52 protein-coding genes (2 of these 52 running past the window's edge) are annotated in these 56898 nt (G+C 65.6%); 14 read left to right on the top strand and 38 right to left on the bottom strand.

All coding sequences use genetic code 11. The features are described from left to right. Positions 1–519 carry the 3' portion of an A/G-specific adenine glycosylase gene (locus ACF07D_RS13565; RefSeq protein ID WP_255809027.1) on the top strand. Its footprint begins 363 nt before the window's first position, so the window shows 519 of its 882 coding nt (coding positions 364–882); its start codon lies beyond the left edge, outside the window; it ends in the stop codon at positions 517–519. Positions 520–836: 317 nt separating this feature from the next. Beyond that, complete coding sequence (locus ACF07D_RS13560) at positions 837–3215, top strand: chitobiase/beta-hexosaminidase C-terminal domain-containing protein (RefSeq protein WP_391505258.1); 2379 nt, start codon at positions 837–839, stop codon at positions 3213–3215. A gap of 66 nt (positions 3216–3281) precedes the next feature. Here the strand turns inward: ACF07D_RS13560 and ACF07D_RS13555 are convergent, their stop codons facing one another. The 6 genes from ACF07D_RS13555 to ACF07D_RS13530 are packed head-to-tail and all read right to left on the bottom strand — an operon-like array spanning position 3282 to position 10424. Beyond that, on the bottom strand, positions 3282–3569 hold the full coding sequence (locus ACF07D_RS13555) for a putative quinol monooxygenase (protein WP_391505257.1): 288 nt from the start codon (positions 3567–3569) through the stop codon (positions 3282–3284). A gap of 54 nt (positions 3570–3623) precedes the next feature. Continuing rightward, entirely contained in the window at positions 3624–4247 is a 624-nt protein-coding gene (locus tag ACF07D_RS13550; RefSeq protein ID WP_255809022.1) for a glycerol-3-phosphate responsive antiterminator, read from the bottom strand. A gap of 5 nt (positions 4248–4252) precedes the next feature. Beyond that, entirely contained in the window at positions 4253–5785 is a 1533-nt protein-coding gene (locus ACF07D_RS13545; RefSeq protein WP_391505256.1) for an FAD-binding oxidoreductase, read from the bottom strand. After that, positions 5782–7455, bottom strand: a complete 1674-nt coding sequence (locus ACF07D_RS13540) for an FAD-dependent oxidoreductase (protein ID WP_391505255.1) — start codon at positions 7453–7455, stop codon at positions 5782–5784. The genes ACF07D_RS13545 and ACF07D_RS13540 overlap by 4 nt, the downstream gene beginning before the upstream one ends. Next, positions 7452–8978: an FGGY family carbohydrate kinase gene (locus ACF07D_RS13535; RefSeq protein ID WP_391505254.1), complete on the bottom strand. Its 1527-nt coding sequence runs from the start codon at positions 8976–8978 to the stop codon at positions 7452–7454. The genes ACF07D_RS13540 and ACF07D_RS13535 overlap by 4 nt, the downstream gene beginning before the upstream one ends. Positions 8979–9002: 24 nt before the next feature. Then, positions 9003–10424 carry an MFS transporter gene (locus tag ACF07D_RS13530; RefSeq protein WP_391505253.1) on the bottom strand — a complete coding sequence of 474 codons (1422 nt, stop codon included), beginning with the start codon at positions 10422–10424 and terminating at the stop codon, positions 9003–9005. A gap of 311 nt (positions 10425–10735) precedes the next feature. Between ACF07D_RS13530 and ACF07D_RS13525 the strand changes: the two genes are divergently transcribed. Together ACF07D_RS13525 and ACF07D_RS13520 are read left to right on the top strand one after the other, a co-directional pair. Beyond that, positions 10736–11863, top strand: a complete 1128-nt coding sequence (locus tag ACF07D_RS13525) for an alcohol dehydrogenase catalytic domain-containing protein (RefSeq protein WP_391505252.1) — start codon at positions 10736–10738, stop codon at positions 11861–11863. 137 nt (positions 11864–12000) lie between these two features. Next, positions 12001–12663, top strand: coding sequence for a DUF805 domain-containing protein (locus tag ACF07D_RS13520; RefSeq protein ID WP_391505251.1), 663 nt, complete (start codon positions 12001–12003; stop codon positions 12661–12663). Between the two features lie 132 nt (positions 12664–12795). Here ACF07D_RS13520 and ACF07D_RS13515 read toward each other — a convergent pair whose 3' ends face one another. The 5 genes from ACF07D_RS13515 to ACF07D_RS13495 form a co-directional block, all read right to left on the bottom strand. Continuing rightward, a complete protein-coding gene (locus ACF07D_RS13515; RefSeq protein ID WP_255809012.1) occupies positions 12796–13617 on the bottom strand; it encodes an ABC transporter ATP-binding protein in 822 nt (273 codons plus the stop codon). Further along, complete coding sequence (locus tag ACF07D_RS13510; protein ID WP_391505250.1) at positions 13610–14494, bottom strand: ABC transporter ATP-binding protein; 885 nt, start codon at positions 14492–14494, stop codon at positions 13610–13612. Before ACF07D_RS13510 ends, ACF07D_RS13515 begins: the two co-directional genes overlap by 8 nt. Then, positions 14491–15375: an ABC transporter permease gene (locus ACF07D_RS13505; protein WP_255809009.1), complete on the bottom strand. Its 885-nt coding sequence runs from the start codon at positions 15373–15375 to the stop codon at positions 14491–14493. The genes ACF07D_RS13510 and ACF07D_RS13505 overlap by 4 nt, the downstream gene beginning before the upstream one ends. After that, entirely contained in the window at positions 15372–16373 is a 1002-nt protein-coding gene (locus ACF07D_RS13500; RefSeq protein ID WP_255809720.1) for an ABC transporter permease, read from the bottom strand. Before ACF07D_RS13500 ends, ACF07D_RS13505 begins: the two co-directional genes overlap by 4 nt. Positions 16374–16443: 70 nt before the next feature. Further along, positions 16444–18012 (bottom strand): ABC transporter substrate-binding protein, encoded by a 1569-nt coding sequence (locus ACF07D_RS13495; protein WP_391505249.1) that lies wholly within the window; start codon positions 18010–18012, stop codon positions 16444–16446. A 184-nt stretch (positions 18013–18196) separates the two neighbouring features. Here ACF07D_RS13495 and ACF07D_RS13490 point away from each other — a divergent pair, with 184 nt between their 5' ends. Continuing rightward, positions 18197–18760: an Lrp/AsnC family transcriptional regulator gene (locus ACF07D_RS13490; RefSeq protein ID WP_119281311.1), complete on the top strand. Its 564-nt coding sequence runs from the start codon at positions 18197–18199 to the stop codon at positions 18758–18760. Positions 18761–18832: 72 nt separating this feature from the next. Here ACF07D_RS13490 and rbfA read toward each other — a convergent pair whose 3' ends face one another. From rbfA to nusA, 5 genes are all read right to left on the bottom strand, one after another. Then, positions 18833–19378, bottom strand: coding sequence for a 30S ribosome-binding factor RbfA (gene rbfA / locus ACF07D_RS13485; protein ID WP_119281312.1), 546 nt, complete (start codon positions 19376–19378; stop codon positions 18833–18835). A 50-nt stretch (positions 19379–19428) separates the two neighbouring features. Continuing rightward, positions 19429–19884, bottom strand: a complete 456-nt coding sequence (locus tag ACF07D_RS13480) for a nuclear transport factor 2 family protein (RefSeq protein ID WP_391505248.1) — start codon at positions 19882–19884, stop codon at positions 19429–19431. A gap of 90 nt (positions 19885–19974) precedes the next feature. Next, the gene (gene infB, locus ACF07D_RS13475; protein WP_391505247.1) at positions 19975–22740 is read right to left on the bottom strand and encodes a translation initiation factor IF-2; all 2766 of its coding nucleotides are present in this window, start codon (positions 22738–22740) and stop codon (positions 19975–19977) included. Between the two features lie 74 nt (positions 22741–22814). Further along, positions 22815–23072 carry a YlxR family protein gene (locus ACF07D_RS13470; RefSeq protein ID WP_119281315.1) on the bottom strand — a complete coding sequence of 86 codons (258 nt, stop codon included), beginning with the start codon at positions 23070–23072 and terminating at the stop codon, positions 22815–22817. Positions 23073–23160: 88 nt separating this feature from the next. Then, positions 23161–24156: a transcription termination factor NusA gene (nusA, locus tag ACF07D_RS13465; RefSeq protein ID WP_119281316.1), complete on the bottom strand. Its 996-nt coding sequence runs from the start codon at positions 24154–24156 to the stop codon at positions 23161–23163. 113 nt (positions 24157–24269) lie between these two features. On the opposite strand from nusA, the gene ispD reads away from it, so the two are divergent. Next, complete coding sequence (ispD, locus tag ACF07D_RS13460; protein WP_391505246.1) at positions 24270–25046, top strand: 2-C-methyl-D-erythritol 4-phosphate cytidylyltransferase; 777 nt, start codon at positions 24270–24272, stop codon at positions 25044–25046. Next, positions 25043–25528, top strand: coding sequence for a 2-C-methyl-D-erythritol 2,4-cyclodiphosphate synthase (ispF, locus tag ACF07D_RS13455; protein ID WP_119281318.1), 486 nt, complete (start codon positions 25043–25045; stop codon positions 25526–25528). Before ispD ends, ispF begins: the two co-directional genes overlap by 4 nt. Before the next feature lie 77 nt (positions 25529–25605). Here ispF and purM read toward each other — a convergent pair whose 3' ends face one another. Next, entirely contained in the window at positions 25606–26718 is a 1113-nt protein-coding gene (purM, locus tag ACF07D_RS13450; RefSeq protein ID WP_391505245.1) for a phosphoribosylformylglycinamidine cyclo-ligase, read from the bottom strand. A gap of 150 nt (positions 26719–26868) precedes the next feature. Between purM and purF the strand changes: the two genes are divergently transcribed. Next, positions 26869–28329 carry an amidophosphoribosyltransferase gene (gene purF / locus ACF07D_RS13445; protein ID WP_391505263.1) on the top strand — a complete coding sequence of 487 codons (1461 nt, stop codon included), beginning with the start codon at positions 26869–26871 and terminating at the stop codon, positions 28327–28329. 69 nt (positions 28330–28398) lie between these two features. Here purF and ACF07D_RS13440 read toward each other — a convergent pair whose 3' ends face one another. From ACF07D_RS13440 to ACF07D_RS13425, 4 genes are read right to left on the bottom strand one after another with little or no spacing between them, the layout of a single operon-like run. Continuing rightward, positions 28399–29202, bottom strand: coding sequence for an SDR family NAD(P)-dependent oxidoreductase (locus tag ACF07D_RS13440; RefSeq protein WP_391505244.1), 804 nt, complete (start codon positions 29200–29202; stop codon positions 28399–28401). After that, positions 29189–30817 carry a class I adenylate-forming enzyme family protein gene (locus ACF07D_RS13435; protein ID WP_391505243.1) on the bottom strand — a complete coding sequence of 543 codons (1629 nt, stop codon included), beginning with the start codon at positions 30815–30817 and terminating at the stop codon, positions 29189–29191. The genes ACF07D_RS13440 and ACF07D_RS13435 overlap by 14 nt, the downstream gene beginning before the upstream one ends. A 2-nt stretch (positions 30818–30819) precedes the next feature. Further along, positions 30820–32046: a thiolase family protein gene (locus tag ACF07D_RS13430; RefSeq protein ID WP_391505242.1), complete on the bottom strand. Its 1227-nt coding sequence runs from the start codon at positions 32044–32046 to the stop codon at positions 30820–30822. Next, a complete protein-coding gene (locus tag ACF07D_RS13425) occupies positions 32046–33389 on the bottom strand; it encodes an MFS transporter (protein WP_391505241.1) in 1344 nt (447 codons plus the stop codon). Before ACF07D_RS13425 ends, ACF07D_RS13430 begins: the two co-directional genes overlap by 1 nt. Before the next feature lie 169 nt (positions 33390–33558). Between ACF07D_RS13425 and ACF07D_RS13420 the strand changes: the two genes are divergently transcribed. Further along, a complete protein-coding gene (locus ACF07D_RS13420; protein ID WP_391505240.1) occupies positions 33559–34701 on the top strand; it encodes a helix-turn-helix domain-containing protein in 1143 nt (380 codons plus the stop codon). A 64-nt stretch (positions 34702–34765) separates the two neighbouring features. Here ACF07D_RS13420 and tatA (ACF07D_RS13415) read toward each other — a convergent pair whose 3' ends face one another. From tatA (ACF07D_RS13415) to ACF07D_RS13400, 4 genes are all read right to left on the bottom strand, one after another. Then, positions 34766–34978, bottom strand: coding sequence for a twin-arginine translocase TatA/TatE family subunit (gene tatA, locus ACF07D_RS13415; protein WP_391505239.1), 213 nt, complete (start codon positions 34976–34978; stop codon positions 34766–34768). Between the two features lie 130 nt (positions 34979–35108). Beyond that, positions 35109–35318 (bottom strand): twin-arginine translocase TatA/TatE family subunit, encoded by a 210-nt coding sequence (tatA, locus tag ACF07D_RS13410; protein WP_119281326.1) that lies wholly within the window; start codon positions 35316–35318, stop codon positions 35109–35111. 52 nt (positions 35319–35370) lie between these two features. Further along, positions 35371–35787 carry a hypothetical protein gene (locus ACF07D_RS13405; protein WP_391505238.1) on the bottom strand — a complete coding sequence of 139 codons (417 nt, stop codon included), beginning with the start codon at positions 35785–35787 and terminating at the stop codon, positions 35371–35373. A gap of 78 nt (positions 35788–35865) precedes the next feature. After that, entirely contained in the window at positions 35866–36231 is a 366-nt protein-coding gene (locus tag ACF07D_RS13400; protein WP_391505237.1) for a sterol carrier family protein, read from the bottom strand. Between the two features lie 22 nt (positions 36232–36253). On the opposite strand from ACF07D_RS13400, the gene purD reads away from it, so the two are divergent. Beyond that, complete coding sequence (gene purD / locus ACF07D_RS13395; protein ID WP_391505236.1) at positions 36254–37516, top strand: phosphoribosylamine--glycine ligase; 1263 nt, start codon at positions 36254–36256, stop codon at positions 37514–37516. 347 nt (positions 37517–37863) lie between these two features. Here the strand turns inward: purD and ACF07D_RS13390 are convergent, their stop codons facing one another. Beyond that, positions 37864–38910, bottom strand: coding sequence for an SRPBCC domain-containing protein (locus tag ACF07D_RS13390; RefSeq protein ID WP_391505235.1), 1047 nt, complete (start codon positions 38908–38910; stop codon positions 37864–37866). Positions 38911–39023: 113 nt separating this feature from the next. Between ACF07D_RS13390 and ACF07D_RS13385 the strand changes: the two genes are divergently transcribed. Next, complete coding sequence (locus tag ACF07D_RS13385; protein WP_391505234.1) at positions 39024–39950, top strand: phosphoribosylaminoimidazolesuccinocarboxamide synthase; 927 nt, start codon at positions 39024–39026, stop codon at positions 39948–39950. A gap of 162 nt (positions 39951–40112) precedes the next feature. On the opposite strand, the gene ACF07D_RS13380 is transcribed toward ACF07D_RS13385, so the two are convergent. Continuing rightward, positions 40113–41135 carry a nitronate monooxygenase gene (locus tag ACF07D_RS13380; RefSeq protein WP_391505233.1) on the bottom strand — a complete coding sequence of 341 codons (1023 nt, stop codon included), beginning with the start codon at positions 41133–41135 and terminating at the stop codon, positions 40113–40115. Between the two features lie 116 nt (positions 41136–41251). On the opposite strand from ACF07D_RS13380, the gene purS reads away from it, so the two are divergent. Together purS and purQ are read left to right on the top strand one after the other, a co-directional pair. Continuing rightward, positions 41252–41518: a phosphoribosylformylglycinamidine synthase subunit PurS gene (gene purS, locus ACF07D_RS13375; RefSeq protein WP_391505232.1), complete on the top strand. Its 267-nt coding sequence runs from the start codon at positions 41252–41254 to the stop codon at positions 41516–41518. Continuing rightward, the gene (gene purQ / locus ACF07D_RS13370; protein ID WP_391505231.1) at positions 41518–42222 is read left to right on the top strand and encodes a phosphoribosylformylglycinamidine synthase subunit PurQ; all 705 of its coding nucleotides are present in this window, start codon (positions 41518–41520) and stop codon (positions 42220–42222) included. Before purS ends, purQ begins: the two co-directional genes overlap by 1 nt. Positions 42223–42494: 272 nt before the next feature. Here the strand turns inward: purQ and ACF07D_RS13365 are convergent, their stop codons facing one another. The 6 genes from ACF07D_RS13365 to ACF07D_RS13340 all read right to left on the bottom strand — a co-directional run bounded on the left by ACF07D_RS13365 (position 42495) and on the right by ACF07D_RS13340 (position 48720). Then, positions 42495–43259: an ABC transporter ATP-binding protein gene (locus tag ACF07D_RS13365; protein WP_119281340.1), complete on the bottom strand. Its 765-nt coding sequence runs from the start codon at positions 43257–43259 to the stop codon at positions 42495–42497. Further along, positions 43256–44284: an iron chelate uptake ABC transporter family permease subunit gene (locus ACF07D_RS13360; protein ID WP_119281341.1), complete on the bottom strand. Its 1029-nt coding sequence runs from the start codon at positions 44282–44284 to the stop codon at positions 43256–43258. Before ACF07D_RS13360 ends, ACF07D_RS13365 begins: the two co-directional genes overlap by 4 nt. Continuing rightward, positions 44277–45287 carry an iron chelate uptake ABC transporter family permease subunit gene (locus ACF07D_RS13355; RefSeq protein WP_391505230.1) on the bottom strand — a complete coding sequence of 337 codons (1011 nt, stop codon included), beginning with the start codon at positions 45285–45287 and terminating at the stop codon, positions 44277–44279. Before ACF07D_RS13355 ends, ACF07D_RS13360 begins: the two co-directional genes overlap by 8 nt. 77 nt (positions 45288–45364) lie before the next feature. Next, on the bottom strand, positions 45365–46375 hold the full coding sequence (locus ACF07D_RS13350) for a siderophore ABC transporter substrate-binding protein (RefSeq protein WP_255808985.1): 1011 nt from the start codon (positions 46373–46375) through the stop codon (positions 45365–45367). 224 nt (positions 46376–46599) lie between these two features. After that, positions 46600–47628 (bottom strand): GNAT family N-acetyltransferase, encoded by a 1029-nt coding sequence (locus ACF07D_RS13345; RefSeq protein ID WP_391505229.1) that lies wholly within the window; start codon positions 47626–47628, stop codon positions 46600–46602. Positions 47629–47724: 96 nt separating this feature from the next. Continuing rightward, a complete protein-coding gene (locus ACF07D_RS13340) occupies positions 47725–48720 on the bottom strand; it encodes a hypothetical protein (RefSeq protein WP_391505228.1) in 996 nt (331 codons plus the stop codon). 138 nt (positions 48721–48858) lie between these two features. Between ACF07D_RS13340 and purL the strand changes: the two genes are divergently transcribed. Continuing rightward, a complete protein-coding gene (purL, locus tag ACF07D_RS13335; RefSeq protein ID WP_391505227.1) occupies positions 48859–51186 on the top strand; it encodes a phosphoribosylformylglycinamidine synthase subunit PurL in 2328 nt (775 codons plus the stop codon). A 450-nt stretch (positions 51187–51636) separates the two neighbouring features. Here purL and ACF07D_RS13330 read toward each other — a convergent pair whose 3' ends face one another. The 5 genes in view from ACF07D_RS13330 to ACF07D_RS13310 are tightly spaced (each overlapping or abutting the next) and all read right to left on the bottom strand, a layout consistent with a single transcriptional unit that may run on beyond the window. Next, positions 51637–52956 carry a glutamate-1-semialdehyde 2,1-aminomutase gene (locus ACF07D_RS13330; RefSeq protein WP_391505226.1) on the bottom strand — a complete coding sequence of 440 codons (1320 nt, stop codon included), beginning with the start codon at positions 52954–52956 and terminating at the stop codon, positions 51637–51639. After that, positions 52953–53927: a porphobilinogen synthase gene (hemB, locus tag ACF07D_RS13325; protein ID WP_391505225.1), complete on the bottom strand. Its 975-nt coding sequence runs from the start codon at positions 53925–53927 to the stop codon at positions 52953–52955. The genes ACF07D_RS13330 and hemB overlap by 4 nt, the downstream gene beginning before the upstream one ends. After that, the gene (locus tag ACF07D_RS13320) at positions 53924–54781 is read right to left on the bottom strand and encodes a uroporphyrinogen-III synthase (RefSeq protein ID WP_391505224.1); all 858 of its coding nucleotides are present in this window, start codon (positions 54779–54781) and stop codon (positions 53924–53926) included. Before ACF07D_RS13320 ends, hemB begins: the two co-directional genes overlap by 4 nt. After that, complete coding sequence (hemC, locus tag ACF07D_RS13315; protein WP_391505223.1) at positions 54778–55830, bottom strand: hydroxymethylbilane synthase; 1053 nt, start codon at positions 55828–55830, stop codon at positions 54778–54780. The genes ACF07D_RS13320 and hemC overlap by 4 nt, the downstream gene beginning before the upstream one ends. Next, positions 55827–56898, bottom strand: partial view of a protoporphyrinogen/coproporphyrinogen oxidase gene (locus ACF07D_RS13310; RefSeq protein ID WP_391505222.1) — the 3' portion only. It continues 371 nt past the right edge of the window; the window shows 1072 of its 1443 coding nt (coding positions 372–1443); the start codon falls outside the window, past its right edge — the gene reads right to left on this strand; it ends in the stop codon at positions 55827–55829. The genes hemC and ACF07D_RS13310 overlap by 4 nt, the downstream gene beginning before the upstream one ends.

Here is a 56898-nt window from a genome sequence, read left to right as displayed (position 1 = left end):
GTCTTCGCGTTTGGTGACACGCACCCAGTCGTCGACACCAACACCCGCCGCGTGATCGCGCGCGCCGTGCACGGCAAGGCTGCGGCAGGCATGCCGGCCCCGCGCGACCTCGACGACATGACCGCGTTGCTGCCAGCCGAGCGCGACGCGGCGGCGGTGTTCAACGCTGCAGCAATGGAGCTCGGCGCGACTGTGTGCACGGCCCGGGCGCCGAAGTGCGGCGAATGCCCCATCGCCGAGCTCTGCGAGTGGCGGGGCGCTGGCTACCCAGACAATGCGCCAACAAAGCGACCCAAGCAGGCATCGTTCGAGGGCAGTGACAGACAGGCGCGTGGCAAAATCATGCAGCTTCTCCGCGGCGCGACGGAGGCCGTCGATCCTGCGGCGGCGCTCGCGGCCGCAGCCGAGGGGGGCCGCGTTGGCGAAGCGCGTGACGAGGCCCAGCCACAACGGGCCCTCGACTCACTCATCGCCGATGGGCTCGTCGTCGAGTTCGAGGGCGGGCTCCGCCTCCCTTAGCCGGCCTCCCGGCCTCCCAGCCTCCCTCGCCGGCCTCCCGACCTCCCAGCCTCCTCGCCGGCCTCCCTCGCCGGCCTCCCAGCCTCCCTCGCCGGCCTCCGGCCCCGCTCGGGTTGGCAGTTGTGGTCGCCTGGGCGCCCGCCAAGCGACCACAACTGCCAACTCTCCGGGGGTGGGGGGGATAATCCGAGCGGGGCGGTGAACCACGAGTGAAGCAGAATTCATGGCACCGTCACGCTGCCGTCGAGCTGCGGCCACGCTGTATAGACAACTTGGATACCTGAGCGCCTCACGCGGCGCACGAAAGAGAGGAATCCATGTCAATCGGCAGATTTGCGGGGCTAGCGCTCGCGGGCGTCGCGCTTCTTGGAGCGCAAGCCGCGCTTCCCACTGCGACCGCTGCAGCAGCGGTCACCCAGAGCGAAGTCGCAGCACCCGCGGCGAGCCTCGAGAGCGGCCGCTACGTCGGCCCACAAAGCATTACCTTCACCGCCCAGGCCGGCGCGGAAATCCGTTACACCCTTGACGGCACCCACCCGACCCGAAAGAGCCGGCTGGCTACCGGCCCAATCGCAGTCGAACGCACCTCGAACGTCACCGCGGTCGCGTTCACCGACCGTGCCGAGAGCCTCCCGACCATCCGGGGCATTCTCGTGAAGTCTGCTGAGGAGCCACTCTCGCAGTTCGCCGTTATGAGTGACATCCATCTCTCAACGGGAACCGGTCCGTCGTGGGACAAGTGGACGGGGTACTTCGACACGCTACGGCGCATTATGCCGAGCCCCGACGCGATCATCTCAAACGGTGACCAGATCAACGACAACCACTTCAACACCGCGTCAGACCATCAGTACCCGCGCACCATGCTCGAACAGAACCTCGCGCGCACAGGCATGACTGACACAAAGATCATGATGTCGTTCGGCAACCACGACGACCGTGTCTACCGCATGGCCGAGCAGTACCCTGACGCCTGGTTCCCAGGCGAAACCGGCTACTACGAAGCGGAGATTGGCGGCTTCCCCGCCTTCGTAGTGAACACCGAAGCCTGGAATATCGCACAGGCGAACTGGCTGTACGGCAGGCTCGACGCGCTCTCGAAGGATCCCGCCACTCAGGGCCAGCCGATATTCGTGTTCGGCCATAGGCCGATCCCGGCGACAGTTTGGGACGGCGCGCAGGCATCCAACTCCGGACTGAAGCAGAACCTCAGCGATTTCCCACAGGTCGTCTACTTCTCGGGGCACTCCCACCTGAACATCACCGACGAGCGTTCGATCCACCAAGAGAACTTCACCTCGGTCAACGAGGGGTCGATGTCATACGGGGAAAACGATGGGAAGTTCCAGGCGTTCGGCCCGGGCCTCGCCCGCGACGCGACGATCCCGACTGCCCAGTCAGTCGTCGTCGACGTCTACGCGGACCGCATTGAGATCGACAGGATTAACTACGCGGCCGACCCAGGCCGCACCTACACTGACGAGGGCGTCTGGAGCTTCCAGGAGAAGCCACCCTTCAACTCTTCCGGTTCGCTCGCCGGCCCGACCTGGACAATCGCCCGGGGCGCGACCCCGGCCGAGACTCAGGCGAAATTCACGTACACCAAGGCGAACCGCAACGCGGTCGCGCCGACCTGGGGCGAAGAGCAGCCGACAGTGCGTCAGACCGAGAGTGGGCCTGTGCTGCGGCTCCCCCAGGCCGGCGATGATCAGTTCACCTCTGAGTACACCCTCGTGGTGAAGGACGCTCAGAGTGGCGCGACAACCACGCTTGTGCCTGCGAACGGGAGGATCTACTCCGACTACGTTGTCGCCCCGAAGCCCGCAGTACTCGACATTCCGCTTGCCGTGCGCGCGGGCGACAGGGTGGGCCAGCCGATTGACCGAACGCTCGAGTCTGGCCGCAGCTACGAGGCGACGCTGACGGCGTACGACTCCTACGGAAACGCGAGCGCCCCGCGCAGCTTTGCATTCACCGCCGGCGACATCGACCGCAGCGGGATCGAGCGCGCAACCACCGCGGCGACCGCTGTCGTCGAGAGGGTCGAGCGAGTTCTCGGCGTGCTGTCGCCCGCTGAGCCCGCTGACTTCGACGTCGTCGTAGCAGATGTCTCAGGCGCGAAACTCGCCGCGGCAGAGCTGCGGTCGCGGATCGAAGCCGCGCCGACGACGCAAGATGCGGCGGATGCGGCAGCGTGGGCAATCGCAGACGCGACTCAGGAACTCGCCGCGCACCTCGTGCCCGTTGACCGCGGCGGTCTTGCCGCGGCGATCGCCAAAGCACACGCCGCGATCGACGCTGCTGCGACGACTCAGGCCCGAGTAACCGCCTCGGGCGACGAGACCGAGCTGAAACTCCGCGCCGAACTTGCCGAGGCAGAAGAGATCCAAGGGACGCTGAATGTTCCACAGAGCGCACTCGACGCCGCAACCGACGAGCTCACGGCAGCGCTGACAGCATGGCAAACCTCTACCGACACCGGCACCGGCACGGGCACGGGCACGGACCCTGGGACTACGCCAGGCACCGACAGCCCGGATACACCGGGCACAGGGGCGATCCAGGGGAACACGGCAAACGGCGACCCGCTTGCCGACACGGGATCAGCCGTGCTCGCGGGCGTCGGTGTGCTCGCTGTCGTCGCGCTCGGCGCTGGCGGCGCACTGCTCGCCGCCCGCCGCATGCGCACAAACTAGCTGCGTGCCGGCGTATACCCGGGTGGAGGCCGTGGTCAGGGCCTCACCCGGGTATACGCCTGCGGCCTACTCCGCAGGCGTGAGCGTCACGACCTTGCGCTCAACGAGCAGCGGAATGATCGTGCCGAGCCCAATCTGCGTGAAGTGTTCGGTCTCGCGGTGCGCCGCAAAGTCGGCTGCCGAGGCGTACTCCTCGACAATCACAAACTCTTCGGGGCGCTCGAGATCACGCGTGATCGTGTACGAGATGTTGCCTGGCTCCGTGCGGCTGCCGGCGGCGAGCTGCGGCAGCAGCGCCGCGACCTCGTCTGCGGTCTCGGGTGAGGCGGAGTAGCGGGCGATGACTGTAAACACTGTGGTCTCCTTCGAGTGGGGACGTATTTGGGGACAGATTCAGGGTGTGGGCGGCTAACCCGCGCGCTCGTACTCCCAGAGCTTTGGAGTGCTCGTCGAGACCCCGACGGCCCCGTGTGACAGCGCCGCCTCGACCTCGGTAGGAGATGTCACAAACCCGGAGGCCACGACTGGCCGAATGCGCATGATCTCGTGGCCTGCCACGAACGGAAGCACAGGGGCTGGCATGAGCTGCAACAGGTCAGGCTTCGCCCCGTGCACCGCGGCGACGCCACGCTGAATGTTTGAGCGATCGGTGATGAATAGCTTCTGCACTGTCAGCAGGCCGGCCTCCTGGGCCCGCGGGATCAGCGATCCGCGGGTCGTCAGGAGGCCGTCCGCGCCGAGCCGGGCCAGGTAGTCAACGCCGCCGCGATCCTGCGCGAGACCGACGATCGAGTCGATGTTCACGAACACGACTTTGCGGGGCCGCTCGTGGATTCGCGCGATCGCCGCTTCGAGCTCGATGAGGTCGGTCTGCGCGAGGAAGCAGAATTGCGCCGACGACTCGATGAACGCTTCAAGGTGTGGGCGGTCGAGAACCGACGCAATCACCGGCCGTGTATGCAGGCCAACGAGTTCTTTCAGGCGCGCGCGACGCACCGGATCGATCTGTGCCTCACGCCTTGAAGCGGTCATAGGAGTTAGAGCCCTAGCTTTCCGGGGTTCAGAATGCCCTTGGGGTCAAGCGTAGCCTTGATCGCTCGCAGCACGTCGAGCCCGGCACCGAGCGATTCGGCCATGTAGGGCGCACGCACGAGACCGACGCCGTGGTGGTGGCTGAGCGTCGTCTGGTGGCGCACGATGACCTCGTTTGCCGCGTCCCAGGCCGCGCGGTACCACTCGGCACGGTTCGCGGGGTCTTCGACCTCGCCACGGAACGAGAAGTAGACGCAACCGGCATCCGTATATGCGTGCGATTGGTGCGCCGAGGCACGGAGCGTGCCTGGCAGCGCCTGCACAGCCTCAACGACCTCGTTGTACACGTCAGACAGCGCCGACCATGCGCCGCTCATCTCGAGGGTGTCAGCCACAAAGCCGGCGCTGCGATTGAAGCCCTCGGCGCTCTTGCCCGTGAGGTAGCGCGTCTCGTACCAGCGTTCGAGCAGTGCGTCGCCGTCGAGCTCGACTCCCTCGTACTGGCGGCACACCTCTTCGGAGATCGCGATGACCGCATCGACGATCTTCGGGTCGCCCTCGTCAGCGATGAGGATCACGTTCTGCTCGGGCATGTTGAACTGCAGACCGCTCTCGAGCTCGTCGTACAGGCGTAGCGCCGCGGGGGTGGCCCCGCGCTGCAGGATCTCGCGGCAGACGTCGAGGCCCACCTTGAACGAGGGGAACCCGAACGCGATCGCCTTCGTGTAGTCGGGGAGCCGGTGAAGCTTGAGCTTCACCGAGGTGATCACGCCGAGCGTGCCCTCCGAGCCGACGAACAGCTGCTGCAGGTCGCTGCCAACAGCGGAGCGGCCGGCGGCGCCAACCGTGATGAGCGAGCCGTCTGCGAGCACGACCTCGAGGCCGGCAACCATGTCCTCAATCTTGCCGTAGCGGGTCGAGAGCTGGCCCGCCCCGCGGCAGGCAACCCAGCCGCCGACTGTGCTGATTCCAAAGGAGGAGGGCCAGTGGCCGCTCGTCATGCCGTACTTCTCTTGTACGAGCTCCTCGAACACGTCGCCGAACATACCTGCTTCGACGGTGACGATCTGGCTCTCGGCGTCGAAATCGAGCTCCCGGTTCAGGCGGCAGACGTCGAGCACGATGCCGCCGCGCAGCGGCAGGGCCGCGCCGGTGACGTTCGAGCGGCCAGCCGACACTGTCACGGGGATGCCGTGCTCGTTCGCGAGGCGCATGACCTGCTGAATTTGTTCGACCGAATCAACCTCGACGAATACGCCCTCGATGATCGCTGGCTCCCCGCCCGTCTCTGCGATCATTGTGCGCGCCCACCAGTCGCGGGTGTTCGCGACGATGTCTGCTGCGTCGTTTGTGACAGCTACTGCGATGCCGCGCAGCTGCTCGACAACTGTCTCGGGCACCGCCACGACGTCTGCCTGCAGCGATCCGCTCAGCTGCTCGGTTGTGACAGTTTCAGGGGCCCAGCCGGGAGGGGTGTGTGCCCCGACGACGTAGTTCCTCTTGTTGTATCCGCGGCGAACCGCTTCCCGACTCATCATGACGATGTGCCTCCCATCAGCACTGCTTTTTCTATCTGGATCTGTTCGTTGTAATTCGTGACCTGCGCCGCAATCTCTGAGTCGCTCAGCCCGAGTTCTCGGCCGAGGATCTCGCCGACCCTGCCAGCCGCGACGCCCGAGGCGTCGCGCGCCATGAGGCGCGAGCGAGTGCGGCGGCTGAGCACGTCATCGACTGTGTGCGCCATCTCGTAGCGGGCCGCGAAGATGACCTCTGCTTCGATGTACGGCAGCCCTTCGACGACGGGTGCGGTGAGCGCGGGGTCCGCGGCGATCATCTGCGAGATGAACCTGGACTCGGTGCCGAAGCGTTCGGCGAGGTGAGCCGGCAGCCCACCGGATGCCGTGGCGGCCTGGCCGTCGTAGCCTGCAGCGCCAAGCAAGTACGCCTTTTTCGTGCGGCACTTTGCGCGTTCGCCGAGGACCTTGAGTACCGCGTCGACAGTCTGCTCGGCCATGTGGCGCGAGGTCGTGAGCTTGCCGCCGACGACCGTGACGAGGCCGTCTGAGTCCGTGCGGATCTCGTGGTTGCGCTTCACGTCGAGCGTCTTCCCGCCCGCCGCCGCGACGAGGGGTCGGGTGCCGGCGATCGAGCCGAGCACGTCTTCCGGCTTGATCTCGGTGCGCAGCGCGTGCATGGCGCCGTCGAGCAGGAAGTTCATTTCTTCATGCGTGCAGTGCGCGGCATCGAGGTCGCCCGTGTAGTCCTCGTCGGTCGTGCCGAGCAGCGCAGTATCGCCCCAGCGGGTGATTGTGGCGCGGCGGGTACGGCCCGGGATCGGGATCGTAATCGTGCACGAGTTCTGTATCTTCGACCACGGCACCGACACGTGCACGCCCTTCGCCGGGCGAATGTTTGGCTTGTCGGTTCCGGGCCTCGTGCCGTCCCAGTCGCGCAGCCACGAGCCGACAGCCATGACAACCGAGCGGCCACGAATCTGCACCTCGCCGCCGTCGATCTCAGCGACGACGCCTGAGACCTTGCCGCCGTCGCGCATCACGTCGGTTGCCTTCGCGTAGTTCGCAATCGCGGCGCCGTGAAAGGCCGCGGTGCGTGCGATGTTCAGCGTCAACCGTGCGTCGTCAGCGCGCGAGTCGTAGTACATGAAGCCGCCCTCGAGCTTGTCTGCGACAAACAGGGGGCTCTGCGCGAGCACCTCCTCCTTCGAGAGCTTTTGGTGCAGTACGCCCTCGCGCCACCCGCCCGCAAAGTCGTAGGTCCAGAGCAGCGCTTCGAAGCCCGAGGCGAGCCTGCGGTCGAAGACGCCGTCTTCCGAGAGCACGGGGAACAGGAATGGGAGGCGCTGCACGAGGTGGCCGGCGTTGCGGCGAAGCCGCTGGCGCTCGAGCAACGAGTGGCGCACGAGCGGCAGGTTGCCCTGCTCGATGTAGCGAAGCCCGCCGTGGATCATCTTCGAGGACTTGCTCGATGTACCCGAGGCGAAGTCGTCTTTCTCAATGAGCGCGACGCTCAGCCCACGGAGGGCTGCGTCGAGCGCAGCGTATGCCCCCGTGATGCCGCCGCCAACGATGACGACGTCAAAGGTCTCGTCCTCCATGCGGCGAACTGCGTTCGCTCTGCTGAGCGCGGGAGCCTCCACTGGGGACAGGCTCTGGCGCTCTGTATTTGCGCGTTTTTCAGGAAATCTCATTCCCTAGTCGATTCCTTTCTTGCGTCTGCGAGCTCCATCTCGGTGAGCACGCGTTGCCGCCACAGGGCGACACGTTCCGCGCGCTCATCGGGGCTCATCTGGGGTTCAAACACGTCTGGGGTGCCAAGCAGCTCACGGGTGTCTGCGAGCGAGTTCCACACGCCGAGGCTCACCCCGCCGAGGAATGCCGCGCCGCGCAGCGACGCCTTATCCGTGTCGCGGAACCGGTGGTGCGGCACACCCGTGAGATCGGCCTGCAACTGCACAAGCGGGTCGGAGCTCGAAAGCCCACCGCCGATGTTGACCTTGCCGATCTCGACGCCGGCAACCTCTTTATCGGCATCAATACTCCAGCCGACCGACTGGGCGATGCCCTCAAGCACGGCGAGCGCGACGTCCTCGCGGGTTGTCGACATTGTGAGACCACCAATAAGGGCGCCGACGCCAGCGTTCACGCTCGGCATGCGAACACCCGTGAGCGCCGGCACCGAGTGCACGGACCCCATGCGCCCGTTGGCGGCAAGCTCACTGATGTGTTTGCCCGAGTCGAACAGGCGCAGCTTGTCAACGAGCCAGTCGATGGCGGAGCCTGTCGTCGAGGTAAAAGTCTCGATCGAGTAGCGGGAGATACCGGCTTCGCGCCAGGCAACGAGGCTCAACGCGCCCTGATAGCGACCGTCGTTTTCGGGCAGGTGCGTGCCGAGGTTCAGGTCGACGAACGACCCGGTGCCGTGCACACACATTACGTCGCCCTTGTCGATGACACCGAGCCCAACCATTGCAGCGTGCTGGTCTCCCGCAGCCGCAACGATCGGCAGTTCGACGCCGAGAATCTCGGGGCGGAGCGTTCCGAAATCTGAGACGTCGTCGCGCAGTTCTGGCAGCAGCTCGAGTGGGAAGCCGAGCGCCTCGATGAACTCGGTGTGGTAGCTGTGGTCTGCGAGGCGGTAGGCCCCCGAACTCACCGCGTTCGTTGCCGTGGCGACGAGTTCACGCCTGTTCGACAGCGACCACAGCAGCCAGGTGTCGACGGTGCCGAACGCGAGGGTGCCCCGTGCCTGGCATTCCCGTGCGCGCGTCTGCTGCGGGTCTGCGAGCACCCGTGCTGCCCACAGGTACACGTTGCGCACGCCTGTGGGGCGGCCGATGCTCGGCCACAGCCGAGCGTCCCACTCATCCGAGAGCGCTGCGAGATCCGCCGCGTACTGGGTGTCCTGCCACACCATCGATGGCGCGACGGGCTCACCCGTCGCGGTGTCCCACAGCGTCGCGGTTGCGCGCTGCGTCGCGATGGCGACTGCTGTGACATGCAGCCTGTGCTCCTGCGCCGAAGCGTATGCGGCGCGCAGCGTACGGATCGTTTTCTCGAGGATCTCGCTAGCGCTCTGTGCCACGACCCCGGGGCGTGGGGAACTCACCGACAACCGTTCGTAGGTGAGTCCGCCCACGTCACCGTCGGCGGTCACCCAGGCGGCACGGGTGCCAGTTGTGCCCTCGTCGATTGCGAGTATTGCCTGTTTCACCGCGTACTCCTTTGCGTCGTTGTCTTAGCGAGTGGTGACTGCGTCGCGGAACTGCGGGGCCTCGGGCTCCTCGTCCGGGTTGAAGTCAGCGCGGCTCGGCTCCCACTTGATCACCCAGCAGATAATTGCCGCGACGAACGGCACTGCCGAGAGGATGAGGAACGTCGGGCCGAGCCCGAGATCTTCCTTAAGGATCGGGAACACGACGAGGCCGAGGGCCGCGCCGAGGCTGCCGATCGCGCCGATGAAGCCGTTGGCTGTCGCACGCAGCTCACTGCGGAACGACAGTGTCGAGAGGCTCTTACCGTTCGCGCCGGGCCCGCCCGAGTGGAACAGGATGAACAGCGACGGCACGATGAACGCGAGCCACAGCGGCATCGTGTCGAATGCGAGGCCGAGAATGACGAGCATCACGAACACGAGCGAGAAGCCGATCGCCGAGGCGCGGCGAAGGCCGAGCTTCTTCGCGATGAGCGGCGAGGTGAAGCCGCCGATGATGCCGAACGCGTTGAAGACGAGCGTGCCAACCGTGGCGAGCACGAAGTCGCCCTCGCCAAAGATTGCGATCGAGATGATCGGCAGGTACCAGCCGACGGCGAAGTACTGCAGCGACTGGCCCATCTGCACCGTCGACGCGAGGATCGTGCGCGGCAGGTAGATACCGCGGAAGATGAGCGCGACGTTGCCAATGCCCTTGGTCGCAACGCCCTCCATGGGGATGCGCTCGGCCTCGGGAGCCGCTTCGAACTTTTCGCCGTAGATCTTGGTCATCGATCGCGCGGCCTCATCGAGCCTGCCCTTTCGCGCGTACCAGCTCGGGCTCTCGACGAGCTTCACCGCCTGGGCGATGAAGAGCAGCAGCGCGACGATGCCGGCTGTGCCGACGGCATAGCGCCAAATCGAATCGCCAACATTCATGTTGTGGAAGCCGATCGCGAGGATGAGGTTCGACGATACTGCGGTGTACCAGATGCCCTGCCACGTGTTGATCCGCGCGCGGAACCGAGCTGGGGTGAACTCCGCGAGGAGGGCCATAGCGATCGCGAAGTCGATGCCGTATGCGGCGCCGACAAAGAAACGACCGGCCACGACCAACTCGAAGCTCGGAGCGAAGGCAGCGATGAACGCACCCGCCATTGCGAGTACCTTCGCGACGAGCAACGGGCCGACGCGGCCAAAGCGGTCTGCGAGCCAGCCGCCGATCGGGTTGAACACGAGTGCGACCCAGGACGCCATCGAGGTGAGCAGTGCGATCTGGCCCGCGCTGAGCTCAAGGTCCTTCGTCATGGGGCCGAGGCCCGCAGAGAGCGCCGAGTTCGAGAAAGCGTCAAGGAAGAGCCCGCCGAGGGCGAGCCACCAGATCCAGCCGGCACGGCCGCGAATCTGCGTACGCGAGTCGATGTACGAGACGACATCGCCGATCCCGCGAAGTATCTGTGTTGCCATGAAAATGACCTCTCTGTCATACCTGGCAAGGGGTCACAACAGAAAGAGGGCAAGACAAAGACTCCATACCAGGAATTCTTTGATTCTTGCCCTGTTGCCCTGAAGTTAGCACCGAACGCTCGCCGCCGTCAATTCCGAAAACGATTCCGAGGGCTTTTCTCCGACCCGCAAGTTTCGTACTATGGGTTCAGCGTTCTAGACCTCCAGAATCACGCGTCTCATTCTTTCGTGCGCGAGCACTGTGAGCGGAATCGCTACTATTCGGCTCCCGAGTGTCACGTACGTCTGTCTCCGAACCGAAGGAATTCTCAATGACGAATATTCGTGGCGCAGTCCTCACTTCCTCAGGCAGCCCCAGGCCCTGGGCCACCTCCCGCCCCATCGAGATCCGTGATCTCGAACTGCAGGCGCCAGGCCCTGGCGAACTTCTCGTGCGCATCGAAGCCGCAAGCATCTGCCACTCGGATCTTTCAGTTGTCGACGGCAACAGGCCGCGACCGCTGCCAATGCTGCTCGGGCATGAGGCTGCCGGCCGAGTAGAGGCAGTCGGGTCCGCGGCAGACGACGGCCTCGTGGGGCGCAGGGTCGTGATGACGTTCCTGCCGCGCTGCGGCGGCTGCCGAGCCTGCAAGACCGACGGACTGCTCCCCTGCGAACCCGGCACACTCGCGAACTCCGCGGGCACGCTCATGAACGGCGACGTGCGCCTGTTCGACGGAGGCGCCCCGCTCAACCACCACCTCGGTGTTTCAGGGTTCGCGACGCACGCCGTTGTTGATGCGCGCAGTGTCGTCGCAGTCGATGACGATGTGCCTGCCGATATCGCCGCCCTGCTGGGCTGCGCTGTGCTCACTGGCGGCGGCGCGGTCGTCAACGCTGGCAAGCCCGCTGCGGGCGAGACAGTAGCTGTCGTCGGGCTGGGAGGCGTCGGCATGGCGGCGCTTCTCGTCGCCGTCGCAGAGGGGCACCCCGTCGTCGGCATCGACGCGAACGCGGGCAAGTTTCCCGGCGCAGCCGCAGCCGGCGCTGTCGAGTGCCTCACGCCGCAGGAGGCGCTCGAGCGGGGAATCCGGTTTCAGGTCGTCATCGAGTGCGCGGGTCACCCGCGCGCGTTTGAGTCGGCGTACGAGCTCACAGCCCCGGGTGGGCGCACTGTCACAGTCGGGCTTCCTGCCCCTGATGCGCGAAGCGAGATCTCACCGCTGACGCTCACCGCCGAGGCCCGCACAGTGATTGGCAGCTACCTCGGTTCAGCCGTCCCGAGTCGCGATATCCCCCGCTATGCGCAGCTGTGGCGAGAGGGCAAGCTCGGGCTTGAGGCGCTCATCTCGGCGACAATCGAGCTCGACGACATCAACGAGGCAATGGACGCGCTCGCAGACGGTGAGGCGCTTCGCCAAATCATCCGCTTTCCCGCTGCGGATCCGCTGACAGTCTGAACGCTCGCGGGGTTGGAGGCGTGCTTCGTCGCCGACCCCACGCGGCGTCACGCAGCCCCTCACGCCGAGCTGTTGGCTGCGCCCGCATGATGAGTACCCCGTAGCATCTAGGGAGACACTCCGAAGAGAGGCTTCAGATGGCAGAGACACCGGGCACACCAGAACATCACGGGTTCGAGGTGGGGCCCACTCGCCCGCGCTATGCGCCGCCGGTGCAGCCGGTGCAGCCGGTGCAGCCGCACGAGCAGCCGACGCAGCGCTTCAGCTACGCGCCACCGCAGGCGCCACCCTACGCCCCACCGCCCGCGTTGCCGCCAGGGTTCGCGATCCCGGGCCCCGGGGAGCCCTTTGACGGCGCCGCTTCGCCCGACGATCTGGCGCGCCCGCTGTACGGCGCGAGCTTCGCGCAGGCAATCGTTCGCTTTTTCAAGAACTACGCGTCGTTCTCGGGACGAGCGTCACGCAGCGAGTACTGGTGGGTGATGCTCGCATGCTTCGGACTGTGGTTCGTCGCGGGCATTCTCACAAACATTATCGAAACCGCTTCATACGCCATATCGGGAGCCTCGTACCAGGCTGCAGCCGTCGTGAACGGAATGCTCGGGCTTGTGCTTGCCGTTGCGGGGCTCGGCCTCATTGTGCCGACGCTTGCGGTGACCTGGCGGCGGTTGCACGACGCAAACCTTCCAGGCCCCCTGTTCTTCGTGATATTGGTTCCGGGATTCGGGTGGATCGCCCACATTGTGCTGCTGGCGCTGCCGCCGAGAGTCGAGGGCAGGCGCTTCTACCGCGCTTTCTAGCGCGCTTTCTAGCGCGCGGCGGTTTCAACGACACTGCAGGCTTCCTGCCCGGGGTGTCCCCCAGGGCAGGAAGCCTGCAGTGTCTTGGCTGTAGGGCTACCGGCGGCGCAGTGGCGCCCGGGCCCCGTTTCCCTACGCGGCGTCGGGCAGGCCCGGCAGTGTGCCAAGGCCGTCGACTGCCGGGATCGCCGCGAGTAGGCGCTGCGTATACGGGTCCCGCGGCGAACGCCACACCTGTTCCACAGGTCCGTGCTCGACAATCTCGCCCTTGTTCATGACCGCAACTTCATCTGCGATTGTGCGCACAACAGCGAGGTCGTGGCTGATGAACAGCATCGACGCTCCCGACTCGAGAGCGAGTCGCCGCATGAGGCTCGCAACCTTCGCCTGGAGGCTCGCGTCAAGCGATGCGATGGGCTCGTCGCCGATGAGCAGCTGCGGCCCCGACGCGATTGCGCGAGCGATAGCGATGCGCTGCCGCTGCCCGCCAGAGAACTGGTGCGGGAACCGACTCTGCACATCGCTCGGCAGCTCAACCTCTTCGAGGAGACCAGCGACAGACCAGGAGTCCTTCTGCGGGTTGATACGCAGCCCATCGGCGATCTGCGCGCCAACCGTGCGCCGCGGATTCAGCGAAGCGTACGGGTTCTGGAACACCATCTGAATGCGCAGCAGATCCTTCGGGCGCGTGCGCATCCCGAGCGTGCGAATGGGCTCACCGTTGAAGCGAATGCTGCCCGAGTGAATCGGCTCGAGGCCGCACACCGCGCGGGCAAGCGTCGACTTGCCGCAGCCAGATTCCCCGACGAGGCCAAGCACGCGCTTGGAGGGCAGCTCGAAGCTCACGTCGTTCACCGCGGTCAGTACGCCCCTGCCGGGGAGCTTGTACTGCACCGAAAGCGAGTCGATCCTGAGCAGGGCCGGGTTCGTTGACTGTGAGTTCTGCTCAGGCATGATCCGCCTCCTGTTCGTTGCCCGCCGCATCGACAGCGGCGACGGGGCCGGCTCCCGCTCCCTCGTGGCTTGGGAGCGCCTCGATGAGCGCACGGGTGTACTCGTGCTGCGGGTTTCGCAGCACGTCGTACCGCGTCCCCTCCTCCACAATCTCCCCCTGCCGCAGCACCGAGATGCGGTCGGCGAGGCTCGACATGACGCCGAGATCGTGTGTGATGAGCATCACAGCGAGTCCCATCTCGTCGCAGAGCTGGCGAAGCAGTCGCAAGACGCCCGCCTGCACGGTGACGTCAAGCGCCGTCGTCGGTTCGTCTGCAATGAGGATGCTCGGCTCGCAAATAATCGCGACAGCGATCGCAATGCGCTGCAACTGCCCGCCAGAGAACTGGTGCGGGTACTTTTTCAGCGCCGTCTCGGGCATCGGCACCTTCACCTTGCCGAGCGCCTCGAGCGCACGCTCGCGAGCTTCGGCCTTCGACACCCCGGTGTGGGCCCGGAGGTGATCGGTCAACTGCCGCTCAATGGTGAGCATCGGGTGCAGACTCGCTGTCGGATCCTGGAACACCATTCCGATACCCTGGCCGCGGATCTTGCCGAGTTCGCGCTCGGGAAGGGTGAGCACGTTGCGCCCACCGAACCGGATCTCGCCGCCCGTTCGCGCATTCGCGGGAAGCAGGCCGAGCATTGCAAGCCCGGTGAGAGACTTGCCCGATCCTGATTCGCCGGCGAGGCCGGTGATCTGGCCCGGGATGAGGTCGATGCTGATGCCGTGCAGGATCTCGCGTTCGCCAATCGCGACGGTGAGATCCCGGATCGCGAGCCCCTCGTCGACCGACACCTCGCGTGCGCCGTCGTGTGTAACTGTTGAGTGGCTCACATTGCCCTCCCCTGCACCGCGTCCTGTGCACGCGGATCGAGGGAGTCGCGCAGCGAATCCCCAATGAAGTTAAACGCCATGACGACCGTGAAGATTGCGAGGCCGGGGAAGGCTGCGATCCACCACGACGAGAACTGCTGCACACCGTCAGAGACCATCGCGCCCCAGTCGGGCGTCGGCGGGGTCGCGCCCAGCCCGAGGAAGCTCAGGCCAGCAAGCAGCAGGATCGCGGTTCCCACGTCGAGCATCGCGAGCACGAACACGGGCGAGAGCACGTTCGGGAGGATGTCGCGCCGAAGCGACGTGAACGGGCCGTTGCCAAGCAGGCGCCCGGCAATGACGTACTCCTGAGTGCGCGCGGAGAGCACGAGCGACCTTGTCACACGAGCGTAGGCGGGCCACGAGACGATGAGCATCGCGATGACAGCGTTCGTGAGGCTCGGGCCAAGCGCCGCGGTGATGACCATCGCGAGGATGATCGTCGGAAACGCGAACACGAGGTCAGCGATACGCATAATCACTTCGTCGACGGCTTTGCCGAAGTACCCGGCGATGGCGCCGAGCGTGCCACCAACGATCATTGATGCGACGACGAGCGAAAGCGCGAGCGGCATCGAGATGCGCGCGCCGCTAATCACTCGGCTGAGCACGTCGCGGCCGACAGCGTCGGTACCGAACAGGTGCGCAGCGCTCGGCGGCTGCAGGCGTTCGAACGCCTGCGCGAGCGGATCGTAGGGAGCAATCGCCGGAGCGAAGATCGCGATGACAAGCCAGATCAGCGCAATCGAGACGCCAGTGAGCGCGAGCGGTGTGCGAAACGCCGGGGAAATCTTCAGCCAGCGGCGCTTTTTCGCGCGCTCGGTCAAGATGTCGGAGCTCATGAGACCCTCACTCTCGGGTCGATGACCCCGTACAGCACATCGACGAGGAAGTTCAGTCCGATGTAGACGATGCCGACGACGAGGCCAACACCCATGATTGCTGGCAGGTCAAGTTTTGTAGCTGCAGAGAACGAGTACTCGCCAAGTCCGTGCCAGGAGTACACCTTCTCAACGAGCACTGTGCCCGACAGGAGAGATCCGAACGCGAGGCCGAGCACGGTGATGATTGGCACCATCGCGCCGCGCAGGACGTAGCCGAACACAACTGTGCGCCGCGGCAGCCCCTTCGCGGTTGCGGCTTTCACGTAGTCCATGTCGAGGACCTCGAGCACCGCCGAACGAGCGAATCGTGTCAGCAGGCCGATCGTGTAGAGGGCAAGCACGGAAGCCGGAAGCACGAGGTGGTAAAGCGCGTCCCAGAACGTACCCCACTGGCCCGCAACGATTGAGTCAATCGTGTAGAGCCCCGTCACGTGAGGCGGGGCGATCGCCGTCGGATCGAGCCTGCCTGAGCCGGGGAAGATTCCGAGCACGAAGAAGAATACGTAGTACACAACGAGCGCGAGCCAGAAGGTCGGCCAGCTGAGCCCGATGAGGCTCACGACGCGAATGATCTGGTCGACGAACGTGCGGCGCTTGAGCGCTGCCCACAGCCCGAGGCCGATGCCGATGATTGCTGAGAACACAATCGCAGACAGCGCGAGCTCAATGGTGGCAGGGAAAGCTGCCGCGAGCTCGTCAGCGACGGGCATACGCGTCTGCGTTGAGACGCCGAGGTTTCCCTGAAGCACGTTGCCGAGGTACGTGAAGTACTGCACGACGAGTGGCTGGTCGAGCCCGTTCTCGGCGCGGAACTTCGCGACGATCTCAGGGTTCGCGGCGGCTTGCTCGCCCAGCGCTGCCTGCACGGGGTCGGCAGGCACAAGGTTGGTGAGCACGAAGGTGACGATAGTCACCCCGAACATGAGGAGGACCGTCAGGCCGAGCCGGACGGCCACGTACCGCACGAACGGGGGAATCCCCCGCCGTGTGGCACGTTCGGCCGTCCGGATCGCGACGGTGCTGTTGTTACTTGATGAGGGCAAGATCCACTGTCCACACGGGGTTCGTCGTGATCGACTCGATCGACGGCGACGTGACCACGTTCTGCGCGGGCTGCAGCAGCGGCACGAAGGGGCCGCTCGCGTTCAGCTCGTCCTGCCATGCCTCGTAGGCGGGTGCGCGATCTTCACCGGTCGCAGCCTTTGCCGCGTTCGAGAGCTCGGTGACCTTCGGGTTTGCGTCAGCAGCCCAGCCTGAGCGGAGCCCAACGAGCTCACCCGGCGAGAACACCGTGTAGTTCGAAGCGTCCGGGAAGTCGGGGCCCCAGTACCACAGACCAATCGTCTCGGTGCCGTTGCGGTACGCGTCAAGCTCGGTCGCGACAGGAGCGGGAGCGAGAGCGACCTCGATGCCGACCTCGCTGAGCTGTGCCTGTACGGCCTCGGCGACGTTCTGCAGTGACAGGCCCTGGACGGTGATGTCGTTCGGGAAGTTCAGGGTGACCTTCTCACCGGCGTAGCCCGACTTCTTCAGCGCAGCCTTCGCAGCATCGACGTCGCGCTGGTTGCCCTGCTTCGCGTCAATCGCACCGACAAAGAGCGACGGGATCGGTCCGCCCGGTCGCACCGAGCCCTCGCCCGCGAGGCTGACGATCTTGTCGTAGTCGAGCCCGAGCTTGACTGCCTGCAGGAAGTCGGGGTTGCTTGTGATCTCGCTGATCTCAGGGTTCTGGTTGAGCAGCAGGAAGATCATGTAGCGCGACGGGTTCGAGACAACCTTCACGTCGGCGCTTGCGAGCTCAGCGACCTGGTCGGGGTTCAGATCGAGCGCAACCTGCGACTCGCCCTTCTCGACGTTGAGCTTCTGCGTGGGGCCCTCGACGTTGCGGAGCACGACACGGTCGTACGCAGGCTTGTCGCCCGTGTACTCGGGGTTCGCCTTGAAGACGACCTGCGCCGCAGCGTCGAATGACTCGAGCGTGTAGGGGCCCGAGCCTGCCGACTGGCCATTGAGGAACGCCTCAGCGTCGTCAGACTCGTCTGCCGAGCCACCGTTCGCCTCGACGACCTCCTGGTTGACGACCGAAAGCGCCGGGTTCGGCAGAATGAACGGAAGCGCGGGGTTCGGAGTCTCCGAGGTCAGTGTCAGTGTGTCGTCGCCAGTCTTTTCAACCTTGACGCCCTCGAGCAGGAACGACGGGTTTCCGAGGATTCCCTGCACACGGGTCAGCGAGAACACGGCGTCGTCGACAGTCACTTCAGACCCGTCAGAGAACTTCGCGCCGGGCTTCATCGTGAGCGTCAGGACTGTGTTGTCCTCGTTCATCTCGTAGCTTGCGAGGCCGTCGACTGGCTTGGTGACGTCTTCACCGTTGAACGTGAGGAGTGTCTCGTAGAGCGCCTTCGCGACGATCGAGCCCGTCGTCTCGTACTGGCGACCCGGGTCTGCGGTCTTCAGGTCAAAGGAAGCATCGACGACGATTGACTTGCCGCCTCCTGCTGCTTCACCGGTGTCGGGTTTTGCGCCCCCGGCACAGCCGGAGAGGACAAGCGCAGCTGCGGCGACCAGGCCGGTCGCGGCGAAAACGCGCTTCATCGAGTGCTTCATTTGTGGCCTTCCATCGTGCTATCCCTCTTTGGATAACTCTGTACAGAAATTACGCGATACGGGATTATTGTGTCAACTTGGAAACCAGACAACGAAATATGTCCGCACTATACGTGTATATTTTGCAGAAGGTCCACCTAGCAACGGCGCAGAACGACACTGAAAGTACAGAATGCAACTCGATGACATCCACATTCAAATGGTCGATCTGCTGCGGCGCGACGGACGACTGTCAATTGCCGCGATGGCAGAGCAACTCGGGGTCTCCCGGTCGAATGCGTACCAGCGCTACGACGCGCTCGTCGAGGCCGGCGTCATTACCGGCTTCACAGCAACGCTCGACTTCCGCGCAGCCGGCTTCGGTGTTGCGGCGCTCGTGTTCGTATCGCTCGAACAGCAGCGGTGGCAAGAGTTTCGCGAACGCCTCCCGACTGTCCAAGAACTCGAGTACTTCGCAGTGACGGCTGGAAGCCACGACGGCATGCTGCTCGTTCGCGCCGCTGACGTCGCTGCAATCCACGAGCTCGTCGCGACAAACCTCGCGAAGTGGGACTGCATCAAGTCAACTGAGACTGTCTTCATCATGGACGAGCAGTGGGACCGCGTGAATCTTCGCGCAGGCTTCGCGGGGCGCGCGCTCCGCTCGAAACTCGAGCTGCAAGATGACACCGTCATTGGCGTTTCGCGCATCGCGAGCTACGTCGAACCGGGCGAGGAAAACGAGATCGCCCCGTAGGTCAGCCCGGCGCCGCCACACGCAATCGGCCCCCTGGAAATTCATCCAGGGGGCCGAACGAGCTGTGGAGCGTTAGTCGCGTTCCTCGTCGTCTTCGAGCTCTTCTTCGTCGAGGCCGTCCTCGTCCTCCTCGTCGAAGTCATCATCGATTTCGCTGTCGTCGTCATCGTCGAAATCGTCGGCTTCCACGGCGTCTTCGAGAGTGCGCGGCTTCTCATACGGGTCTGCTTCGCCAGCGTAAGTAGCGCCAACGGCGAGCTCGCGAGCCGCGTCGTCGCGCCGCTTCGCTTCCGCGAGCAGCTCGTTCAGGTGCTCAGCGGAAGACGGCAGCTCGTCGTGGATGAACTCGAGCGTTGGCGTGAGCCTGGTGCCAAGCTGCTTGCCAACCTCGCTGCGGAGCATGCCTGTCGCTGCCTTCAGCGCGGCCGCGGTGTCGGTCTGCGTTGCCTCGTCACCGTAGACCGTGTAGAACACGCTCGCGCTCTGCAGGTCGCCTGTCACCCGCACGTCGGTGATCGTGACGAACCCGAGCCGCGGGTCCCGGAGCCCTTTGTCGAGTCGGCGAGCGATGATCTGGTGGATCCGCTCGGCAACCTTCCCTGCACGTGGATTACTCATGTTCTAAGCCTACCCGCGCCGGGGGCGTTGCGGCTGCACTCATTCACCGGTTACACGTTCGGCAGGCCGGCGATCTCGGGCCCGCCGAAGTGCTGCACGACTCCCTCGTGCAGCTGCACGATGCGGAGCGGTCCGGCAGTATCGACAAGCACAGCCGAGTTTCGAACGACCTCGGGAATCACCGGCTTGCCATTCGCGTCGACAGCGTCGATGCGAAGCCACCAGGTCGCCGAGATCACGTCGCCGATGCGCCGTGCGGTGAAGCGCCCTGCTGTCAGCGCGGTCTCAGTGCGCGCCTCCTGGGAGTCGTCACTGTCGGTCCCACGGGCCGCCCTCACGGCGTTCAGCTCGTCCATACCACTGATGAGCGCAGGGCTCGCCGAGTCAAACATTGTGAGATCAGGATCGAGGAGCGCGTCGATCGCACCGCGGTCACCGCCAATGTAGCCGCCATACATCGTCTCGACGAGGGTACGGACACGGGTGACAAGTTCAGAATCGTTCATGCTTCGAGCATACGGCGCGAAACGCCACCGAAAAGACGCGAGGGGCCGAGGAAGCTATCGCTTCCTCGGCCCCTCGTTCAGCTCGACGTGTTAGCCGCGCGGTTTCTCGACCATCTCAGTGGTCTCAATCTCGTCGCCGACCTGAATGTCGTTGAACTTGCCAAGACCGATACCGGCCTCGAAGTCAGTCTTGACCTCCGTGACGTCGTCCTTGAAGCGACGCAGCGACTCGATGGCGAGGCCATCGGCGATAACGACACCCTCGCGGATGACGCGGGCCTTCGCGTTTCGGGTAATGGTGCCCGAGCGCACGATGACACCGGCGATGTTGCCGAACTTCGAGGAGCGGAAGACCTCGCGAATCTCGGCAACGCCCGACTGGACCTCTTCGTATTCCGGCTTGAGCATGCCCGTGAGCGATGCCTCAATGTCATCAAGGGCGTTGTAGATAACGTTGTAGAACCGGATATCGATGCCCTCGCGCGCAGCACGCTCGCGAGCCTTGACGTCGGGGCGCACGTTGAAGCCAATGACGATCGCGTTGTCGATCGTTGCAAGATCCACGTCCGACTCGGTAATCGCGCCGACGCCGCGGTGCAGGATGCGGAGCTGGACCGAATCGTCCACCTCGATCTTCATGAGCGATTCTTCGAGCGCCTCAACGGCACCCGACACGTCGCCCTTGATGATGAGGTTGAGCGACTCAACCTTGCCGTCCTCAAGCGCCTTCGTGAACTCTTCAAGGCTGATGCGCTTGCGAGCCTTCGCGAGCATCGCGTTGCGCTCCGCTGCTTCACGCTTCTCAGCGATCTGGCGGGCCGTACGGTCTTCAGATGTGACGATGAAATTGTCACCTGCGCGGGGCACTGACGAGAGACCCTGCACCGACACCGGGCGCGACGGGAGCGCCTCGAGCACGGGATCCCCGTTCTCGTCGTGCATCGCACGGACACGGCCGTAGGCAGTGCCTGCAACGATCGCATCGCCGACCCGAAGCGTACCCGACTGGATGAGCACTGTCGCGACGGAACCGCGGCCCTTGTCGAGCTTCGCCTCGATCGCTACGCCACGAGCTTCCTTGTCTGGGTTTGCGCGCAGGTCGAGACCGGCGTCAGCGGTGAGCAGAACTGCCTCGAGTAGCTCAGTGATACCGACGTTGTTCTTCGCCGAGACGTTGACGAACATCACGTCGCCGCCCCACTCCTCCGACACGAGGCCAAACTCGGTGAGCTGCTGACGCACCCGGTCTGGGTTCGCCTCTTCCTTATCGATCTTGTTGACCGCAACCACGATCGGCACGTTCGCCGACTGCGCGTGGTTCAGCGCCTCAATCGTCTGGGGCATGATGCCGTCGTCAGCCGCAACCACGAGGATTGCGATATCGGTGACCTGGGCGCCACGTGCACGCATGGCGGTGAACGCCTCGTGACCCGGTGTATCGATGAACGTCAGCGCGCGCTCAACACCTTCGTGCTCGGTGTGCACCTGGTAGGCGCCGATGTGCTGCGTAATGCCGCCGGCCTCGCCACCGCCGACGTTCTCCTTGCGGATCGCGTCAAGCAGGCGGGTCTTACCGTGGTCGACGTGACCCATAACGGTGACGACAGGCGGACGCGGCTTGAGCACGTCGTCGCCCTCTTCTTCAAGCTCAGCCTCGATGTCGATGTCGAAGGCTTCAAGGAGCTCGCGATCCTCGTCCTCGGGCGAGACGATCTGAATCTTGTAGCCCAGCTCCTCGCCAAGAATCTCGAAGGTCGCCTGGTCGAGCGACTCGGTCGCAGTTGCCATCTCTCCGAGGTGGAACAACACTGTCACGAGGTTCGATGCACTCGTATCAATCTTGTCTGCGAAGTCTGAGAGCGATGCGCCGCGGCGCAGACGGATCGGAGTCGAGCCATTGCCGCGGGGTACGCTGACACCGCCAAGCGACGGCGCCTCACGCATCTCGAATTCTGCCCGCTTCGCCCGCTTCGACTTGCGAGCCTTGCTCTTGGAGCCGCCACGGCCGAATGCACCAGCGGTGCCAGCGCCACGACCGCCACGGCCACGGCCTGCGAACCCGCCTGCTGGGCGCGGAGCGCCGAACCCGCCACCGGGGCCACCTGCGCCGCCACCTGGACGGTTGAAGCCGCCACCGCCACCGGGGCGCGGAGCCCCACCGGGACGCGGAGCCCCACCGGGACGCGGGCCGCCTGGACGACCGCCGGGACCACCTTGCCCGCCTGGACGCGGAGCGGCAGGACGGGGGATATTGCCTGGGTTGGGGCGATTGCCGCCCATGCCCTGGCTCGACGCAAACGGATTGTTACCTGGACGCGGCGGGCGGGGGATACCCATGCCCTGGCTTGACGCGAACGGGTTGTTGCCTGGGCGCGGGCCACCTGGCTTCGCAGCGCCTGGCTTCGCAGCGCCTGGCTTCGCGGCGCCGCCGGGCTTGGGAGCACCTGGCTTCGCGCTAGCTTCTCCCTTCGGGGCCTCAGCGGGCGCTGCCGGGGCTGCCGGAGCGGGGGTCGCCTTGGGAGCAGCGGGTGCTGCAGGAGCCGCGGGGGTCTCAGCAACCGGAGCTGCCGGGGCAGGTGCGCCGGGCTTCGGGCCGGGACGGCCGGGCTTCGGCGCCGCACCTGGCTTCTTCGGGGCTGCGGCCTTTGCAGGGGCAGCCTCGGATACACCCTCGTCGCTCTTTACGAGTTCGGGGTGATCCTTGACGAACGCCTCGAGCTTGCGCACTGTAGGCGGCATGATCGTCGAGGACGGGGTCTTGACGAACTCGTTGAGTTCATCGTTCAGAATTTCGACTGCCTTCTTGCTCTCGATACCGAGCTTCTTGGCAATCTCGCTTACGCGTGGGTTAGCCACTTTTCTCCTGTCTGGGTTCACGCCAGACAGGCGAGAACCAAAATTAACGGACGGGTCTCATCGTGAGCCGCTCATTACTTGTCCATCAGCGTTTTCAGCCTGTTCTCTAGTGATTGACCATCGAGTTTCCCCGACGCTCTAAGTGCACGCGTGAAGGTCCCACGCTGCACTGCAAGATTCATACATTCTGCGGTCTCGTGCACCCAGGCACCTCGCCCTGGCAGCACCGCACGTTCATCAATAATCAGATGACCGTCACGCACCACCACTCGAAGGAGTTCCGCGCGCGCCGCCCGTGTTCTACAGGCAACGCAAGTCCGAATCGGATCCATCTTACCAGCTTCCCGCTGCGCGCATCCCCAGGCAGGCGGCTTTTCAGCCGCGCTGCCCGGGACACGCGAGGTTTTCGTGGCGCGGGGCCTAGTCGTTCATGATCGAGTCGGGCTGAATATCAATCTTGGCGCCCGTCAGCTTCGCGGCGAGGCGGGCGTTTTGCCCTTCCTTGCCGATCGCCAGCGACAGCTGGAAGTCGGGCACGAGCGCGCGAACCTGCTTCAGCGATTCGTTGATCATGAACACGTCAGTCACCTTTGCCGGAGAGAGGGCGTTTGCGACAAACTTCGGCAGCTCGGGCGAGTAGTCGACAATGTCGATCTTCTCTTCGCCGAGTTCGTTCATTACCGCGCGGACGCGGCTACCCATCTCGCCAATGCAGGTGCCCTTCGCGTTGATGCCGGCCTGCTTTGCGCGGACAGCGACCTTACTGCGGTGGCCAGCCTCACGAGCGAGCGACACGATCTCCACGAGGCCTTCACCGAGCTCCGGCACCTCCCGCTCAAACAGCCTGCGCACGAGGCCCGGGTGGGTGCGCGAGAGAACAACCTGCGGCCCCTTGAGCCCCTTCGACACGCTCGTCACGTACACGCGAATCCGAGCCCCGTGCGTGTACTCCTCCCCCGGGATCTGCTCCTCGGGTGGAATGATTCCCTCGACCTCGCCGAGGTCGACGTGCACCATACGCGGGTTCGGGCCCTGCTGAATGACGCCAGAGACGACCTGGCCTTCCTTGTCCTTGAACTGGCCAAGGACAGCGTCGTCAGAGATATCGCGAAGGCGCTGGTTGATGACCTGCTTCGCCGCGCTCGACGCGACCCGGCCAAACTCGTCGGTTGTCACGTAGGCTTCGCCGATGACATTGCCGTCGTCGTCGTGCTCGGGCACGAGCACAGAAATCTCACCGTTCTTGCGGTCCAGCGAGACGCGCACGTCTTCAGTCGCGGGTACCGGGAGCGCCTGGTTCTCTGCGTGACGCACGTATGCAGTCTGAATCGCCTGCTCAATAATCTCAGCGAGCTCCTCGAAAGGAATCTCCCTCTCGCGTTCGAGCCCTCGCAGCATTGCAAGATCGATCTTCACGGTGTCCTCCTGGATATTGAAATGTCTATTCAGATGTTCCGGCGGTTTCCCGCTCGGGTAGTCAATAAGGATAGCTCACGAGGCGCGGGAACACCTCCCGGTACGCTTGTAGCATGACAGGTGCCCGAGACAATCAACCGAATTCGCGCGATCCGCACGAGGTGTCCCGGATCGGCGTCGTGCTCGTCGCGGCCGGGCGCGGCGAGCGCCTCGGCGCCGGAAAGCCGAAGGCATTCGTCGAGCTCGGGGGTCGCACCCTCGTCGAGCACTGCATCAGCACGGTGACCTCGCTCCCCGCGGGCGGCCACCTGGTGATCGTTGTCCCCGAGCAGCTCGCTGACGAGACACTCAGGGAGGTCGCTGGGGCAACCGCGCCTGGCGGAAACTGGGAAATCTCGGTCACCCCCGGTGGGCGCGAGCGACACGAGTCAGTGAAGTTCGGCGTCGACGCGCTCCCCGAGTACGTCGATGTTGCGCTCGTGCATGATGCAGCCCGGCCGCTCACCCCTGCCGCGCTCTTCGAGCGAGTGGCTGCGGAGGTCAGGCGGACCGGTAACGCCGTGATTCCGGCGCTACCCGTCGTCGACACCCTGAAACGCGTTGGGGACGATTCGATCGTCCATGAAACAGTTGACAGGGCGCCGCTCGTGGCGGTGCAAACGCCGCAGGGTTTCCCGCGGGAGCTTCTCGCCGCCGCACACGACAGGCTCGGCACCGGTTCCCTGGGAGGCGGAGCCAGCCGGCCGACAGACGACGCCGAGGTCGTGCAGCGCGCAGGCGGAACTGTCCGCACGGTGCCTGGCGAACCCCTCGCACACAAACTCACTTCACCTGGCGACCTCACCCTGCTTGAGGCGCTGCTCGCTGCCACGAACAGGGACGCACGATGACGGCACTTCCAGACATTCGCGTGGGATCGGGCTTCGACGTCCACGCCTACGACGAGTCGGCCCCACTTCACCTCGCCGGCCTCCTGTGGCCCGGCGAGCCCGGCCTCTCGGGTCACAGCGATGGCGACGCAGTCTGCCACGCGATAGTGGACGCACTGCTCAGCGCGGCTGGGCTCGGAGACATCGGCGGCCTCGTCGGAGTTGACGAGCCCGCGACCGAGGGAGCTGCGAGCACCGGGTTTGTGAGGCTCGCGCTGGCGAAGCTCGCGGCCGACGGCTTTCGGCCGGTGAACGTCACGGTGCAGGTGGTTGGCAACCGGCCAAAGTTCTCGCCTCGCAGGGACGAGGCCCAGCGCGTCATGTCAGAGCTTGTTGGCGCTCCGGTATCGCTCAGCGCCACGACTACTGACAAGCTCGGCTTCACTGGCCGTGGCGAGGGCCTCGCCGCGATCGCCACCGCGCTCATCGCGCGGGCGGTCTGACGAGCGTCTCACCCGCTCGGCGGCGGAGCGTCGAACCTTCGCGTGAATACGCGACGGTTCCACGCCCCCTGATTCGCCTACGCAGCCCTGTATGAGCCGACGAGACGAACGGCGCCACCGTCAACGCCCTTCGCGCCCTGCTCAAAACCAGTGAAATCGCGAGCAGCAGTCGAGACCGTGCCAACAATCCAGGGATCGAGCCCCTCAGCGGTGAGGGCTGTTGCGACGTGCGGCGCCTTGTCCGCGGCGACGACTGCGAACATGCCAACGCCGAGGTTCCATGCCCCCTCAAGCGATTCGAGCGTGTGACCGCCGAGGTCAGCGAGGTGCCTAAAGACGGGCAGGGGCGACCAGCTCGAGCGGTCGACCTCAACCCACGAACCAACAGGCAACACGCGTGCGAGGTTTGCAGCGATACCGCCGCCTGTCACGTGGCTGAGCGAGTGAATCGCGCCCTGCGTCGACGGATCCTCGAGTACGCGAAGCAGCGGCGCGGTGTAGAGCGCCGTCGGAGTCAGAAGCGCCTCGCCGTAGCTCGCGCCTAGCTCGGCCGAGTGCTGCTCGTACCCGATCCCTTTGTCAGTAAGAATGTGGCGCACGAGCGAGAAGCCGTTCGAGTGCAGCCCCGACGCGGCCATCGCAATGACGACGTCACCGTCCTGCACGAGACCGGGGTGCAGCATGCGGTCAGCCTCGACAACGCCCGTCGCGGCGCCCGCAACGTCATAGTCGTCGGGGCCAAGCAGGCCCGGGTGCTCAGCAGTTTCGCCGCCGACAAGGGCGGTGCCAGTCGCCTCGCACGCCTCGGCGATGCCGCGAACGATGTCGGCAATCCGCTCGGGGACGACCTTGCCGCAGGCGATGTAGTCGGTCATGAAGAGCGGCTTCGCGCCGACAACGACGATGTCGTCGACGACCATCGCGACAAGATCCTGACCGATGGTGTCGTGCTTGTCGATCGCCTGAGCGATCGCGACCTTCGTTCCAACGCCGTCCGTCGACGACGCAAGCAGCGGGCGCTTGTAGCCTGTCAGCGCCGAGGCGTCGAACATGCCGGCGAAGCCGCCAACCCCTCCAAGCACCTCCGGACCGTGGGTGCGCTGAACCGCCGACTTCATGAGTTCGACAGCGAGGTCTCCGGCGGCAGTGTCAACACCGGACTGGGCATAGATCGACGAGTTTTCGCTCACGGTAATAAGGGTACCCTGCCGTGGGCATGAGAATCGGCACGCCTTTCGCGCAGACTGCGTTCACCCATCATTTACATGGCGGAAGTTGTGGGAAACTATTAGCTGCGTCGTCTGGCGCCAACATCTACCCAAGTGGAGCGAACTCGCAACATGTGCGGCATCGTCGGTATCGTCTCGTCCGAACCCGTCAACCAGCAAATCTATGACAGCCTGTTGCTTCTGCAGCACCGCGGCCAAGACTCGACAGGCATCGCCACCCTCGAGGGTGACTTCTTCCACATGTCGAAGATGAAGGGCCAGGTTCGCGAGGCGTACCGCACCCGCGACATGCGCCAGCTCATGGGCAATGTGGGCCTCGGGCACGTGCGCTACGCAACGAAGGGCGACGCCGCCCGCGAAGAAGAAGCGCAGCCGTTCTACGTCGGGGCGCCCTACGGCATCATCCTCGTCCACAACGGCAACCTCACGAACACCCGCGAGCTCACCGCTGAGCTCTACAACGTGGATCGTCGCCATCTGAACACCCACTCTGATACCGAACTCCTGCTCAACGTGCTCGCGAACGAGCTCCAGTCGAGCATCAAGGGGCTCTCGCTCGACGCCGAACAGGTCTTCCAGGCCGTGACGCGGCTCCACGAACGCGTCGAGGGCTCCTACGCAGCGATCGCGCTCGTCGCGGGCTACGGCCTCGTCGCCTTCCGCGACCCGAAGGGGATCCGTCCCCTCGTGCTCGGGCACCGCACTTCTGAAAGCGGCACCGACGAGTGGGTCGTCGCGTCAGAGTCGCTCGTGCTTGAGTCCGGCGGCTACGAGATCGTACGAGACGTCGAGCCTGGCGAAGCGATCCTGATCCGCGGCGACGGCACCATGGTGTCGCAGCAGTGTGCCCCAAACACAAGCCTCGTGCCGTGCGCGTTCGAGTACATCTACCTCGCGCGCCCCGACTCGGTGCTCAGCGGCATCTCGGTGTACGACGCGCGACTGCGCATGGGCGACGTGCTCGCCGAGCGGATCCGCGAGGAGCTGCCTGGCGTCAACATCGACGTCGTCATGCCGATCCCTGATTCAGGCCGCCCTGCTGCGATGCAGCTCGCCCGCAACCTCGGAATCGAATACCGCGAGGGGTTCTTCAAGAACCGCTACGTTGGCCGCACCTTCATCATGCCCGGCCAGGCGGTGCGCAAGCGCAGCGTGCGCCAGAAGCTGAACGCGATGCACATCGAGTTCAAGGGTAAAGACGTGCTGCTCGTTGACGACTCGATCGTACGCGGCACGACGTCGCGCGAGATCGTCGAGATGGCTCGCGCAGCCGGTGCTCGCTCCGTGATCTTCGCGTCGGCAGCGCCCCCTGTGCTCTTCCCGCACGTGTACGGCATCAACATGCCATCGCGCGATGAGCTCATCGCGCACGGCCGGACGCCAGCCGAGATCGCAGCCGAGCTCGGTGCCGATCACCTCATCTACCAGACTGTCGAGGGCATGAACCGCGCGATTCTCGCGGGCCAGGACACTGTCACCAAGCTCGAGGAGAGCTGCTTCACCGGCGAATACATCGCGGGAAACATCGACGAGGAATACCTCGCCTGGGTTGAGGCGACGCAGACGAGCTAGCCGGGGTGCTGACATAGCGCGAGCGGGGTGTCCTGGCGTATGCCCGACACCCCGCTCCCGTTCAGGGGACTAGGCCGCGCGCACTGTCATTCCGCCATCGACAACCAGGTCGGCCCCGGTAATGAACTTCGCTCGCGGACTCGCGAGGAAGAGCGCAGCCTCCGCGACGTCCCACGGATCTCCCATGTGGCCGAGGGGAACCTGTTTGTCGCGCTCGGCCCACATCTTCTCGACGCTCTCGGCGCCGTAGGCGCTCGCGAGGCCAGCAGTGTTCGCGACCATCGGCGTCTTGATGAGCCCCGGAGAGACAGTGTTCACGCGAACGCCCGCTGCGGCGAACTCAAGGGCCGTCGTCCGACTCAAATGGGTGAGCGCGGCCTTCGACGTGTAGTAGGTCGCGTACGCGGTCCCGCCCCACCGAAGCGCGGCGATCGAGGAAATATTCACGACAGCCCCCGACCCCTGGCCAACCATGTGCGGGATGACGTACTTCATCGCGTTCACTGCGGTCTTGAGGTTCACGGCAAGCACGCGATCCCAGTCGTCAGCTGACGCCTCGGTGACCCCGCCGAGGAGACTGATACCAACGTTGTTATCGAGCACATCGATTCGCCCGTGGGCGCGAATCACCGAACCGACGAGGCCCGCGACAGCAGCCTCGTCGGTCGCGTCGACTCCGAAGCTCTCCGCGGCACCGCCCGCGTCGACGATCATCTCGGCGGTGCGACGCGCTAGGCTTTCGTCGCGGTCGACACACACAACATGCGCGCCATGACTCGCCATCAGGAGCGCGGTCGCGCGGCCGTTGCCGATCTCGTCGCCGACCGTTCCGGCGCCGATGATGAGCGCGATCTTTCCGTCAAGGTCTCGCATGTGCGTCTCCGTTCTGCCGCGTGCTGCGGCTCTCGGCGTTCGAGGACCCCAGCAGGGCATCCGCGATCCATTCGCCCCCGCCGCGTAGTTCCTTCTTCAGCACTTTGCCATTCGCGCTCCGCGGCAGCTCAGTGAAGTACACCCGCTTCGGAGTGCGCACCCCGCCGAGCAGCTCTCGGCAGTGGGCGCGAAGCTCGGCCTCAGACGCGCCCCCTCCCGGCTGCAGCTCGACGACGGCAGTGACCTGTTCGCCCCAGTCGGGGTGCGGCACCCCGATCACTGCGCAATCGAGCACAGCCGGGTGGCCCCACAGCACCTGTTCGACCTCGCTCGGGTACACATTGAAGCCGCCAGAGATAATGAGGTCTTTCGACCTGTCGGTGATGAACAGGTACCCCTCGGCGTCGAGATGTCCCAGGTCGCCAGTGCGAAGCCAACCGTCGACGATCGTCTCGGCGGTTTTCTCCGGGTCCTCGTAGTAGCCCTTCATGACGAGATCGCCGCGCACGCAAATCTCGCCCGTCGCTCCCGCGGGCAGTTCCACGAACGTGAGCGGGTCTCGGACGGTGACCTCGATCAGCGGGCCGGGGCGGCCGCACGACGCGAGGCGCTCGGCGTTTGCGATCTCCCCTGTCTCCGTGAGGTGATCCTGCGGGAGCTTGAAGCTGATCGCGGCGACTGCCTCCATCTGCCCGTAGACCTCGAGGAACACGGGTCCAAGCAGTTCGAGTCCACGCCGCAGTTTCTCCGTCGACATCGGAGCAGCGCCGTAGAGCAGGTAGCGGAGGGATGAGAGGTCTCGTTGCTCGTCTTCGAGGCGGTCGAGCAGCCGGTAGATGACCGTCGGCGGCAGGAAGAGCTCGGTGACGCCGTACGTCTCGATCGCGTCGAGCACGGCATCGGTCGACGCTCGCGGGATAATGACGGTCGTCCCGCCGCGCGCTGATGCCTGCAGCGATGAGAAGCCTGCGGAGTGCGTCATCGGCGCCGCGGCGAGGTTCACCTGGGCGTCGTGCTGCCCGTACCGCATCGCGAGCATCTGGTGTGCGACCATCACGGACACGTTGCGGTGTGTATTCATGACGCCCTTCGGCAGGCCCGTCGTGCCGCCAGTCGGTGCGATGACCGCGACGTCGTCGGCGCTGACGTCGAAGGCGGGCGCGGTGTCCGGGAAACTCCTCGCCCAGGCAGTGAGATCGACGTCGCCGGGGTCGCCGCCGGCTGGCCCGAGCGACACCAGATGCTTGACGCCAGGCGCCTCCCCGCGAATCTGCGCCACGTGCTCGTCGAGCTCTGGGTGGTAGACGAGCACGTCGACCCCGAAACGCGTCAGCAGCTGCGCGGTCTCGTCAGTTGGGTGATCGGGGTTCAGCGGTACCCACACGGCGCCGATGCGCCAAGCGGCGAGCACGCAGAGCCAGGCTAGGGGCGCGTTCGGGGAAAGCACCCCGACCTTGCCGCCCTGCGCAATGCCGAGCTCGGCGAGACTGCGGGCCATCTGATTCGACATGCGCCGCGCCTCGTCAAACGTCCACGACTCATCTGCGGAGACGTAGGCAGGCTTGTCTGGGTTGATCCGCCAGCCGCGGTCAAAGAACGAAACTGCGGTGACCATCGTTACTGTGCTCCCAACATGATGACAGAGGCCACTGCTTCTTCGCCGCGGTGGAACCCGCCGCCGTTCTCGGCGAGCGCGATGCGTGCGCCCGACACCTGACGCGATCCCGCGCGACCCCTGAGCTGCTCCGCGAGTTCGAAGATTTGCCCGAGACCGGTCGCGGCGAGCGGATGGCCCTTCGAGACGAGACCGCCCGAAGGGTTCACGGGAAGCACGCCGCCGATACTCGTCGCGCCGCGCTCACCGGCAGCAGCCGCCTCCCCCGGCGGGAAGAATCCAAGTACTTCGAGCTGCAGGAGCTCCCCAAACGCCGTCGCGTCGTGCACCTCTGCGACGTCAACATCGTCGGGGCCGAGCCCGGCTTGCTCGTATGCGCGGCGGGCTGCCGCTCCGCTCACGTGACCCTCGAACGTCGTGAAGTCGCGGTCGATGCCGGTCGCGAGCGCCGATGCAAGCACGCGCACCCCGGCGGTGCTCCGGAGGCGAGCCATGCCGCGCTCCGAGCAGACGAGCACGGCGGCGGCGCCGTCGGTAATGGGTGCGCACATCGGCACCGTCAGCGGGAATGCGAGTGCCCGTGCCGCTAGTACCTCGTCGGCGTTCATAGGCTTGCGGTAGTGCGCCCGGTGGTTCTCTACCGAGTGGCGGTGGTTCTTTTCAGCAATCACCGCGAGCTGCCGCTGCGTGGTGCCGAACGTGTCCATGTGGTTTCGCGCCATCGCCGCGTAGATGTCCATGAAGCTCGAGCTCGGGCCGGATGCCGGGTCCGCCACTCCGCCAAGCTTTTGGAGCACGCGCGCGAGCTCATCCGGTGCGCTCACATCGTATGCACCGTCGAACACCGACATCGCGAGCGCCCGATCCTCGACATTCATCTTTTCAGCTCCGACAGCGAGGGCGATGTCGGCGGCCCCCGAGCGCACATACGCCACCGCAAGATGGAATGCCGAGGCTCCGCTTGCGCACGCGTTCTCGACGTTCACGACGGGCACACCCTGAATTCCAAGCTCTCGCAAGGCGATCTGCCCCGGCACCATGTGCTGCCCCTCCAGCGGCGACTGCGTCGTGTTCGCGAAGAACACAGCCTCGACGTCCGCCGTCGTCGCCGATGCATCGGCGAGCGCCTCGCGCACCGCCATCGCCGTGAGGTTCTTGACTGTCAGATCGCGGTGGATTCCGAACGGGGTCATCCCTACTCCCGCGATCCACACCGGGGCAAGCTTCATTAGTTGAGCTCCTTCTTGTAGGTTTCGGGGACGAAGCACATGATGATGAGCGAGACCAGACTGATGCCGGAGATGTACCAGGCGAAGCCGCTGATGTTCCCCTGCGATGCCATCCATGTCGCCACGTACGGCGCGGTGCCTCCGAAGAGCGCGACTGAGACCGCGTATGGGAATCCGATTCCGGCAGAGCGCAGTTTGCGCGGGAAGAGCTCGCTGAAGACCGCTTGAACGATCGAGGTTGCGGCGGCGATGAATGTCACGCCAAGAAGCTGCACAGCCAGGAAGCTTGCGAAGGAATCGTCAAGTGCGCCGAGCAACGGCACCGTAGCAACGGTGAAGAACACACCAAACGCGATAAGGAGAGGTTTACGACCAAAGCGGTCAGACAGTGCGCCCATGACAGGCTGCAACAGCAGGAACCAGGTGAGCGAGATGAGGCTCGCGGTCAGGCCCTGCTTCACGTCGAAGCCAACCGCGATATTCGCGTAGGTCGGGAGAAAGCCCGTCCAAATGTAGAAGACGATCGCCGACGATGCCGTCATTCCGAACACAAAGAACACGCTCTTTGGGTGGTGCTTCAAGAACGAGAACACCCTCACCCGCCCAGTATTGCCACGCGTGCGAGCCGACGCGGCGACCTGATCCTCGCGGAGCGTCTCTTCCGCATGCGACCTCACCCACAGTGCGATCAATGCCGCGACTGCGCCGATGATAAATGGCACGCGCCAGCCCCAGGACACCATGTCTTCAGCGGTCAGCAGATTGGTGAGGAGCGCGGCGATACCGATCGCGAGCAGGTTCGCAGCCGTCGCACTGATGTAGAAGAAGCTCGAGTAGAACCCGCGCCTCCCTGCCGGCGCGGATTCGACAAGGAACGCCGAGCTTGCGGCGTACTCGCCGCCTGCTGAGAGCCCTTGCACAAGGCGAGCCACCACAAGAATGATGGGCGCAAACACGCCGATTTGGGCGTAGGTCGGGGCGAACGCGATCATGAGCGAGCCGATACCCATGCCGAGCACAGTGAGCACAAGAATCCGTTTGCGTCCGAACCTGTCAGCGAGGTAGCCAATGAGCAACCCGCCAAGTGGCCTGGCGAAGAAGCCGACTGCGAAAACTGCCATCGTTCCGAGGAGCGGCACCAAACTGCTCTCGGCTTCGGCAGGGAAGAACTGTGTCGAGAAGTAGATCGCCAGAATCGAGTAGATGTACCAGTCAAACCACTCTACGGCGTTCCCAACAGACGCAGCGAGGAGTTGTTTCGGGCCGTTGAGCGGCCTGGGCTGCGGAAGCGGATCGGTGTATTTGCCCTCGCTAGGCACCAATGAGTCTGTGTGTGCGGCCAACGCCAACCTCCTTGTTGAATTCCAAGAGCGGCTGCCTGTTCGGGGCTCTCCTGGCTATGCGTTTCACTCAGGAATGAGTCTGGCGTTGTCGAAACATCCAAGCAATAGCTAGAATTCCAAGAGTTTTGCAGCACAGCCATGCTTTTTTCCAACGACGATCGGGGTGCCGATGCCAAGGCCAGACCGCCGCGAGCCCACAGCGGCCACCGCCGCTGAGCGACTCGACGAGATCCTCGAGGAGCTCTCACGAGACGACTCAATCGCGGAGACAGTGATCCAACGAGGCAGGTCTCAGTTTCCCGCGTATGCCAGCGTGCCAATAGCAGACCTCATCGAGGCCGTTCACCGAAACCGGGCGCTCGCAATCCAGACGCTCCGATCAGGCGTCAGCCCGCCGCCCGAGCAAATCTGGGAAGCTGCACTCTCAACAAGCGAACGGCTGGCCCAGGGGCTGTCGATCACCGACATCATGGGCGGGTTCCGCGAGTCGCTGCGGGTGATCCAGAACCGCGTCATTGAGCTGACCGGGGAGCGAGGGCTCGACCCCCGGGTCGCGCTGCGCGCGTCGACACTCCTGTGGGATCTTGGCGACACCTTCTCGGCGCGAATCTCGCTCGCGTACCGAGAAATCCAGATCGCCGACGAAGTCGCGCGAAAGCAGGAGCTCGAGCAGTTCGTTCGGCGTCTGCTCACTGGAGACCTCACCGAAGCCGAGCACCGGGCCGCGGGCTCCCGTTTCGCGGGGTCCGGACCCGTACGCGCGATCGTGACGGCACCGCTCCCCGTGCCGCTGCCAGCACCGTTGCCTGACACACTCCTCATGGACCAGGGCCGAGCCATCGGCTACGTCGCGGTCGGGGAGACTCTTCCCGCAACAATCAGCTACTCCGAAGGCTCACCTGGCGAATGGCAGATGCTTCCCGAGTCGTACAGGCTCGCCCAGCAACTGCAAGCAACGGCCGAGCTCTTGGGCCGGTCGGGGCGGAGCACTCTCGCCGACTTGAGTTGGCGTATTGGCGTGCCAGCGTCGCCCGCCCTCAACGAGTTCTTGCGGCGCAGCTACATCGATCCTGTGCTTGCAGAAGGTGAGTTCGGGGCACTGATCCTCGATTCAATTGGCGCTTTCATCGAGCACGGCTTGCGCGTCGATGCAGCCGCGAAGAGCCTGCCTGTACACCCCAACACGCTGCGCTATCGGATGCAAAAGTTCGAGGAGCTGACGGAGTCCTCACTCGGAGACTTCGACACTCTCGTCGAGGTCGCATGGGCCTTGGCTGTCGCTGGCGGATCGAAGGGTCAGCACGCGGACTGAGGCGAAACAGCGAAGCCGCCGCGTTTGCAACAAACACGGCGGCTTCAAAACTTTGGGTTGTGCGCTACTCGCTCTTCTTCGGGGCGTCGCTGTCATCGCCCTTGGGGGCGTCGTCAGTCTTCGTCGTCGATTCGTCGTCCGAGCGAACTTCCTTCTTCAGGATCTTCATTGACTGGCCGAGGCTCTTCGCGAGCGCCGGCAGTTTCGGCGCACCGAACAACAGCAGCACAATGAAAACAATGACGATGAGGGTGGGACCACCCATGTTGCCGATCATGATTAACGCACTCCTCGCTGTTCAACGCTTCCGACAAAACTACCGCAGATCGGAGTTTGGCGCGCGGACAACCCTGAGAGAACGTACCGGTCCGGGATTGAGCTTGGCCGAGGCGCACCCGGCTCCAGCGCTAGTTTGCTCCGGTGGTACCGCTCGGCTTCGTGGGCTCGGAGGCCTGACCCTCACCGTCAACAGGGTCGTCACTCGAGACCTCGCGCTTCAGGATCCTCGCCGACTGACCGAGGCTCTTTGCGAGCGCAGGCAGCTTCGGTGCGCCGAACAGCAGCACGATGATGAAGACGATAACAATGAGGTGCGGTCCGCTCAGTCCCTGAATCATGACGAGCCCCTTTCAATACGAACTGGCTGATTATTGCACAGAGTGCTGCGCGTCAGCCGCGTTCTTCCTCAGTTTTTTCAGCGGTCCCGGAATCGCCCGGCTGCTCGGCGGGGACATCGGTAACGGTACCGGCGGCCGCTTCGTCAGTCGATGCTGCCTCGTCGGCCGCGGGCTCGAGCCCCTCGTCAACAACAACAGTGTGTTCGAGAACTGCAGTTCCACGCTTTCGCTTCGCGGCGGCGGTCAGGATCAGGGCGAGCAGTCCACCAAGCGTGAGCCCAACAGCGCCGCCAATGATGAGCATGAACCCGGCGATCTGACCGATCGAGTACAGGGCGCCCTCTGGCACCTTGTAGAGCGTCGTGACGAGCGCGCCCACGACCGCACCAGCGATTGCACCGACGATCAACAGCCGGCCAATGCGCACCGATCGCTGGAGTTCGACAGACTGCTGAGTTTCGCTTGACATGGGGCTATTCTCTCAGGTTTCACGTGTGGGTTTCATCGAAGCGACGGTCGGCGCCGCCTCGGGCCCCGAGCGCGATACTCAGCTGCGGCGGCGGATGACTGGGATAAGCCCCTCGAGGTTCGCTCGCGAACCCGACGCGAGCACGCGCGCAGAGGCGATCGCCTCGTCCCAGTCGAGCGTGCCAGTCGCGATCCCGATCCAGGTCTCTGCGTCAGTCTCGATGACGTTCGGCGGCGTGCCACGCGTGTGCGTGAGCCCGCCCACGCACTGCACCGCGCCATACGGCGGCACACGCACCTCGACAGACTTCCCCGGTGCGAGTTCAGCGAGCTCTTCAAGGAGGAATCGCACCGACGTCGCGACGTCAGTGCGGTCGGTGCTTCCCGTTTCAACTGCGGCGAGCGCGGCGAGCCCGTCTGCCGCTTGAATCCTACGTCTGGCCATCTGCTCAGACTATCCTTGAAGGGTGAAGATTCTCGTCCTGGGGCCGGGTGCCCGCGAACACGCCATCGTCCTGTCCCTGCTCTCAGAAGACGCTGAGCACAGCATCGTCTGCGCCCCAGGCAACGCCGGCATCGCCGCGAGCGGCGTCGAGACCGTCGACCTCGCTTTCACCGATCCCGACGCCGTCACAAAGTTTGTCTCGGATCGCGGCTTCGACCTCGTCATCGTCGGCCCCGAAGCACCACTCGTCGCAGGCGTGGCTGACCCGCTGCGCGCAGGCGGAGTTCCAGTATTCGGGCCGAACGCCGACGCAGCCCAGCTCGAAGGGTCCAAGGCGTTCGCGAAGCGCATCATGGACGAGGCAGGCGTGCCTACCGGTCGCGCGGCGAAGGTCGCGAGCGCTGCCGAAGCCGGCTCGGTGCTCGACGAGTTCGGTGCTCCGTACGTCGTGAAGGCCGACGGGCTCGCCGCCGGCAAGGGCGTGCTTGTGACTGAAGATCGCGACGCAGCGATCGACCACATCGCTACCTGGGCGCCGCACGGCGAGGTACTCGTCGAGGAATTCCTCGACGGCCAGGAGGTCTCGCTGTTCTTCTTCGCAGACGGTCACGACGTTGTCGCACTCACCCCCGCGCAGGACTACAAGCGCATCTTCGACGGCGACCAGGGCCCCAACACCGGCGGTATGGGCGCGTACTCGCCGCTGCCATGGTTGCCTGGTGGCACCGAGGCGTTCGTTGAGGAGATCAAGCGAGACGTTGCTATCCCAACCGTGCGGCAGCTCGAGTCTGAGGGCACCCCGTTCATTGGGCTCCTGTACTGCGGCCTCATCGTCACCCCAAAGGGCGTGAAGGTCATCGAGTTCAACGCTCGCTTCGGCGACCCCGAGACGCAGGTCGTACTCGCCCGCCTAGAGTCGCCGCTGAGTGCGTACCTGCTCGCTGCAGCACAGGGCGACCTTGCGTCGCTTCCCGCCCCCGAGTTCTCGGAGGAGCCCGCGATGATCGTCGTGCTCGCGAGCGAAGGCTACCCGGGTGACGTCGCGACAGGGCGGGAGATCACCGGGCTTGAGGCAGCCGAGGCAGTCACCGGCGTGCACCTCGTACATGCCGCCACCGCGCGGACCCCTGCCGGTGGTTGGACCGCAACCGGCGGGCGCGTGCTCGGCGTCGTCTCACGCGGCCAGAACTTCGCGGAGGCTCGGGCGCGGGCCTACTCCGCCATGAACGAAATCGATCTTGAGGGTGGCCAGTTCCGCACCGACATCGCGGAGCGCGTGGCGTAGCTTCCCTGGCTCCGATGCCTTGCCGGCGGCAGGCACGCGCAGTACACAGCGGCCGGCGCTCGCCGGCGCTGTACACATTGGCCGGCACTCGCAGTGCACAGCGGCCGGCGGTCGCTGTACACATTGGCCGGCACTCGCAGTACGCATGCGAAAGGCCGTTCGTATGCCCGAATCACTCGATCTGGGCATACGAACGGCCTTTTGCATACGGTGGGGTTGGCTCGGTCAGGTTGGCTCGGTCAGGTCGTCGCGGTCAGGTCGTCGCGGTCAGGTTGGCGCCGTCAGATTTGCGCGGGACCCGGATAGGCCTGCCTCAAGCCCCGTCAGCAGGGGCGCCTAGGAAGTAGCTACGCCTTGTCCCCGAGGTCTCCGCGGATGAGGCTGTCAAAATCGAGGGCTTTGTCTTCCTCGTCGCCTTCGTCTTCTTCTTCACCGCCGACTTCGGCGCCCTCGGACTCGTCAATCTCAGACTCGGCGCCCTGGTCTTCGTCGGCGTCGAACAGCGATTCGATCTCAGGCAGAGCGTCGGTGTCGTCGGCTTCGTCGGTGTCGCCGATGTCGCCAGCGTCCTCAGCGTCGTCAGTGCCGTCCGTTTCATCAGCACCGTCTCCGCCCTCTCCGGAGGGTCCAACCGCGTCAGCAACCTGAGCCTCCGCATCCTCCTCACCGAGTTCGGCAGTCTCCGTAGCTTCAGCGACCTCGGCCTCCGCGCCCTCGCCACTGAGTTCGACCTCGTCACCGAGTTCCGCACCGTCACCGAGTTCAGCCAAGCCGAGCACATCATCCGCGTCAGCCGTCTCAGCCGAATCAACCACCTCCGCCTCAGCGGCTTCGCCGCCCTCAGCTACGCCCGCAGGAGCTGCGGGTTCGTTGCGCTCCGCGAGCTGATCCTGATCGATGTCGGCACCGTCAGCCGCATCGACCGTACCTGCCGCAACCTCGTCCCCCGCACCTACGGCTTCGGTTGAGGCCTCACGGGCAACCGCGACATAGTCGGTGAGCAGATCGATCCAGCTCTGCTGAGCGTCGGCGGTGCGCTCGAACGCATCGGGGAAGACGCCGAAGCCTGTCTCAGTCACCATGATGTCCGTCTCGTCGCCCTGCGAGCGGAACGTAATGAGCACAGCAGTCTCGTGCGGGTCATCGCCGTCGCGCCACCGGAAGCCGAGCGCGTGGCCCTCGATAAGCACGTCCACGGTGCCGACAGCGTTGCGGCTCGCGGCTTCCGCAGTTTCAGCGGTCCAACGCTCGGCGACAGCGCCGCCAAAGACAACGTCGAGCTCGACGTCCGGCCACCACTCAGCGCGGAGCTCGGGGTCAGCGATGTACTGCCACGCGGTCTCCCGCGACGCCTTTGCCCGCATCCGCGCAATCACCGGTCCGACAACCGCCATGGCACTCACCCTCCAGATCTGTTGCACTCATCTTATTCGCGCTCGCCACGGCGCACCTCGAAGGAAGCAACACTGTGACGCGGTGAGGCGAGATGAGGTGGGAGAATGGGGGCGTGAACGCACTTCCCACTCCCCTTGCGCTGCCCGGCTGGTCACACACCTACTCTGGGAAGGTGCGCGACCTGTACGTACCGGAGGGTACCGACGCTGCGACCTCCCCCTACCTGCTCGTCGTCGCGAGCAATCGGGTGAGCGCGTTCGACTTCGTACTCGAACCGCCAATCCCTGGGAAGGGGGCGCTCCTCACTGCGCTGTCGAACTGGTGGTTCTCACGCATCCCCCTCGCGAACCACCTCGCGATCGAGGGTGACGCGCCCGCCGTTCCGGACACTGTCGCCGACAGGGCGGTCGTGTCGCGCCGTCTCGAGATGTACCCAGTTGAGTGCGTCGTACGCGGCGCCCTCACCGGGTCGGGCTTCGCCGAATACAAGCAGACCGGTGCAGTATGCGGGATCGAGCTGCCCGCGGGAATCTCAGACGGCGATCAGCTCGACGAGCCCATCTACACTCCCGCATACAAGGCACCGTTTGGCGAGCACGACGAGAACATCACGTTCGAACGGTCGGTTGAGCTCGTTGGCAAGGAGGTCGCGGAGGCGCTCCGTGACGCCTCGCTCAAGATTTTCACCGAGGCTCGCGAGCTCGCCGCCGAGCGCGGCGTGGTGCTCGCTGACACGAAGTTCGAGTTCGGCAAGGATCCCGTGACAGGCGAGCTCGTACTCGCCGACGAGGTGCTCACGAGCGACTCCTCCCGCTACTGGGATGCGTCAACCTACTTCGATGAAAACCTCTCGGGCGCTGAGCGACTCGCGTCGTTCGACAAGCAGATCGTGCGCAACTGGCTGGCCGCGAACTGGGACAAGCAAGGCGTGCCGCCCGTTCTGCCCGCCGAGATCGTTGAGCAGACGTACGCCCGCTACCGGGAGCTCTACGTGCGGCTGACGGGCGAAGAGCCAGCGTTCAACCCGAGCGCGGCTTAGCGGCAGTGCAGCGGCGGCGCAGGTGCACAGTGGCGGCGGCCTAGCGGCGGCTCGGCGACACAGCGGCGGCGCGGCCGGGCGGGTGACCGAGCTGGTTGCGCGGCCCACTCTTCGCGATCGGCGACTCAGCCGCGCTGCGAGGTGAGGCCGCGTTTCACCCGGCTAGAGCCCCTCAGCAAGGCGCGCAATGGCTTGGGCGACGGGCTCGGTCCTTGCCTTTCGGTAGCCAGTTCCAGCCCACAAGTGCAGCCTGTCCTGGTCGCCAGCGGCGCCCGCCCGCTTGCGGAGTTCCCGAGTCAGGTGGTGCACCGCCGGGTACGCGGTGATCTCCTCGTGCGCATGCCGCTCGACAAACCCGTTGCGGAGCGCGCGCGCAGGGCGCCCAGTAAAGACGCGCGTGACGACGGTTTCATCGAACTCGCCTGAAGCGAGCGCCCTCCTGTGCGTCTCCGATGTGCCGGCTTCGTCGGTGAGGAGCAGCAGGGTGCCGACCGCAACAGCTTCGGCTCCGTTCGCGAGGAGATCCTGAACGTCTGCGGCGGCTTCGACACCACCAGCAGCCACGAGCGGCAAGCGCGACGCCGCCGCGGCAGCGCCAAGCGAGTCAGCGGTTGACCCGTCAGCGATCCTGCGATCGGGATCCCACGTCGCCGAGTGCCCTCCCGCACCGGGGCCCTGCACGACGAGCGCGTCAACGCCCGCCGCCTCGGCCTCCCGGGCCTCAGCGGGCGAAGTGACTGTCGCCATGACGATCGAGCCCGCGCGCTTGAGCAGCGCGATCTCGCTCGCGGGCGGCAGCCCAAAGGTGAGCGAGACGACGGCAACTGGGTCTTCTCGGAGCAACGCAAGCTTCTCGCCCCAGGCGTCATCGTCATCAACAGGGTCGGGATTCGGGTTCAGCCCATAAGCCCGAAACTCGTCGGTGATTGCACGCGCGTAGCCAGCGAAACTCTCACGGTTCACCCTGGGCCTGCCCGGCACAAACAGGTTCACGCCGAAGTCGCTCGTGCCCGTGCGCAGTGCGAAGATTTCGTCGTGCAGCGCATCCGGCGTCTTGTAGCCAGCGGCGAGGAACGGGAATGCGCCGGCGGCGCCCGCAGCAGCCGCGAGCTCGACAGTGGTCGCACCGCCGGCCATCGGCGCGGCGACAATCGGGTATTCGCTGGGCAAGAAAGTGTTGCTCACGTAACTCCTCCAAACGGTTGGCGGGAGACGGCAGCGCCGGGCGAACGCGCCGTGTACTGCCAGGGTAGACTTATCCGGTACGCATCCCGTTTATTTCGCGAACCTGGAGGCACTCCTTGCCCACGATTGTTGTTGATGTCATGCCCAAGGCCGAACTCCTCGACCCCCAGGGTAAGGCGACGACGGGAGCGCTTGAGCGCCTCGGTCACGGCAAGTTTGAGAACGTGCGCATCGGTAAGCGCTTCGAGCTCACCGTGCAGGGCGAGGTTACCGAAGCGGTGCTCGCAGAGGTTCGCCAGATGGCAGACGAGATCCTCTCGAACTCGGTCATCGAGGACGTCGTAGCGATCTCGGTCGACGGCGTCGCTGTCGAGGCACGCTAATGGCGACGCGCATTGGTGTAGTCACCTTCCCCGGCTCGCTCGACGACCGCGACGCGCAGCGCGCTGTTCGCCTCGTCGGCGCCGAGCCCGTCGCGCTCTGGCACGCTGACCACGACCTGCAGGATGTTGACGCGATTATTCTCCCCGGCGGCTTCAGCTACGGCGACTACCTGCGCCCGGGCGCGATCGCTGCCCTCGCCCCGATCATGACCGAGGTTATCGACGCGGCAGGCAAGGGCATGCCGGTGCTCGGCATCTGCAACGGCTTCCAGATGCTCGTCGAGGCGCACCTGCTTCCCGGCGGCCTGATCCGGAACGCGCACCAGCAGTTCATCCGCCGCGATCAGCGCCTCGTCGTCGAGAACGCGTCGACCGCTTGGACGAGCTCGTTCACGCAGGGCCAGGAGATCGTCATCCCGTTGAAGAACGGTGACGGCGGCTACATCGCGAGCGACGAGACACTGAAGCAGCTTGAGGGCGACGGCCTCGTCGCGTTCCGCTATGCAGGCGTCAACCCGAACGGTTCACTCAACGACATCGCCGGGCTCACGAACGAGCGCGGCAACGTTGTCGGCCTCATGCCCCACCCCGAGCACGCAATCGAGGAGGGCTTCGGGCCCGACACCTCGGCAGCGATGCGCTCGGGCGTTGACGGCCTCGCATTCTTTGAGAGCGCGCTGAACGCGATCGCGGCGCGCGTCTAGCGTTGCCGATAGGTGAGGCGCCGACGCGGCGCCCACCGATTCGAAAGGCCGGGCGGAGCACCACGCTCCCCCGGCCTTTCGCGCACTCCAGCGCCGTTACGACCGGCGAGTCCGCCACAGAGGTCGTTCGTCGCAGGATCACCCCTTCCCTACCGTCGGAAACAGGTGGTCTTGCAGAAATGGGCCTGTTTTGCGGGCTGGGCCAGGCACGGGCCAGGCCAGGCACGGGCCAGGCCAGGCGCGGGCCAGGCGCCTCGCCCGCGCCGCGCGGGCTACTCCACCCTGTAGTAGATCGCGACCTTGTTCCCCGCGTGCTCGATGACCTCGACCTCGGTGCCGAAGACGCGCTCGAGCACCTCGGGCGTCATGATCTCGTCGGGAGTACCCGACGCCACGAGCTCACCGTCGGCGAGCGCGATGATCCTGTCGGCGTACGCGGACGCGAAGTTCACGTCGTGCACGACGAGCACAACCGTCTTGCCGAGCGCATCTGCGGCAGCACGCAACTGCCGCATCATGCCGGCGGCGTGCCGCATGTCGAGACCGGTGAGCGGCTCGTCGAGCAGCACGTAGTCGGTGTCTTGCGCGAGCACCATCGCGACGAACGCGCGCTGGCGTTGACCGCCCGAGAGCTCGTCGATGAACCGGTCCTCCATGCCCGCGAGGTCGAGGAACGCGATCGCGGCGTGAATCGCACGCCTGTCAGCCTCGGTTGTGCGCCCGGCTGAGTGCGGGAACCTGCCGAACGTCACGAGCTGGCGCACGGTCAGACGCGCCATGAAGTGATTCTCTTGGCGCAGGATTGACACGACCTTCGCGAGCTCTTTCGGCTTTGCCTTCGTCACGTCGAGCCCGCCGACGGTCACGGTGCCGGCGTCGGCTCCGAGCAGCCTGCCGATGATTGTGAGCATCGTCGACTTGCCTGCGCCGTTTGGGCCGATGAGCGCGGTGATGCCGCCGGGCTCGATGGTGAGGTCGATCGGGCCGAGCACGCGCTTGCCGGCGTAGTCTTTGCCGACGGAGGTGAGCTGGATCAACGCAGCCCCTTTCTGAGCAGGACGATGAGGAAGAGCAGGCCGCCAGCGAACTCGATGATCACGGTGACGAGGCCGCCGGCCGAGAAGATGTGCTTCAGCACGAAGGTCGCCCCCAGGAGGGTGACGAGGCCGATGCCGATCGCGAGCGGGATAATCTCAGCGTGCGAGTCATTGCGGGCGAACTGGTAGGCGAGCGTCGCGACGAGGAAGCCGTAGAACGTCATCGGCCCCACCATCGTCACCGACACTGAGATGAGCACGGCGACGAGCACAAGAATCGTGACGACTTCTCGCCTGTAGTTCACGCCGAGGCTGACCGCGGCGTCGCGCCCGAGCGCGACGACGTCGTAGACCTTGCGGCGGCGCCACACGAACACGAGGATCCCGAGCGCAATCGTCGCCGCGAACGGCAGGTATTCGATGTTGCCGTTGCCTATGCTGCCGAAGAGTCGCGCGCTGAGCACGTCGAACTCGCTCGGCGTGAGCATTCGCTGCATAAACGTCGAGATTGACCCGAACCCGATGCCGAGCACAACACCAACGAGCAGCAGCAGGTGCAGGTTCGCGCGCTTGCCCGAGAACAGCCACCCGTAGAGGGCGGTCGCGAAGATCACCATGAGCCCGCTCTGCGCGAGGATCTTCGGGATTCCCTCGAGGCCAGACGCTGCGGTACCGAAGACATACACGAGCGCGGTCTGGGTGAGCACGTAGAGGGCGTCGAAGCCGAGGATCGACGGGGTCAGGATCCTGTTCGACGTCGCCGTGTGAAAGAGCACTGTCGCGACTGCCTGACAGACCGCGACAAGCGCGATCGTGCCGAGCGAGGCTGCGCGGGAGCGGACGATCACCCAGAATCCGGAACTGCCAGGCTGCGCCGGGTTCGCGTACGTGAGAATGGCCACCGCGAGGAGGATCGCGACCACGAAGACGATCGCGATCGGGAGGAGCTGACGCCAGCGCGGTAGCGCCGGCTCGGGCGGGATCGGAAGCTCGCCAGCTGGGCTGAGCTGGATGGGTTCACGCACGCGACCGCCCCCGCATCAGGATCGTGATGAAGACTCCAGCGCCGACCATTCCGAGCACCATTGACACGGGTACCTCAAACGGCATTCGGACGACGCGCCCGAGGATGTCGCACACCGTGACGAGGGCGATACCGCCCAGGCACACCCACGGGAGGTTGCTGCGGACGTTGTCGCCGCGCAGCGTCGCGACGACGTTCGGTACAACGAGGCCGAGGAACGGCAGAAAGCCGACGACCACGGTTGTCACTCCGGCGGCAACCGCGACGAGGGCGGTTCCCGCGATGAGGATCGTCTCGTAGCGCATGCCGACGCTCGTCGCTACCTCGCGGCCGAGGCCAGCAACGGTGATGCGGTCGGCGAGCAGGAAGACGAGCAGCGTGACGATCGCGACGATCCAGAGCACCTCGTAGCGTCCGCGGACGACGCTCGTGAAACTCCCCATGAACCAGGTGCCAACCATCTGCAGCAGGTTGAACTGCACCGCCAGGAACGTTGTGAGTGCGCTGATCACAGCACCGAGCATGATCCCGATGAGCGGAACGACGAGTGTCGACCGGATCACGATCCGGCGCAGGATCAGCATGAAGGCCATCGCCCCGATGAAGGCAAACAGGCTCGAAACGACCATGCGTCCGACGAGGCCGACGCTCGGCGCGACGATCGCGGTGAGGAGGAGCCCGAGTGACGCCCACTCGGTCGTGCCGGAAGTCGTCGCATCAACGAAACGGTTCTGCGTGAGCATCTGCATGACGAGCCCGCTCGCGGCCATGGCGGCACCCGCCAGCATGAGCGCAACTGTCCGCGGGACTCGCGTGATCCACATCATTTCGGCTCCGAGCTCGCCGTCTGTGATGTCGTAGACGCCGACGAACAGCGAAAGTGCGAGGAGAGCTGCGACGACGAGGGTGGCTACCGCGAGCGGCCACACTCGCGCCCGCTTTTCGGGGGCGATCTCGTCGGCGGCGTCAGGAAGCGCAGTCGCGATGCTTGATCGCGGCGCCACCTGACGAACGCGGGAACGCCCGCTCTCTCGAGCGGGCGTTCCTCCATCGCCGTTGCCGGCAGACGTGCGGTTCACGTTCATGCTGCTGCGAATGCCGCCTGGATCTGCTCAAACAGCTCGGTGTACGCGTGGATGTCCTCAGTGAGGTAGAAGTTCGCGTCAAGGTAGATGATGTTGCCCTTGGTGACGGCGGGCACGTTCTTCAGCGCCTCTGAGCCGGCGATGAGCTCGGCTGCCGGGGCCGAGCCTTCCTCGCGCTCCTCGGGAGCGAACGATGCGTCACGGTCGAGCGCGATGATCCACTCTGGGTTCGAGGCGGCAATCGCCTCGACCGAGATGTCGTCGCCCTGGTGGTCGCTTGACGCGCCCTCAACCTCGAGCGCGGGAACCAGGCCGAGGGCACCGAACACGGGGCCGACCGACCGGCCGACGCCGGGAGCGAGGTAGCCGATCTTGCCGCCTGAGGTGTTCACTGCCATGACGGTGTCGCTGCCGTTGTAGGCCTCCTTGGCGCCGGCGATTGCTTCGTCGAGCCCAGCGTTTGTCGCCTCGGCTTCTTCCTCGTGGTCGAAGATCTGGCCGAGGATCGTGTTGCCACGCTTCAGCTCGCTCATGAGATCCTCACCCTCGCGGGGAGCGATGTCGATGACCACGGCGTCGGGGTTCTGCTTCTTGATGTCGTCGTACGAGTCACCGAAACGGTAACCGGCGATGATGAGGTCGGGCTGGGCCGCGACGATCGCCTCGAGGTTCGGCTCGCGGTGCGACCCGATGTCTACGACATCGTCGTTGTCGGTGTAGCCAGGCCAGACAGACCCCATGATGCCCTTCGGCGCTGCCGCGAGGTCGATGTCCCACTCGGTGAGCGTCTCAAAAACGTGGTTGTCGAGCGCGACAACGGTCTCAGGGTTCACGGGTACGTCGACGGTGCCGAAGTTGTCGGTAATCGAAACAGTTGCGCCGGCTTCGGGCTTCGCATCGGTCTCTTCAGACGGCGAGGAGCTGCAGGCCGACAGCACGAGGGCGGCACTTGCGGCAATTGCCGCGAGGCCGAGCAGGCGCGGCTTACGAGAGGTACGGAGAGTCACGGTAATGAATTCCTTTGGACGGGGGTTCGGGTTCTGGCGCGCCGGCTTCCGGGTGGAAGCGAAAAAGGGTTCCGTGCTGGATCCCGTGGCCCGGGATGCGCCCAACGCTGGAACCCACTTAGGTAACCCTAACCTCCAATTCATCTGATGTTCAAGTGATTGCTGAAATTGTCACGTTGATCTGGGCATTTCCCCTACCACCCCGGGCGCCGACGCGCCTCGAACTAGGCCATGAGCTCGAATCCGTAGGTCAACAGCCGCAACTCATCGCCGCTGGCGAGGGTGATTGAGCGATCTCGGTCACTGAGCCTTGAAAACTCCAGGCGCTCGTACAGTCGCCACGCCGACTCCATCATCGGGCTCGTCTCGAGCACGAGACGACTCGCACCCCGGATCTTTGCGAGGCGCACACTACTCCGCATGAGGAGGGCGCCGATCCCTCGCCCACGGGCGGCCTGCGAGACCCCGAGCAACCGAATATCCATCTCCCCTGGCTCGGAGGCGGAGGTGAGCTGCTCGCGATGCCTCGGGCTGGTGACCGTCCCCAGCAGATCGCCAGTGGCAACGTCCTCCGCGACCCACACGAAGTGCGTTGCGGCGCGCGCCGCGACGTCGGCGATATCTGCAAGGTAGTCGGCGGCTAGGTGGGGGTAGTCGTCGCGGTATGCAGCGAGTACAAGCTCGCTCACCTCCGAGATCTCCTCGTCGCGAATCAGCCGCACCCGCACGTCTTCCCTGTCTTGCAGCGCGTAGCGGTACGTCAACGACTCGCCGTAGCCCGAGCTCGTGCGCTCCGCATCGAGTTCAACCGTGTGCTCAAACCCCAGGCGGGCATAGAGCCGCTGAGCGGGGTTGCGCACACCCGTGTCCAGACGTAGGGTCGACCGCCCCCAGCCGAGCGCAACCTCAAGGCCAGCGCGCACGAGCGCCTCCCCGATGCCGCGCCCCTGCGCGTTCGGATCTACTGCGACGAGGCGAAGCTCGGCTTCCCCTGTACTCGCGAGTTTCGCGTGCGAGCTTTCTGGCCGAAGCACGGAGGCCGCGCCGAGCAGCCTGCCAGCTTCTTCGACAACGATGACCTGGCCGTCGGCATCGCGCCCTGCGACGTCGCTCACCGAGCGCTCCCATTCAGGGTCGCCGGCAAGCTCCGCCGCGTAGGGGCCTGCCCCATATGCGGCGTCGAGGAGTGCCACTTCGGCGGGGTATTCAGCTACCCGAATAGGGCGTACAAGTGGGGTTACTGCAGCATTCACCCAGTTAGTCTAGGGCCGCTCGCACTCCCGGTCCGCCATGCGCCAGGCTCGGCTGCCTGCCGCCCGCGCCACAGCGCGAGCCGCGCACCTTCTCAGCTAGAACGTGGGCGGAAGCGGCGCCCCGGGCACCGAGAAGTCAGGCTGGCCATCGGGCCGCGCAGGGATCGGCCTGCCGTCTGCAAACGTCGGCCACGGGAGCAGCACCTCGGTCGGCGCCTGCCCGGAGTGCGGCGCAGGAGGCGACTGAGGTGCGACTGCCTGCGGCTCGTTTGCGGCCTGCGGAAGAGGCGGTGCAACCTGCGAGGACTCTGCTGCCGGAGCAGTCTGCGCTGCGCTCGTTGCTTCGGCGCCGCCCGAGACGCTCGCCGGCGCTGCAATTGCCGCAGCTCGCTGCGCGGCCTTGTCTGCCTCGCGCCTCGCGGAGCGCTCCTCCGAGTTGTTCGCCCACCGCAACAGCAGCGTAACGGAGAGTCCGAGCGCTGTGAGGATCAGCACCGCAGTCGCGATCTTCCAGTACATGTCGGGGACGTGGAGGCTGAAGGCCTCAATTCCGACGGGGGCTGTGAACAAGATGCCCGAGAGAACTGCAAGCACGCTCGTGATGAACGCAAACCGGTTGCCAGCCTCGTCGTCGTCTTTGCCGCTGCGAAGGAGCAGCTCGCAGCAGAGAATGACGAGACGGGTGACGAGGATTACCAGGAATGACTTCCAGAAGATCTGGAACATGAGCGATAACGAATCGTACGGCGTCATCCAAATCACGACGAGCAACAGCCCGAGGATGTACGTGTTCGCAATCAGGGCGACGGGGGCATACCACTCGTTCGCTCGATCACGACTCGTGTCAATCGCGGTCAGCACGACAAAGACCGCGAAAAGCGCGAACGTCGAGAAGATGCGTTCAAAGCGCCCCTCAAAGTCGCCAATAAACAGCAGCGAAATCGAGGCAAGAGTGAGGCCGATCAGCAGGATGATGCTGACCCGCAGAAACATCGAAAGCTTCTTCTTACCGGGCTCGGCACCCGCCAACGCCTGGGCGGCGTTGAGGTCTACACCCTGTGGGGCCGGCTGTGGCGCATGCTGTTCGCTCATACCCCTAGTGTGACACCTGTCACCCGGGAAGGGCCAGAAAAGCCTCATTCTGCCGCCATTTCACTGTTTTATGCGGGGGCCAAAGCGCTGGGGACGACGGCGGAATTCCTGGGCCCGAAAGCCGCGTAGACTGAGGGGGTGACTGACTTCGCTGCCTCTCCCATTCGCCCCGATACGGTCGCCGATGCGGCTGCCACCCCCGAGAAAGAACAGCCGTACGCGGCCCTCGGGCTTAAGCCAGACGAGTACGACAAGATCCGCGAGATCCTCGGCCGCCGCCCAACCTCGGGCGAGCTCGCGATGTACTCGGTGATGTGGTCCGAGCACTGCTCGTACAAGTCATCGAAGATCTACCTGCGCCAGTTCGGCAAGAAGGTCAATGACAAGATGCGCGAGCGCCTGCTCGTCGGCATGGGCGAGAACGCGGGCGTCATCGACGTCGGCGAGGGACTCGCAGTCACGTTCAAGGTGGAGAGCCACAACCACCCCTCATACATTGAGCCGTTCCAGGGCGCCGCGACCGGCGTCGGCGGCATCATCCGCGACATCATCTCGATGGGCGCACGCCCCGTGGCGGTCATGGACCAGCTGCGGTTTGGCGCAATCGACGATCCCGACACCGCCCGCGTTGTCCACGGCGTCGTTTCCGGCATTTCGTCGTACGCGAACTGCCTCGGCCTCCCGAACCTCGGCGGCGAGACAGTGTTCGACGGCGTCTACCAGCAGAACCCGCTCGTGAACGCGCTCGGCGTCGGCGTCCTCCGCCACGAAGATCTGCACACCGCGAACGCCTCCGGCCTCGGCAACAAGGTCGTGCTCTTCGGCGCCCGCACCGGTGGCGACGGTATCGGCGGTGCGTCGATCCTCGCCTCCGACTCGTTCGATGAGGGCGGCCCCACGAAGCGCCCCGCGGTGCAGGTCGGCGACCCCTTCGCAGAGAAGGTGCTCATCGAGTGCTGCCTCGAGCTGTTCCAGGGCGAGCTCGTCGAGGGCATCCAGGATCTCGGTGCTGCAGGCATCTCGTGCGCGACAAGCGAGCTCGCTGCGAACGGCGACGGCGGCATGTTCATCGAGCTCGACAGCGTGCTCCTGCGCGATCCGTCGCTCACCGCTGAGGAGATCCTCATGTCGGAGAGCCAGGAGCGCATGATGGCGATCGTCGCCCCCGAGAAGCTCGACGAGTTCCTCGCGGTGACCGCGAAGTGGGACGTCGAGACGAGCGTGCTTGGTGAGGTCACCGACACGAACCGCCTCGTCATCAACTGGCGCGGCGAGGAGATCGTGAACGTTGACCCCTCGACTGTCGCGGTCGACGGCCCCGTCTACGAGCGCCCCGTCGCATACCCATCATGGATCGACGCACTCCAGGCCGACTCGGTCAACGCCGCTGGCCTCGCACGCGACGAGGACGGCGAGGCACTCCGCGCGCAGCTACTCGCGGTCTCGTCGTCGCCGAACCAGGCTGACGTGTCGTGGGTGACGAACCAGTACGACTACTACGTTGGTGGCAACACCGCCCTGTCGTTCCCCGACGGAGCTGGCATGATCCGCGTGAACGAGGAGACGGGCCTTGGTGTCGCAATCTCGACAGACGCGAACGGCCGCTACTGCCAGCTCGACCCGTACGCTGGCGCGCAGCTCGCACTCGGCGAGGCGTACCGCAACGTCGCCACCTCGGGCGCCGTGCCGACGGCCGTCACCGACTGCCTGAACTTCGGCAGCCCCGAGAACCCCGAGGTCATGTGGCAGTTCTCGCAGGCTGTCGAGGGCCTGTCAGACGCCTGCCTCGCGCTTGAGGTTCCCGTCACCGGCGGCAACGTGTCGTTCTACAACCAGACCGGCGATACTCCGATCCACCCGACCCCTGTCGTTGGCGTGCTCGGCATCATCGACGACGTCGCGCGGCGCATCCCCTCGGGCTGGCAGGATCAGGGCGAGAACCTCTACCTGCTCGGCGTGACCCGCGACGAGCTCGACGGTTCGGCGTGGGCAGAAGCAGTGCACTCACACCTCGGCGGGCTCCCCCCGAAGGCGGATCTCGATGCTGAGCGCACCCTCGCCGAGCTGCTCCACGCTGCAAGCCAGGGCGGCCTGCTCTCGGCGGCAATCGACCTGTCTGAGGGTGGCTTCGCGCAGGCAGTCGTCGACGGTGCGCTCCGCTTCGGTATCGGCGCTCGCGTGTGGATCTCCGAGATCATGGAGCGCGACGGCGTCGACGCTGTTGCCGCACTCTTCTCGGAGACTCAGGGCCGCGTGCTCGTCGCTGTTCCTCACGAGGAGGACGTGAAGTTCCGCGGCCTCTGCGAAGGTCGCAACTATCCGGTGCTCAAGATCGGCGTCACCGATCTTGCGGGCGCTGACGCGGCCATCGAGGTTCAGGATCGCTTCACGCTCCCCCTCGCCGAGCTTCGCGCATCGGTCGAGGCTACGCTGCCCGCGGCCTTCGGCCCGGTCATCTCGGAGTAAGGCTCAGCACCAGGTTCGAGCCCTCAGGGCTCACACACGGGGAGGGCGTCACCATGCGGTGGCGCCCTCCCCGTGTGTTCACCGCTTCGCTATCGGGGCTATGCCGTCCTCGCCCGGAGTTGGGCTGGGCTGGGGACTGCGTCGGTCAGGGCTGGCTTGCGTTGCGCATGCTTTCTGCGCTCTCAATGCCCAACACTGCAATTCCTGACAGTTCTATTGCCGATCACATGGCTACGGGTCGGGCTGGGTCAGCTTGGGGGCGCCTAGGACTGGGCTTGGCTTGGCTTGGCCTGGCTTGGCCTGCGTTGCGAATGCTTTCTGCACTCTCAATGCCCAACACTGCAATTCCTGACAGTTCTAACGCCGATCACATACCTTCGGGGCGACCCAACTACAGTGCCGGGTCAGCCCACCGCCGGCGTGTAGGCCAACCCCAGCCCGCCCCAGCCCCTAGGCCGCAGCCGCGGCGCGTGCTGCAGCCGGCAGCGCCTCGGCGATCCTGCCGATCACCCTGTCGTCGTGAGCTGCACTCACAAACCAAGCCTCGAAGGCGCTCGGCGGCAGGTTCACACCAGAGTCAAGCATCGAGTGGAAGAACGCCCGGTGCTTACTCGTGTCTTGCCCGAGGACGTCGTCGTAGGTTGCTGGGGCCACAGGGTAGTCCCCAAAGAGCACGCTGAGTAGGGTCCCAGCTCGCTGTACTCTGTGGGCGACCCCGGCGGCGGTCAGCGCGTCGTCGAGCTCAACCGCGAGCGCGTCAGCCGCGGCTGCGAGTCGCTCGTACACCGAGCCGTCTGCGTGGCGTAGTGTCGCGAGCCCCGCCGCAACTGCGAGCGGGTTCCCCGAGAGGGTTCCTCCCTGATACACCGGCCCGAGTGGCGCGAGCTGCTCCATGAGGTCCCGCCGCCCACCGAGCGCCGCAAGCGGCAGGCCCCCGCCAACGACCTTGCCAAACGTGAACAGGTCGGGCCGCAGGCCGTCGGGCATGGTCTCACGCTCGATGCCCCAGTACCCCGACGAACTCGCCCTGAATCCAGTGAGCACTTCGTCGGTGATCACGAGCGCGCCATTCGCGCGGGCGAGGCGAATGAGCCCCTCCGTAAAGCCCGGGTCGGGCGGCAGGATCCCCATGTTTGCAGCCGCAGACTCGGTGATCACGGCGGCGATCTCCCCGGGGTGCGCGGCGAAGGCATGTTCGAGCGCGGCGAGGTTGTTGTAGGGAAGCACGAGAGTCTGCGCAGCGGTTTCGGCTGTGACACCCGCCGAGCCCGGAAGCCCGAATGTCGCGAGCCCGGAGCCCGCGGCCGCGAGCAGCCCGTCGGAGTGGCCGTGGTAGTGTCCTGCAAACTTGATGATGAGCGGCCGCCCTGTCGCGCCACGGGCGACACGAATCGCTGTCATCGTCGCCTCCGTGCCCGTCGATACGAGGCGCACGAGTTCGACCTCGGGCATGCGTTCGATGATTTCCTGCGCGAGCTCGTACTCGCCGGGAACTGACGCGCCAAACCCGAGGCCTCGCGCGGCCGCCTGCTGCACGGCATCGACCACGGCAGGGTGGGCGTGGCCGAGCAGAGCGGGGCCCCATGCTCCGACGAGGTCGACGTATTCGACATCGTCAGCGTCGGTGACCGTCGCGCCGTTTCCGCTGACAAAGAATCGGGGCGTGCCGCCTACCGAGCCGAACGCGCGCACGGGCGAGTTCACTCCGCCAGGGATCACGCGTGCCGCACGCTCAGCGAGCCGGGCATTGGTACCTGCCATGGCGTTCATCGCAGCCACCCCGCGAGCTCGGTCGCGAAGTAGCTGAGGATCGCGTCGGCCCCAGCCCGCTTGATCCCGAGCACGGACTCCTCGATGGCGCGCCGCCTGTCGATCCAGCCGTTCTGGGCCGCCGCCTCGATCATGGCCGCCTCGCCTGACACCTGGTACGCCCACACGGGAACCGGGCTCACTGCTGCGACGTCGGCGAGCACATCGAGATAGCTCATCGCCGGCTTCACCATGACAACGTCTGCACCTTCGAGCACGTCGAGCTCGGCCTCGCGCAGCCCCTCACGGCGGTTCGCTGGGTCCATCTGGTAGCCCTTGCGGTCGCCGGTGAGCTGCGAGTCCACTGCTTCCCTGAACGGCCCGTAGAACGCCGACGCGTACTTTGCCGAGTATGCGAGCAGCGCGGTGTCGGGGTGGCCTGCCTCGTCGAGCGCCTCGCGCACCGCCGCGACTTGGCCGTCCATCATTCCCGAGAGTCCCAGAAGGGCTGACCCTGCCTCGGCCTGCGCGACTGCCATCGCGCGGTAGCGGTCGAGGGTCGCGTCGTTATCGACTGCGGCGCCGTCTGCCGTGAGCACGCCGCAGTGCCCGTGGTTGGTGAACTCGTCGAGGCACAGGTCGGTCTGCACGACGAGCGCGTCGCCTGCCTCGGCGCGCACGGCCGCGGTCGCAACGTTGAGGATGCCTGCGGGGTCGTCCGCCGCGCTGCCCTGCGCATCACGCACTGCAGGGATCCCGAACAGCATCACGCCGCCGATACCTGCAGCGGCGGCCTCCGCGACCGCGCTGCGAAGCGAATCGAGGGTGTGTTGCTTGACGCCTGGCATCGATCCGATCGGTTGCGGCGCATCGAGCCCCTCGCGCACGAACATCGGGAGGATGAGGTCGCGCGGGTGCACGCGAGTCTCGGTGGTGAGGCCGCGCATCGCTGGCGTCGCGCGGAGCCGCCTGGGGCGAACGGTGGGGGTCATGCTTCGGTTCCTTCTCGGTTGAGGGTTTCGGTGAAAGTTTGGGGCCCGCCTGCGAGTCGCGCGCAGTGCGCCGCGAGCGCGTGCACTGTGCCCGCTGCGGTGTGTTCGGCAGCGATCACAGCCGCCGGAATTCCGAGCCTGGCGAGTTCGCGGGCTGTCGGTTCGCCGATCGCGGCGACGAGCGCTCCGGGCGGCAGCGGGGCGAAGCGGTCTGCGAGCGCCCGCGCCCCGGACGAGCTGAAGACGAGCACGGCACCAAGTCGTGCCCTCAGCTCGGCGTCGGCGCGTCCCGCCGCCACTTGAACCGTGCGGTAGGCGGTCACACGTTCGGGCTCGAAGCCGGCCTCGCGCAGCCCGCTCTCGACTGTCTCGTCGGCGAGGTCGGAAAGCGGCAGGAGCACGCGCGCGACAGAGTCTGGATCGCCAGCAGCGCGACCACTCTGCCACTCGTGCGTGGAGCCAAGCCGCTCCGCGAGCCGCTCGCCCGTGTACTCGGCAGGGATGAGGTCGACGGCAAACCCTGCGGCCTCGAGCCGCGCCGCCGTCGCCGGGCCGACCGCTGCGACACGCGCCTTCCCGGGGTCGGCCCCGCCAGCTACCAGCGCGGCTGCGCCGTGCACACTGGTGACGGCGACCCAGCCGAACCACCCGGCGTTCAGTCGCGCGATCGCCGCTCTCAGTGGTGCGCGGTCAAGCGGCGGCAGCTGTTCGATGAGCGGGACAAGAGCTGCCTCGCCGCCGAGGGCGCGCACAACCGTTGCGATCTGTTCGCCCCGTTCGCCGCCGCGCGGAACGAGCACAATCCGCCCGCCGAGCGAGGGCAGCGCCGCATCCTCCTGGTGTTCGACTGTCATCTTGTGCCGCCCAGCGGCGCAAGCCGCTCGGCCCCTCGGTCGAGGAGCTCCCTTGCCACACGTCGACCGACTTCGGTTGGGGCTTCGTCATCCCGCATTCCCGGCTCCCACGGGGCACTTGCGGTCGCGGTGAGCTGCTCGCTGCCGTCGAGCTTGTAGACAGTTGCCGAGAGCGTCAGCGTGTCGTCGGTGATCGCCGCAGTCGCCCCGATCGGGGCGGCGCAGCCCGCCTCGAGGGTGCAGAGCAGCGCACGCTCCGCAATCGCTTCTGCGCGTGCGCGCGGGTCGTTCAACGCGGCGAGCGCCCGGCGCATCACTGGAAGATCGGTGTCGCCGTCGCGCACTTCTATCGCGAGAGCGCCCTGGCCCGGTGCTGGCGGCGCTGTTTCAAGTGAGAACCGCTCAGAGATGGCGTCGCTTCGGCCGATCCTGTCGAGTCCCGCCGCGGCGAGCACGACTGCATCGAGGTCATCTGAGATCCTGGCGAGCCGGGTGTCGACATTGCCGCGGATGTCCGAGACCTGAAGGTCTGGCCGTCGTGCGAGGAGCTGCGCGGCGCGCCTCGGGGATCCTGTGCCGACCCTCGCTCCGACAGGCAGCGTCTCGAGCGTCATGCCAGCGCGCGCGCAGAGCGCGTCCCTGGGATCTGCGCGAGCCGGGACCGCCCCGAGCGCGATCCCGTCGCACGGGCCGGTGGGCAGATCCTTCAATGAGTGCACCGCGAGGTCGCACTCACCGGCGACGAGCGCCTCGCGCAGCGCGCTCACGAAGACGCCGGTGCCACCGAGCTGAGCGAGCGGGGCCCGCGACACGTCGCCGTGGGTCGTGATGATGACGAGCACCACATCGACCCCAGTCGCCCGCGCGATCGCCTCGGCAACGGTCGTTGTCTGCGAGACTGCGAGCGCACTGCCTCGGGTGCCGATGCGCAGGAGCCCAGACGACGCTGCGACTGCGCCGTCGGCGCGGCTGACGGCTCCAGGCTCCACGACGCTGGGGGCCTCGCCGCCCGCTGCCGTTGGCGTTGTGGTGAGAGAAGTGACGGTCATGCTGACGATACCGAGCTTTCGTTCATGGGTGAGAGGTGTGTGAGGAGTCGGGCGGCGGCTGCGCGGGCGCCGGGAACGACGGAGGCGAGCCCCGTACCGCTGACCCAATCGCCGGCAACGTCGACACCAGGGGGCGGGAGGAGCCGCGGGGTCGGCCCGGGCGGTGCGCCGACGATCCACGGCTGGCGCACCCAGTCGCGCACAGCGGCGCTGTCAATCGGCACGCCGAGGATCAGCGAGGCGTCGCGGCACGCGAGTCCAAGCGTCTCTGTATCGGAGAGACCAGCCGTCTCTGGGGCCACGCCAGCGCGACCGTAGGAGAGCCTGAGCACGTGGGTTCCAGCCGGTACTGTCGCAGCCCGATCCGGCCACTTCGCGGTCACGTGAGTGAGCGCTTTCGCCGCGATGCCGGCGCCGTCGGCGACGAGCGCGCCGGGACCTCGCGGGGCGGCATCAAGTCGTGTGTCTGCGACCGCGAGCGCGACGACCTCGATATCGTGCTCGCGTGGGGGCGGCGTGCGCTCGGCGAGCAGTGTCGCGGCGACAGACTCGGGGACCGCGAGGAGCACAGCGTCGCAGCGGAGGATCGTTTTGCCTACACTGTCGCGCAGCATCCACTGCGGCTCCGAGCGCCGACCCGGTGCAGCGGGATGCTCCGAGACACCGCGCGTGAGCTCGACAACTCGAGTGCCCGTGCGGATCTCGACACCGCGGTCTCTAACGTCTGCAACGAGCGCGCCAGTGAGCGCCGTCATCCCACCGGCGAGCGCGGCAACCGCTCCCCCCGCGTGAGCGCTTGCGTCGCGCAGCTGGCGGGCCGCGCGCACGAGCGAGCCCGTGCGGGCGTAGGCGGCGGCGAGCCCTGGCACTGCCGACAGTTCGAGCCGATCTGGATCCGTCGAATAGACGCCGAGGGCGATTGGGCGGACGAGCCTGTCGAGCACGCGTTCCCCAAGGCGGCGCCTGACGAGCGCGCCGAGCGTCCCGGGCACGTCAGACGCCGCGGAACCCGCGCGGTCACGGCGCAACAGCGGCTCCACCGCGGCGCGAACGGCCCCGCGAAGCCCG

This window comes from Leucobacter sp. NPDC015123, from assembly GCF_043080205.1.
Classification (GTDB): domain Bacteria; phylum Actinomycetota; class Actinomycetes; order Actinomycetales; family Microbacteriaceae; genus Leucobacter; species Leucobacter aridicollis_A.
Note: the sequence above shows the minus strand (reverse complement) of the source record. Positions and strands in the feature narration are given on the sequence as shown.

Excerpts from the sequence above, each read along its gene's own strand:
- purF (WP_391505263.1), top strand. The coding sequence starts at position 26,869 with ATGTGCGGCATCGTCGGTATCGTCTCGTCCGAACCCGTCAACCAGCAA.
- ACF07D_RS13480 (WP_391505248.1), bottom strand. The coding sequence starts at position 19,884 with ATGAACGATTCTGAACTTGTCACCCGTGTCCGTACCCTCGTCGAGACG.
- ACF07D_RS13540 (WP_391505255.1), bottom strand. The coding sequence starts at position 7,455 with ATGAGATTTCCTGAAAAACGCGCAAATACAGAGCGCCAGAGCCTGTCC.
- ACF07D_RS13430 (WP_391505242.1), bottom strand. The coding sequence starts at position 32,046 with ATGAAGCTTGCCCCGGTGTGGATCGCGGGAGTAGGGATGACCCCGTTC.
- ACF07D_RS13520 (WP_391505251.1), top strand. The coding sequence starts at position 12,001 with ATGGCAGAGACACCGGGCACACCAGAACATCACGGGTTCGAGGTGGGG.
- ispD (WP_391505246.1), top strand. The coding sequence starts at position 24,270 with ATGACAGGTGCCCGAGACAATCAACCGAATTCGCGCGATCCGCACGAG.
- ACF07D_RS13420 (WP_391505240.1), top strand. The coding sequence starts at position 33,559 with ATGCCAAGGCCAGACCGCCGCGAGCCCACAGCGGCCACCGCCGCTGAG.
- tatA (WP_391505239.1), bottom strand. The coding sequence starts at position 34,978 with ATGATCGGCAACATGGGTGGTCCCACCCTCATCGTCATTGTTTTCATT.
- ACF07D_RS13515 (WP_255809012.1), bottom strand. The coding sequence starts at position 13,617 with ATGCCTGAGCAGAACTCACAGTCAACGAACCCGGCCCTGCTCAGGATC.
- ACF07D_RS13470 (WP_119281315.1), bottom strand. The coding sequence starts at position 23,072 with ATGGATCCGATTCGGACTTGCGTTGCCTGTAGAACACGGGCGGCGCGC.
- ACF07D_RS13495 (WP_391505249.1), bottom strand. The coding sequence starts at position 18,012 with ATGAAGCGCGTTTTCGCCGCGACCGGCCTGGTCGCCGCAGCTGCGCTT.
- ACF07D_RS13400 (WP_391505237.1), bottom strand. The coding sequence starts at position 36,231 with ATGGCCAGACGTAGGATTCAAGCGGCAGACGGGCTCGCCGCGCTCGCC.
- hemB (WP_391505225.1), bottom strand. The coding sequence starts at position 53,927 with ATGACCCCCACCGTTCGCCCCAGGCGGCTCCGCGCGACGCCAGCGATG.
- ACF07D_RS13330 (WP_391505226.1), bottom strand. The coding sequence starts at position 52,956 with ATGAACGCCATGGCAGGTACCAATGCCCGGCTCGCTGAGCGTGCGGCA.
- ACF07D_RS13550 (WP_255809022.1), bottom strand. The coding sequence starts at position 4,247 with ATGACCGCTTCAAGGCGTGAGGCACAGATCGATCCGGTGCGTCGCGCG.
- purQ (WP_391505231.1), top strand. The coding sequence starts at position 41,518 with ATGGCGACGCGCATTGGTGTAGTCACCTTCCCCGGCTCGCTCGACGAC.
- ACF07D_RS13340 (WP_391505228.1), bottom strand. The coding sequence starts at position 48,720 with ATGAGCGAACAGCATGCGCCACAGCCGGCCCCACAGGGTGTAGACCTC.
- tatA (WP_119281326.1), bottom strand. The coding sequence starts at position 35,318 with ATGATTCAGGGACTGAGCGGACCGCACCTCATTGTTATCGTCTTCATC.
- ACF07D_RS13530 (WP_391505253.1), bottom strand. The coding sequence starts at position 10,424 with ATGGCAACACAGATACTTCGCGGGATCGGCGATGTCGTCTCGTACATC.
- ACF07D_RS13320 (WP_391505224.1), bottom strand. The coding sequence starts at position 54,781 with ATGACAGTCGAACACCAGGAGGATGCGGCGCTGCCCTCGCTCGGCGGG.
- ACF07D_RS13545 (WP_391505256.1), bottom strand. The coding sequence starts at position 5,785 with ATGATGAGTCGGGAAGCGGTTCGCCGCGGATACAACAAGAGGAACTAC.
- ACF07D_RS13440 (WP_391505244.1), bottom strand. The coding sequence starts at position 29,202 with ATGCGAGACCTTGACGGAAAGATCGCGCTCATCATCGGCGCCGGAACG.
- ispF (WP_119281318.1), top strand. The coding sequence starts at position 25,043 with ATGACGGCACTTCCAGACATTCGCGTGGGATCGGGCTTCGACGTCCAC.
- hemC (WP_391505223.1), bottom strand. The coding sequence starts at position 55,830 with ATGACCGTCACTTCTCTCACCACAACGCCAACGGCAGCGGGCGGCGAG.
- ACF07D_RS13525 (WP_391505252.1), top strand. The coding sequence starts at position 10,736 with ATGACGAATATTCGTGGCGCAGTCCTCACTTCCTCAGGCAGCCCCAGG.
- ACF07D_RS13390 (WP_391505235.1), bottom strand. The coding sequence starts at position 38,910 with ATGGCGGTTGTCGGACCGGTGATTGCGCGGATGCGGGCAAAGGCGTCG.
- ACF07D_RS13505 (WP_255809009.1), bottom strand. The coding sequence starts at position 15,375 with ATGAGCTCCGACATCTTGACCGAGCGCGCGAAAAAGCGCCGCTGGCTG.
- rbfA (WP_119281312.1), bottom strand. The coding sequence starts at position 19,378 with ATGAGTAATCCACGTGCAGGGAAGGTTGCCGAGCGGATCCACCAGATC.
- ACF07D_RS13405 (WP_391505238.1), bottom strand. The coding sequence starts at position 35,787 with ATGTCAAGCGAAACTCAGCAGTCTGTCGAACTCCAGCGATCGGTGCGC.
- ACF07D_RS13490 (WP_119281311.1), top strand. The coding sequence starts at position 18,197 with ATGCAACTCGATGACATCCACATTCAAATGGTCGATCTGCTGCGGCGC.
- ACF07D_RS13560 (WP_391505258.1), top strand. The coding sequence starts at position 837 with ATGTCAATCGGCAGATTTGCGGGGCTAGCGCTCGCGGGCGTCGCGCTT.
- ACF07D_RS13435 (WP_391505243.1), bottom strand. The coding sequence starts at position 30,817 with ATGGTCACCGCAGTTTCGTTCTTTGACCGCGGCTGGCGGATCAACCCA.